35 protein-coding genes and 1 tRNA gene are annotated in these 57,671 nt (G+C 57.5%); 17 read left to right on the forward strand and 19 right to left on the reverse strand.

The features are described from left to right. From EH31_RS11205 to EH31_RS11270, 14 genes are all read right to left on the reverse strand, one after another. The coding region (locus EH31_RS11205; RefSeq protein WP_199797030.1) for an Eco57I restriction-modification methylase domain-containing protein at positions 1-889 on the reverse strand (889 nt) is incomplete at its 3' end. Next, positions 886-1,536, reverse strand: a complete 651-nt coding sequence (locus tag EH31_RS11210; protein ID WP_034960510.1) for a DNA methyltransferase — start codon at positions 1,534-1,536, stop codon at positions 886-888. The genes EH31_RS11210 and EH31_RS11205, both read right to left, overlap by 4 nt. Before the next feature lie 90 nt (positions 1,537-1,626). Beyond that, complete coding sequence (locus EH31_RS11215; RefSeq protein ID WP_034960511.1) at positions 1,627-2,505, reverse strand: ArdC family protein; 879 nt, start codon at positions 2,503-2,505, stop codon at positions 1,627-1,629. A gap of 221 nt (positions 2,506-2,726) precedes the next feature. Beyond that, a complete protein-coding gene (gene mobF, locus EH31_RS11220) occupies positions 2,727-5,474 on the reverse strand; it encodes a MobF family relaxase (protein WP_034960512.1) in 2,748 nt (915 codons plus the stop codon). Beyond that, positions 5,474-7,327, reverse strand: a complete 1,854-nt coding sequence (locus tag EH31_RS11225; protein ID WP_081853373.1) for a type IV secretion system DNA-binding domain-containing protein — start codon at positions 7,325-7,327, stop codon at positions 5,474-5,476. Before EH31_RS11225 ends, mobF begins: the two co-directional genes overlap by 1 nt. Further along, entirely contained in the window at positions 7,324-7,695 is a 372-nt protein-coding gene (locus EH31_RS11230; RefSeq protein ID WP_034960513.1) for a hypothetical protein, read from the reverse strand. The genes EH31_RS11225 and EH31_RS11230 overlap by 4 nt, the downstream gene beginning before the upstream one ends. A gap of 207 nt (positions 7,696-7,902) precedes the next feature. Then, entirely contained in the window at positions 7,903-8,415 is a 513-nt protein-coding gene (locus EH31_RS11240; protein WP_034960516.1) for a hypothetical protein, read from the reverse strand. A gap of 42 nt (positions 8,416-8,457) precedes the next feature. Further along, on the reverse strand, positions 8,458-8,649 hold the full coding sequence (locus EH31_RS17290; RefSeq protein ID WP_081853374.1) for a helix-turn-helix transcriptional regulator: 192 nt from the start codon (positions 8,647-8,649) through the stop codon (positions 8,458-8,460). Positions 8,650-9,074: 425 nt separating this feature from the next. Continuing rightward, entirely contained in the window at positions 9,075-31,628 is a 22,554-nt protein-coding gene (locus EH31_RS17565) for a tandem-95 repeat protein (protein WP_034960517.1), read from the reverse strand. Continuing rightward, positions 31,625-32,191, reverse strand: coding sequence for a hypothetical protein (locus EH31_RS11250; RefSeq protein ID WP_206742029.1), 567 nt, complete (start codon positions 32,189-32,191; stop codon positions 31,625-31,627). Before EH31_RS11250 ends, EH31_RS17565 begins: the two co-directional genes overlap by 4 nt. A gap of 208 nt (positions 32,192-32,399) precedes the next feature. After that, a complete protein-coding gene (locus tag EH31_RS11255) occupies positions 32,400-33,029 on the reverse strand; it encodes a toxin-activating lysine-acyltransferase (RefSeq protein ID WP_081853375.1) in 630 nt (209 codons plus the stop codon). 304 nt (positions 33,030-33,333) lie between these two features. Beyond that, complete coding sequence (locus tag EH31_RS11260) at positions 33,334-34,833, reverse strand: HlyD family type I secretion periplasmic adaptor subunit (RefSeq protein WP_051699206.1); 1,500 nt, start codon at positions 34,831-34,833, stop codon at positions 33,334-33,336. Next, positions 34,833-37,028 carry a type I secretion system permease/ATPase gene (locus EH31_RS11265; RefSeq protein ID WP_081853376.1) on the reverse strand — a complete coding sequence of 732 codons (2,196 nt, stop codon included), beginning with the start codon at positions 37,026-37,028 and terminating at the stop codon, positions 34,833-34,835. The genes EH31_RS11260 and EH31_RS11265 overlap by 1 nt, the downstream gene beginning before the upstream one ends. Before the next feature lie 365 nt (positions 37,029-37,393). Beyond that, a tRNA-Arg gene (locus tag EH31_RS11270) sits at positions 37,394-37,470 on the reverse strand. Between the two features lie 237 nt (positions 37,471-37,707). Here EH31_RS11270 and EH31_RS11275 point away from each other — a divergent pair. From EH31_RS11275 to EH31_RS11345, 15 genes are all read left to right on the forward strand, one after another. Continuing rightward, positions 37,708-38,097 (forward strand): hypothetical protein, encoded by a 390-nt coding sequence (locus EH31_RS11275; protein WP_034960519.1) that lies wholly within the window; start codon positions 37,708-37,710, stop codon positions 38,095-38,097. A 97-nt stretch (positions 38,098-38,194) separates the two neighbouring features. Then, positions 38,195-38,719, forward strand: a complete 525-nt coding sequence (locus EH31_RS11280; protein WP_034960687.1) for an MmcB family DNA repair protein — start codon at positions 38,195-38,197, stop codon at positions 38,717-38,719. A gap of 48 nt (positions 38,720-38,767) precedes the next feature. Beyond that, on the forward strand, positions 38,768-39,532 hold the full coding sequence (locus tag EH31_RS11285) for a sterol desaturase family protein (RefSeq protein WP_034960520.1): 765 nt from the start codon (positions 38,768-38,770) through the stop codon (positions 39,530-39,532). Further along, positions 39,529-39,990, forward strand: a complete 462-nt coding sequence (locus EH31_RS11290; protein ID WP_081853377.1) for a DUF2141 domain-containing protein — start codon at positions 39,529-39,531, stop codon at positions 39,988-39,990. The genes EH31_RS11285 and EH31_RS11290 overlap by 4 nt, the downstream gene beginning before the upstream one ends. Before the next feature lie 174 nt (positions 39,991-40,164). After that, the gene (locus tag EH31_RS18160) at positions 40,165-42,042 is read left to right on the forward strand and encodes a PAS domain-containing protein (RefSeq protein ID WP_034960521.1); all 1,878 of its coding nucleotides are present in this window, start codon (positions 40,165-40,167) and stop codon (positions 42,040-42,042) included. Positions 42,043-42,168: 126 nt separating this feature from the next. Then, a complete protein-coding gene (locus EH31_RS11300) occupies positions 42,169-43,155 on the forward strand; it encodes an alpha/beta hydrolase (protein ID WP_051699207.1) in 987 nt (328 codons plus the stop codon). A 46-nt stretch (positions 43,156-43,201) separates the two neighbouring features. Beyond that, a complete protein-coding gene (locus tag EH31_RS11305) occupies positions 43,202-44,569 on the forward strand; it encodes a M48 family metalloprotease (protein WP_034960523.1) in 1,368 nt (455 codons plus the stop codon). Positions 44,570-44,580: 11 nt separating this feature from the next. Beyond that, positions 44,581-45,324 (forward strand): DsbA family protein, encoded by a 744-nt coding sequence (locus tag EH31_RS11310; protein ID WP_051699208.1) that lies wholly within the window; start codon positions 44,581-44,583, stop codon positions 45,322-45,324. A 52-nt stretch (positions 45,325-45,376) separates the two neighbouring features. Continuing rightward, positions 45,377-46,342, forward strand: a complete 966-nt coding sequence (locus tag EH31_RS11315) for a M48 family metalloprotease (protein WP_241765907.1) — start codon at positions 45,377-45,379, stop codon at positions 46,340-46,342. Positions 46,343-46,465: 123 nt separating this feature from the next. After that, positions 46,466-47,716, forward strand: a complete 1,251-nt coding sequence (locus EH31_RS11320) for a sensor histidine kinase (RefSeq protein ID WP_034960692.1) — start codon at positions 46,466-46,468, stop codon at positions 47,714-47,716. Between the two features lies 1 nt (position 47,717). Next, entirely contained in the window at positions 47,718-48,515 is a 798-nt protein-coding gene (locus EH31_RS11325; protein ID WP_034960525.1) for a LytR/AlgR family response regulator transcription factor, read from the forward strand. A 255-nt stretch (positions 48,516-48,770) separates the two neighbouring features. Continuing rightward, positions 48,771-49,637: a carboxylating nicotinate-nucleotide diphosphorylase gene (nadC, locus tag EH31_RS11330; RefSeq protein ID WP_034960526.1), complete on the forward strand. Its 867-nt coding sequence runs from the start codon at positions 48,771-48,773 to the stop codon at positions 49,635-49,637. 56 nt (positions 49,638-49,693) lie between these two features. Beyond that, positions 49,694-50,080: a hypothetical protein gene (locus tag EH31_RS11335; protein ID WP_161782146.1), complete on the forward strand. Its 387-nt coding sequence runs from the start codon at positions 49,694-49,696 to the stop codon at positions 50,078-50,080. Next, the gene (locus tag EH31_RS11340; RefSeq protein WP_081853378.1) at positions 50,058-50,777 is read left to right on the forward strand and encodes a ribonuclease T2 family protein; all 720 of its coding nucleotides are present in this window, start codon (positions 50,058-50,060) and stop codon (positions 50,775-50,777) included. The genes EH31_RS11335 and EH31_RS11340 overlap by 23 nt, the downstream gene beginning before the upstream one ends. 85 nt (positions 50,778-50,862) lie before the next feature. Next, a complete protein-coding gene (locus EH31_RS11345) occupies positions 50,863-51,630 on the forward strand; it encodes a SpoIIAA family protein (RefSeq protein ID WP_034960529.1) in 768 nt (255 codons plus the stop codon). On the opposite strand, the gene EH31_RS11350 is transcribed toward EH31_RS11345, so the two are convergent. Further along, positions 51,627-52,082: a nucleoside deaminase gene (locus EH31_RS11350; RefSeq protein ID WP_034960530.1), complete on the reverse strand. Its 456-nt coding sequence runs from the start codon at positions 52,080-52,082 to the stop codon at positions 51,627-51,629. The two genes, EH31_RS11345 and EH31_RS11350, sit on opposite strands and share 4 nt — an antisense overlap. Before the next feature lie 161 nt (positions 52,083-52,243). Here EH31_RS11350 and rpmB point away from each other — a divergent pair, with 161 nt between their 5' ends. Beyond that, entirely contained in the window at positions 52,244-52,531 is a 288-nt protein-coding gene (gene rpmB / locus EH31_RS11355; RefSeq protein ID WP_034960532.1) for a 50S ribosomal protein L28, read from the forward strand. Positions 52,532-52,693: 162 nt separating this feature from the next. Here rpmB and EH31_RS11360 read toward each other — a convergent pair whose 3' ends face one another. Genes EH31_RS11360 through xseA form a run of 4 tightly spaced genes read right to left on the reverse strand, consistent with a single transcriptional unit; the run spans position 52,694 to position 56,331 of the window. Beyond that, a complete protein-coding gene (locus EH31_RS11360) occupies positions 52,694-53,671 on the reverse strand; it encodes an esterase-like activity of phytase family protein (RefSeq protein WP_034960534.1) in 978 nt (325 codons plus the stop codon). Position 53,672: 1 nt separating this feature from the next. Continuing rightward, positions 53,673-54,635, reverse strand: coding sequence for a M23 family metallopeptidase (locus EH31_RS11365; RefSeq protein WP_241765908.1), 963 nt, complete (start codon positions 54,633-54,635; stop codon positions 53,673-53,675). Continuing rightward, positions 54,622-54,825 carry a DUF2093 domain-containing protein gene (locus tag EH31_RS11370; RefSeq protein WP_034960536.1) on the reverse strand — a complete coding sequence of 68 codons (204 nt, stop codon included), beginning with the start codon at positions 54,823-54,825 and terminating at the stop codon, positions 54,622-54,624. The genes EH31_RS11365 and EH31_RS11370 overlap by 14 nt, the downstream gene beginning before the upstream one ends. 24 nt (positions 54,826-54,849) lie before the next feature. Further along, complete coding sequence (gene xseA, locus EH31_RS11375; protein WP_034960537.1) at positions 54,850-56,331, reverse strand: exodeoxyribonuclease VII large subunit; 1,482 nt, start codon at positions 56,329-56,331, stop codon at positions 54,850-54,852. On the opposite strand from xseA, the gene purD reads away from it, so the two are divergent. Continuing rightward, positions 56,330-57,613, forward strand: coding sequence for a phosphoribosylamine--glycine ligase (gene purD / locus EH31_RS11380; protein ID WP_034960538.1), 1,284 nt, complete (start codon positions 56,330-56,332; stop codon positions 57,611-57,613). The genes xseA and purD overlap by 2 nt on opposite strands. Positions 57,614-57,671 lie beyond the last annotated feature (58 nt).

Here is a 57,671-nt window from a genome sequence, read left to right on the forward strand (position 1 = left end):
TCCTCAAAAAGCAGTCTTGAATCAGAACCAAGCCCGTTTGGGAATCCCTTTTGTCAACACGGCCTAGAAAATCGTCAATCGTCCGCAGTCGGTCATCTGACAACATTGCCTCGCGAAAATCATCAAGACCTTTGCCGCCAGAGAACCATCGGGATGGAATGACCATACTCAAATAGCGCGGTTCAAGACTCTTCGCTTGCTCAACGAACTTCTGGTATATTGGCGCTGCGCTAGTGCCGTGTCCCCCATCATCCAGTTGATACGGTGGGTTCCCTATGATCACGTCAAACTGCATGTCTTCCCCAAATATTTCGGCAATGCGAACCTTGATGTCATCAGTGTGAATGAAGGCATATGCATGGCTCTCTAGAGTATCACCACGGTCCAGAGCACTCTTACTTGCTCCGCAGTATCGGCATCTCTCGCCATCCCATGAATGTTCGACGCGCTCGAACCAGATATTGCCATCGTCATTGGAAAATCCTTTGGCGACCGAGTGCTCGCCGGAAGCGTGCTTGGAGCAATAGAGGCTGCGGCGCGCCAGCAGGCTGGTCAGCCGCGTAATTCCGATGCCGAAAATCTGCTGCGTCAGGATATGGTCAACGCGGGTTTGCAAATCCGGGATTTCGGTTTCCAGCCCAGCGATCAACCGTTTCGCAATTTCCCGCAGGAAGACACCGGATTTCGTGAACGGGTCCAGAAACCTCACCGAACTGTCGGCCCAGATGCTGGCGCCATCATTGTCTGCCGCCCATGCCTCTGCCAGCGTATCCAGCATCCGGTTGGCAAACTCCGGCGGGGTGAACACCTCGTCGTTTGACAGGTTGGCGATGCAGGTCAGCACATCGGGGTTGCGCCCTCGCAGCGCAAAGCTGGCCTGTTCAATCATGCGCTCGCCCCCATTCCGTAATTCGCCGTCGCAAGATCATGCACACTCATGGGCGGAAATGTCTTCGCAGGCGTGAATATCTCGTGCTTGCCCAATGTCGAGAACAGGGAATCTTCCGCGCTGAAACTCGCCATGCCGGTCAGCACATCAAGCCGGAAATCGCGGCGTTGGAATTTCCCTTTGCCAAGATAGCCCCACTCGACCACACAGATCGGCGCATCATCAATCGCGCGCATTCTCATCGCATCCCCGTGAACGAGATTGAGCGAAAGGACATGAGCGGCGGCACAGTAGAGATCGTCGTCCGCGCCTAGTGCCAGATAGTCCGCGAGTACCTCCAGCATGTTGGCGCGGCATTCCGCGATATTGTCGGCCAGCAATTCAATGCCGTAGCAGCACATTAGGGCGAGCAGCGCATGATGATGCTTCTCGAAGTCCGACTTGCCGAATTTCAATTCTACGGCGGCCAGCTTGCGTTGCAGGATCGGCACGAGAAAATTGCCGCTGCCGCAGGCGGGTTCAAGAAAGCGGGAATCAATCCGCTCCGTCTCACCCTTCACAAGATCGAGCATCTTCTCGACCAGCCAAGGCGGTGTGAATACCTCCCCGTGATCGACAACGCGCTGCTTAGACTTGATTAGATTCATGATAATACTTCGAAATGATGTTCGCAGCCGATCTGCCGTCTCTGGAGGACGATAGACCGGACCGCAAATTCTCTCAACGTATTGCTCGACCTAATCCGAGCTCAAGAATTCAGCAGCCTTCGCCGCAGCGCTCGCGGCCGTGAAGATCGCCCGATTGTCGGCCTTCAGCACCTTCAGCCAGCTCGCGAGGTAGCTGGCGTGATCCGGGCGCGGGCTGGTGGAAAGGCCAAGGTCGCCGCAGAGGAATGCTGAGCCAAGCTCGGCCACCAGTTCTTCCATGGCATAGGCATTGTCGCCGAACCGCTTGCCGAATTTCCGGGCAAGGCGGTGATCAGCGCCAGACCAATGGACCAGCTCGTGCAACAAGGTGGCGTACCAGTTTTGCGCCGCGCTGCCGCTGGCGGTCGCGAAGAAGCGCTCGCGGTTCGGCATGGTGATGGTGTCGGTCGCGGGAGTGTAGTGGGCGCTGTCGCCGTAGATGTGTACGGCGGCACCGGTGGCAGAAACGAAAGCGTCCGCTTGCGGGATAGGGTCGAAGTCTTCGCCGTCCGGCACTTCGGGCAGGGCGTAGCCTTCGACCTGGCTGGCGTTAAACACGTGTGAGGCCTGCGCGAAAATGCGGGCCGAACTATCCGATTCTTCGGCTTGATCGTCATCGCGCTTTTCGAAGACCTTGTAGAACACGATGGGTGAAGCCTTTTCGCCCTTGCGAACCTGGGCACCAAGCGACTGCCACTGGCGATAGGTTGCCCAGAGACCATGTCCGAAGTCCTGCGCTTCGGCGCTAGCCCAAAGGGCGAGCACGTTGACGCCGCGATAGGCTTTTCCAGTTGCCGCATTCATGGGGCGCGAAAGCGGCGCGGTGCTGCGATGCCAGGGGAGCGAGAAAGTATCCGTGCCGCGTTCAAGAGCGGCGATGATCTGGTTGGTGATCGTGTCGTAGATGCTGGCGGTTGTGGTGCTGGCCATGGTGAAAGTCCTTCGTCCAATCGTTGGGAACGCGGATGAAGGGACGGGCCGGATTGGCCGGACGGGTCAGCGGTTACGCGGAACAGGCAACACGGGAGGGCGTGAGCCCGAATGGAGCGGGCAGGCTGTTGATCCCGCCCGGCACGGCCTGTCGAAGAGGAGCAGTTCATTCCAACGGCAGGACGAAGGACGCCATGGCCTGCCGCCGCCAAGTCGTTTGATCAGCCCAAACCAGCACCCATTGCCTTTGACTTTCCAGCCTCGGGAGTACTCGCGGCCATGGCCGTCTGCTTCTCGCCCGCGCGTTCGTAGATCGCGTGGACAAGCCGGTCCTTGTCGTCGGTGACAACAATTGCTTCAGCTTTCGCGCGTGACAGCGCGACATAGAGCATCTTTTGGTCGACCAGATTGGTGGAGCGGCTATCGGCGTGGATCAGGACGCGCTCGGCGGTCTGGCCCTGCGCGGCGTGGGCAGTCTGGACATAGGCATGACGCAAGTGGGCATCGCGAGGGTCGGAGATGTCGAGCTTCTGCTCGCGTCCGTTGGCGAGCTTCACCGTTGCCAGGCCACGGTCGGAATCGATGCTGGTGACGGACCCGCCCAACCCGTTGACCCGCCCCGTCTCGCGGTCGTTGCGTGTGAACTGCACGCGGTCGCCGGTGCGCAGCTCCATCGGCTTCGGCTCGAACACTTCGGCTTTGCCTGCGCCCCACTGCCGGGGCTGCCAATCAAGCGAACGGCCATCGCGTGCTTCCAGAGCAATGCGCCCGCGCTCGGGATTGATAGCGTAAATCACGAAGGTTTCGCCTCGTCGCACGCCCTTGGCGGTATAGTCGCGGCTGAACCTAACGACATCGCCGATGGCATAGCTTGCTGCCTCGCGCGCTTCCGCACGGGTGAGACCTTTCGCTTCAAGCGCATCGAACTGCACGGCCTCTACCGACAGATCACCGCGCTCGGTCAGTTTCGCGCGTATCATGCCGGTGAGCTGGTCGCGGCCTTCGCGCGATGGCTCGATCACCAGCGTTCTTGCGCGCTCTGCTGGCGACAAGGCCAGATAGTGCCGGGCCATCTTCTCAAGGCGCTCGCCCGGTGTTGCGCCTTCGATCACCTCGCCGCCGCCACGTTCCAGCGCGGCGAGAGCCTTGCCTGCGTGGCCTTCGATCGACGCCATGACGGCTTCGCGGGTGTCGGCATTGGTCTGCCGGACCACATCGGCAAGCTTCGCGGTCGCCATGCCTGCTTGCTGCAACTGGGCAAAGGCAGCGCCTGCACCGACCGATCCCAATTGCTTGGCGTCACCTACAAGAACAAGTCGGGCTCCAGCCTTGTCGGCGTGGGTCAAGAGCTTCGCCATGTCGTGCGCCGAGACCATCGAGGCTTCATCGACTATCCAAACGGCATCCTTCCCAGCCGTCTTCGCCTCCGGTGCGAGCAAATGCCGCGCCACGGTGTCACCGCGCAGACTCAGGGCATCACCCAGCACAGTGGCTGCCGATGCGGTTGGCGCAAGCGCAGTTACGGCAAACCCGTGTCGCTCGGCCTCGCGCGCATAGGTGGCGAGCACCGTCGTAGTCTTGGCAGTCCCGGCATAGCCCTGAACGGCGGCAACTCGGTCGCGCGAAGTGAGCAATTCTGCGGTCGCCCGTTTCTGGTCATCCGTCCAGGCATAGCCGGATCGGGCTGACTGTCGTGCAGCCCGCTCGATGGTTCGTGCTGCCGCCACCGGACTGGCGAGCGATTGCACAATGCCGCGTCCGGCTTCCTCAAGCCGCAACATGGCGCGTTCGGTTTCTATGGCCCTCGGCGTCGTGAACCCGACAAACTCCGCGCCGCGCCGGTCAAGGAAAGTGCGCGGGACCAGCTCGCCGCGCTCTCCGGCCTCGGCAATGGCCATGCTGATTGTATCGTGCCCCACCTTGCCAAAGGCAAAGTCTCCGGCCTCGCGTGCCAGAGTGCTGGCCGAAAACACCGCCTCGCGTTCGGACAGCTTGGCAGCGGCCCATGTTACTGCCTGCCGTGCCAACAACTCCGGGCTGGTGGTTGCTTCGTTGCTCTTGGTCCGCCCTCTCGCTTCGCTCATTAGCCGGTCTCGCAATGCCTTGTCGAACCCGTTGGAATCTGCGGTTGCTCGCCAATTGGCGCGCAAGGTACGGTGATCCGCACTGGTCTTGGCTTCCCGCGTATCGAGCGCGGCGATCTGCTTTTCGGCGGCGCTCGCTTCCGCGCGGCTCGTGCCGCGCTCGGCAAGTCGGGCATCGATTGCTGCGGTGCGCTGGCTCAGTGCATCGATGGCCTTGTCCGGAACACCTGCGATCTCGAACAGCGAATCTTTCCCTGCCTCGATCCGATAACCCAGCGCGCCAACGCAGTGCGCAAGCTCCTGACGGTAGATCGCGCCGATTTCCTTTTGCAGCTGGTAGAAAGCGCGTGGCTCCAGGCTACGCCAGTTGCCATCCTTGTCCTCGGTCGCGTTGAGGATTACCCCATGAGTATGGAGTTGGGGGTCTTGTGACCGGCTCGTCGCATGACGGAAAGTGGCAATTGCAAGATTGCCGGTAGCCTCGCGTCGGACTTCACCGTCCTGCCTGATCCGTGTTGCCGCCATGTGCGTTTCGACATGGGCAAGCGCCGTCTTTACCGCTTTCCCATGCGCCTTGATCAGCCGCTTGTCTCCAGCAACCTCAGCCATGATCGAAACTGACTTTGGAGCAGACAAGGTAATGTCCCAGCCTGGCCGGTGCTCGACCTTGCCATCACGGGTTTTGCCAAGCTGCTGTCCGGCCATCCGGCCTTCAAGCATCTCGCCGAATTGCTTGCGGTCGACCTCTCCGGACAGGCCAAGCTTCTCCGCCGCCTCCCCAAACCATTCGGACGGAGCCATACCGCCTTCGGCATAGTAGTCGTCGGCCTCATAGTAGCTCGCAGCCTGAGCTGCGCTTGACAGGGCAGAGACAGTGGCGACCATTAAACGGGCCCTTGCTGACTACCGCGCCCAGACTCGCTCTCTGCCTCGCCCTCGTCGACCTGTGAGCCTTTGGCGATCTCACTCACCTTGCTCCAAAGCGTGTCCGCAGGATCGCCAGGGATGTAGGCAGGCTGGCGCGCTTCTCCGCGCTGCGTGATGTGATCAGCGGTAAGACTGATCTTGGTGACCGGCAGGCCATCTGGCAGCAGCAAATAGCCTTTGTAGGGACTCAACCTAAGTTCACTTTCGAGCACCGCTGCACGAAACTGGCGCTGCGTTGCCATGGTCGTTCGCGGGCCTTGATTATTGATTGCCAGCGTATCGGTTGCAACGCGCATTTCGATCTCACATTGCCCGATGGTTTCGCTCGCCCACTTGCGTGTTTCCTGGTCGACGGTTTGCAGGAACAGCTTGGTGTTGCAGCAGGCGAGCATGGCTTCGGCAATGTTCGCACCGTAGCGATTGCGCATCTGCCCGAGCGCCTGAAAGGTGAGCACGATGGCCGCACCAAACTTGCGACCTTCAGGCAAGAGGCGGGCAAGGTTTTCGACACGGGGGAGGTCGGCTAGTTCGTCGAGCACGAACCAGATGCGGCGGTCCGGCGATGGCGACAGACCCAGCACCGCACTTGCTGCACATTCGAGCCAGCACGCCATCAGCGGCTTGGACGCCTCGAAATAGTCTTCCTTGCGCGGCACAAATATCCAGGGCTTTGCGCCCTTGCACTTGTCCAGGTTGACGATGAATGTACGGAAGGCAAAGGGGTCTCCCTCATCCTCTTTCAGCTTCAAGAACTGGATAAGGTTGGCAGCTTTGGCGAGCATGAACAGTACGCTTCCCGTTGCCCGATCTGCATCATCTGCAAAGGTGCGGGCAGACGAAGTATGCCCCAGCCATTCCTTCAACTGCTCCTTGCTTTTGACCTGTAGGGCTTCCAGCAAAGCTTCAAGGCTGCAGTTCTTTTCTGCCCAAAGTGATCGCATCATATTGGCGACAAGAATGCGGCTTGTCTCAAGCCAGACATCGTCATCCTCGCTGCCTGTTTCTGCTACCAATTGGCGCGCGATGCGGTCTGCATCAGCCGGGTGCGAGATCTCGTCAAAAGGAGACCAATAGGTGCAGCGCGCATCGAAGGGATTGAGTATTATGTCGCCGCGCGCTGGGTTATAATAATGGGCAATGAACTCGCCGCTGGTGTCATAGACAAGAGCGGCCTCGCCGCGCGCTTCTATGCCATCCAGCATTTGCCGCAAGACAGTCGTCTTCCCGCTTCCGGTCGTGCCCAGAAAAGCAAAGTGACGGGTCTCCATGCGCTGCGGGATCGGGACTGGACCGATGCGAAGAGTATCCCTTCCACTAAGCAAAGTGGTCTGAGCAGCCACATCCGCTTCATCCGCCAGACGGGTACCACCAATGACCCTGTCGGCGAGCGTATCTTTGCCTTGCTCGGACATGGTGCGCTTGATGAAGTGGGACACCAAAAAACCCGTCCCGAGCCCCGCAAGCGCGCCGCCGATGACCAGTTTTATCGCCTTGTTAAATGTCGCGGCGACAAGGGGCTCGCTGGCAAAAGCCGATGCGGATACGGTCCAGCTTTGGCCGTCCATCGACACCTTCATCATCATGTCTTTGCCAGACAGATCACCCAAAAGGGTGAGCAGGCTCGCTCCCATATATTGGACCGCAACGGTAAGCTCTTCGGGCATCAGACGGAGCTGAGGGACAACTATCGCCCCAGCCAATGCCGAGATGAGAATAAGCTTGGCAAAGAAGCCAAAGCGCTGCTGCCAGTGCGCCATACGCACCCGCCAGAGGGCATGGGCGCGGGTGACAAAATCGGTCCCAAAACTCATGACTCGGCCTCCAGCGCAAGGGAGCGTTGCCGCTCAAAAGCAGCCCGTGCTTCAGCGGCAATAGCCTCATCAGACTGCTTCTTTCCAAGCGCTGCACTTCGCGCATAGGCGTAGGCAGCGCAGGAGGTGAACAGAGCGCGGTCAAGCACCCTTTCGGTCTCTGCCAGGCGCTCCGATATCGAACCGATCTCGCCTGCCAGCTCAGCCAGATCGGTCTCTTTGTCGGTGCCGTGCAGCAGCGAAAGCAAGCCCGCTTCCACCACTCTTGCGAGCATAGCGTATTGGGACAGGCCTCGCCGTTTCGCAAAGTCCGCAAGCAGCCTGTGTTGTGACGGATTGAGGCGCACCGTCTGCGCCCGCGCACTCATCGGTTCGCCTCGATGGAGATGCTATCCGCCATCGCGAAGAATGGCGGAATTGCGAAGGTCTGCAACAAGCTATCGTCGCGAGGTGCTATCAGCATCTCACTAAACCCGCAGAAATCCTCGATGCACCCGTGCGTGGGGTGTGTATCCACTTTCTGGGCTCGATGCGTAGCATCGCGGCCCTCTCGTTCTTCTATTTTAGAGAAGTTTCTATCCATCGCAGACCTCCTCCCTTTGTGCCGTTGGAGGCGTCGCAGACCGGATCAGATTGCGAGCGAAATCGTCGTCAAAGTAACGCTCGCGGGACTGGCGGGAAGGCAACTGGCGTTCCGCCATATCGGTACACGTGAACCAGCGAAGCAATGCGTGGTCGATCGCTGTTCGAACTTCATCTGCAAGCAGGTTGGTCTCTTCTGGCGTGAGGTCCAGCCACCCGAATTCGGTGCGAAGCTGGCTACCAAGCGGATACCCGGTTCCATCTCTGCTTTGGTAGATTGGACCTTCGACCGTGAGGCCGCAATCGTGGCCCTCAAACCTATCTAAGACGGGACGCTCATACCAGAGCCAAGGCCCTAGTGTATGCCTCCGGGAGCGCCCATCGGCGTTTTCTTCAACAAGCAGCTCAACAAGTTGGGCAGTGCGCTCCTTGTCATCAATTGGAGCGCGGACGATGATCCAGCCCTGCTTCAGCAAGGCCGTCTTGATCCATGATCGGATAGACATTTGGGAGTATCTTTCTGCGGACCATTGCCCGCATTAGCGGGGTCAATAGCGGCGCAGAGGGAGGGCCTCGATCCAATCGTCGATATCCGTCGACCGCCAGCGGATACGTCCGCCGCCAATATCTATCGGATGAGGAAAGACACCCTTGCGAATGCGTCTCCAAATTGTGGTTCGGCTGCGAATGCCCGTGAGACGCATGACCTCATGGCAAGTAAGTAGTTCGATATTCGACATGACAGATTCCTTTTCTTGAAGGGTCTGTCACCGTTGCCGCACTCCCCTGCGACGTTGGGTTGGTTCTCAAATTGCTGTTGCGGACCTTGCGATCAGATACTCAACTCAGCGCCACCCTTGGCTTAGGTGACGTGAGCCAACCTACGTGAATCGCAAAGGTGTAGGAAAGAACAAAAAGAGATCAAATTGCGTTGTGCGCAATCAGGAAGACGAGTACAGATACACTCGGATCGTTTGGGACGCGAAAAATTTCCCACAGCGCTCAATCGGAGCGAAAGGGAGGCCAGAATACAGAAAATGGGAAATCGCAAGCCTCCGGAAAACTAGGAGCAATTTGTACCGCTAAGGCAGGTCCCTTATGAGACCTGTACTAGCGACATAATCAACACCCAACCTGAATTCACCGAGCTGATCGGCTCACCTACTCACGCATAGAAATACATATGGTCAGGCGTATCAGTTCGCAATCGATCTGTTTCCGCAGCTTCGTTTACACCAAAAGCGTTCATCTCCTGCCGGATCATCATCAGCCTGCGCGCCAGCTCGGCTTCGGAGTTTGCTGGTCCCTTGCTGTCATTAGCATGGGTCACAGCATCCTCTGGGATAGAGGCAATGCCATCTTGCGTGATGGAAGGATGGTCTGCTGCCCATCGCTGCTCGATCACACTGTCAAAGAAGCGCTGTTGAGCATGAAGTTCACCACCCGCAGGATCAAACATTAAGCGCTCATGAGGAAGAGCTTGAGTGGACTGAGCGCCCACTGTTCCAAAAAGACCAAACCGCTCGCGTTCCCGCGGGATATCGAAGCTTCGTTGAGGCTGCGCGAACCGATCGAAGAGATCGGAGTTGGTGCCACCCAGATCGCCGCGCAGCGAAGCGAACACCTCATCAATCGATGGGAACTCTTCTCGCAGCTGGGGTCCAGAAGCGGAGCGGAAGAACAGATCAGAGGAGAACTCCAAACCTGCAAACCCAATCGACGCCAGATCGAATGCAGAGCTTCGTGCGGGGCTACCTTCTGCCGGACGATAGGCCAGCGACACATCCGCTGCCGTGCTGGTGGTGCCATTGCTGCGGGTAAAGCTGGTGGTTGCTGTAACTGCGTTGCGGTCAAGTTTAACGCGATCATCAAGGCCCGTCGCAGCCAAGGAGATGGAGACGATGCCCGCTTCTTCTAGTGTTCTCAACTCGCCGCTGTCGGTGCGGCCATTGCCATTGCGATCCTGCCATACGCGAAGCTCGCCAAAGCGCGCATCGCTTGCGTCGACCACACCGTCACGGTTGCTATCCATAGTGGCAAGGCCTTGCAGCCCGGTACGCGCTTCCTCATTTTCAGAGGCTAGGGTCAGTTCGGATGCCTCAGTGATCAGCCCGTCATTGTTTCGGTCGATCACTAGGAAGCCATCGTCGCCTGAGAGCCATCCCGTCCGATCGCTGCGCCCATCGCCTGCATAGTCAAAGCGAGCATTTGAGCGCTTCATCCGCACCATCTCAACACCATCGCCGTCAAGATCGAGTACCACAGGCGCAAAGCGGCCATAGTCGCCCTCCTTAGTGGTGATCACCGTATTCGCGCCCAGCTGTCCTGCAAGGCTGCTGACGTCTGAGCGACGACGTTTGCGGTCCACCGCAGCAACGCCGCCTGAGATGTGGATACGGTACTTCTTCGCCTTACGGTCGAAGGCGTAGCTGGTCGTATCAAGCTCTGGCAGGTTGCCCGCAGCTGAGAAATAGGTGAGCGCCGCATCGGCAAACTCGCGGGTCTGACCGTTGATCAGCGTAAAGCTGCCGGTGTTGGCAACAGCGACTTCGCCAAACTCAATTGCGCCCTCAACCGGGGTTCCATCAAGATTGATCGAAGCGATGCCCACTTCGCGCAATGTGGCGGTTTCGCCTTCGTCAACTGCGCCGTCACCATCGGCATCGTTCCAGACACCGAAGTCTGCAAAGCGATCATCGTCGCTGTTCAGGATACCATCGCCGTTGCTGTCGAAGGCGGCAAGGCCTTCTAGGTCAGTGGCGGCGTTTTCAACATCATCGATAAAGCTGATTTCTTGAGCGCCAGAGACCGTTCCATTGCCATCCCGGTCAAGGAACAGGAACGCATCATTGCCACCGATCCAACTGGTATTATCCGCAAGGCCATCACCATCGAGATCAAACAGCGCATCGCTCTCAGCCGCACTAACCGTCTGAACGCCGTCGCCAGCCAAATCGAGAATGATGGGCGAAGCGATATTGAGCGTCACCCCATCCTTAAACTCAAGCTGCTCGATTGAAATCAGCGTATCAACGCCGTCATCGCCATCAACCGCAGTGTTGAGATCAACGGTCTGAGTAACGTTGAAGAAACCGCCCGATGTAAAGATTTGATAGTCGGCCCGGTCACCCAGCAGATGCGCTGTATCAAAGCCAAACCCGCCGTAAAGCGCATCATCGCCCTGGCCACCATAAAGGTCGTCATTGCCCCACAGGCCAAAGATGCGGTCATTGCCATCACCGCCTGCCAGCTCATCGCTGGCAAAGCCACCAAAGATACGGTCATTGCCGCCCGCACCAAAGATACGGTTGCGGCCAAAAAGCGATCCGAACAGGAAGTTGTTGTTGTCGTTCCCTTGGCGGAATCCATCGAACGCATCCGATGGGTCGATGTCTATGGTGACAGTGGCCGTTGATGTGAACTCGCCATCGGTCACCGTGTAGGTGAAGGTCGCCTCACCCACATAGACTGCATCAGGAATGTAGATGATATTGCCATCTGTATCGACGCTCACTTCGCCAATGCTAGCATCCTGAACGCTGACCAATGTGAGCGCATCGCCTTGCGCATCCACATCGTTCTCGAACAACGTGTTCGGATCGATGGCAAGTGTGCGATTGGCAGTGGTGACGAAGACGCCATCATCTTCAGCGACCGGAGCGGTATTGCCTCCGATAACGGTGAGGACAAAGCTGTCGCTGACGCTCGCCTGACCGTCTGAGGCGGTGACGGTGATCGCATAATCACCCGTTTCGGCAGGCACGCTGTCCGAAGCAAGGATACCGCCGGTAAAGGTGAGCCAGCTTGGGAGGCCTGAGCCATCCGAGAGGCCTGCGTTGAAGGTCAGTGCATCGCCATCCACATCGGCAAAGACGCCGTTTGTGAAGTCGATTGTGAGCGCATCGCCCACATTGGCTTCCACGTCCGGGGTGGCCTGGACGAGTGTCGGCGCGTCATTCACTGGGTCAATCGTGAGCGTGAATGTGTCGGAAACACTAAATTCGCCATCGCTTGCGGTGACTGTCAGGTCAGACGCACCGTTGAAGTCCTGCGGCGGGGTGCCAGTGAAGGTCGCGCCATCGAAGGTCAGCCAATTTGGCAGCGGGGCGCCATCCGAGAGGGTTGCGCTCAGTGTCAGAGCATCGCCATCCACGTCAGCAAAGGTATCGGCGGGGAGAGCGAGCGAAATCGCTGCATCCTCATCCGAAGACACATCGGCCAGTGCTTGCGTCAGAACCGGTGCATCGTTGACCGGATCTACGGTGAGCGTGAAGGCAGCGTCTGCTGTCAGCTCGCCATCGCTAGCAGTGACGGTCAAGTCCAACGCACCGTTGAAGTCTTGCGGGGGCGTGCCAGTGAAGGTCGCGCCGTCAAAGGCGAGCCAATCGGGAAGGTCGCTGCCGTCCGCAAGCCTCGCTGTGATGGTGAGCGCAGGGCCATCTACATCCGCAAAAGTTTCGGCGGGCACAGCAACGCTGATTGCTGTGTCTTCTGCGAAGGACACATCGGGCAGCGCCTGAACCAAGGTCGGCGCATCGTTCACTGGATCGATTGTCAAAGTGAAGGTGTCAGAGGCGCTGAGCGCGCCGTCCGATGCAGTCACCGTTAGATCGAAAGCTCCATTGAAGTCTTGCGGCGGCGTGCCGGTGAAGGCGTTGCCATCGAAGCTCAGCCAATCGGGTAGCGGGCTGCCGTCAGACAGGGTCGCCGTCAGCGTTAGAGCATCGCCGTCAATATCGACAAAGGTGTTCGCCGGAAGCGCGATGGAGATCGCAGTGTCCTCAGGTGCAAACGCATTGGCGATGCCTTGGAGGAGCTCTGGCGCATCATTCACTGAGGCGATTTGCAGGGTGAAGTTGTCGGAAACCGAGAACTCGCCATCGGACGCAGTGACAGTGAGGCCGACAAGGCCGAAGAAGTTTTCAGGCGGTGTGCCTGTGAATTCCACGCCGTCAAAGCTGATCCAATCGGGAAGCTCGCTTCCGTCGGACAAGGTCGCCGTGAGCGTCAGCGCATCGCCATCCACATCGGCGAAGGTCTCTGCCGGGATCGCAAAGGCGAAGCTCGTGTCTTCAGCGGTGTTTGCATCCCCGATATCCTGCACGAGGATAGGCGCATCATTCACCGGATCGATGGTGAGCGTGAAGCTGTCGCTTACCGACAATTCGCCATCGCTTGCGGTGACCGTGAGGCCGAGCGAACCGTTGAAGTCCTGAGGCGGGGTGCCGGTGAAGGCAGTCCCGTCAAAGCTGAGCCACGCGGGCAGCTCGCTGCCATCGCTTAGCGTTGCGGTGAGAGCCAGAGCATCGCCTTCCACATCGGTGAACGTATCAGTCGGCACGTCAATGTTGATCGAGGCGTCCTCTTGGGAAGTCACATCGCTCAGCGCCTGGACCAGAACCGGTGCATCATTCACAGGATCGATGCTGAGGGTGAAGGTGTCCTCAGCCGTAAACTCGCCATCGCTCGCCGTAACGGTTAGCTCCAGATTGCCGTTGAAATCCTGCGGCGGTGTACCTTCGAAGGTCTCGCCATCGAAGGTCAGCCAATCGGGCAGAGCGCTGCCATCGGAAAGCGTGGCGGTGAGCGTCAAAGCATCACCATCGACGTCCACAAAAGCATCGGCAGGCAGAGCAACGCTGACGCTCGCGTCCTCATCGCTCCAGACATCAGGCAACATCTGTACCAGCATCGGCGCATCATTCACCGGATCGATGGTGAGCGCGAAGGTGTCGCTTGCAGAGAACTCGCCATCGCTTGCGGACACGGTGATATTGAGCGTGCCGTTGAAGTGCTGCGGCGGCGTGCCTGTGAGGTTGACGCCGTCGAACATCAGCCAATCGGGCAGCGGTGAGCCGTCCTCAAGGGTGGCTGAGAAGGCCAGCGGGCTGCTGTCGACGTCTGAGAAATTGCCGGTTTCAATTGCAAAACTGAAGGCTGTGTCCTCGGTAGAAGTGAGGTCAGTAAGCTCGGCATCCAACACCGGCGCATCGTTAACCGCCGCCACAAAGACGCTGACCTGCGCAGTCGATTCAACCGTGCCATCAGAGACAGTGTATTCAAACCGGATCTGACCGCTTTCATTGGCTGGCGGGGTGAGCGTGATCGTGCCGTCATCCTCGATAACCGCGCTCGCGCCCTCGGTGATCGCTGTGACCGAAGTGATGGTGATTGTGTCGCCATCTGGGTCGATATCGTTTGCAAGGAAGGCAGACGGCGCAAGGTTAAGCGCCACGTCTTCATCGCTCGCAAAGCTATCACCAGTGACACGCGCGGCATCGTTTACCGGCGTCACTTCGATAGTGACCGTGCCCGTGACTGGATTAGTATCGCCGTCGGTGACGAGATACTCAAAGGTCGCCGTGCCGAAGAAATCGGGGTTTGGCGTGAAGGTGACCACGCCATCCACAAGCGAAACCGCACCGCCCAAGGCATTCTCAACCGCCACCAATGTGAGTTCGGTTGAGTCCACATCAGTGTCATTGCCGATAAGGTCGGCTGCGACGAGCTCCAGCGGTGTGTCTTCCGCGATGGTGAAGCTGTCCGCGACCGTTTCGGGCGCATCGGCGATATCGCTGATCTCAACCGTGACCGTCGCGAAATCTTCAGAGATCGCACCTTTGTCATCGCGCGCACGGTAACGCACGGTGATGGTGCCGTTGTAGTTCAGCGGAGGGGTTAGCAGCAGATTGCCGCCATCAAGCTCGATGGTACCAATATCGGTTTCAAACTCGGCGAACTCGAGCACATCGCCTTCAGGATCGCTGTCATTGCCAAAGACGTCGGCTGCGCGGATGACAAAGACCTTGTCTTCATCGCCGATAAACGGCCCTTCATCATCGACCACCACAGGCGCATCGTTGATCGGGGAGACTTCGATGGAAGCGGTGGCTTCGTCCTCAAACTCGCCATCGCTTACCCAATATTTAAACGAGGCAGGCCCGTTGTAATCAGGTGCGGGCGTGAAGACGATGTTGCCATCATCATCAAAGGCAACGCTTCCCTGCTCTGGGAACTCATCGAGACGCGAGACGAACAATGTGTCGCCGTTCGGGTCTGTGTCGTTGGCGAGAAGCTCGGCCTGCGTGATCACCAGCGGCGTATCTTCAAGGCCATCGAAGGTCTCGCCGCGAGCAACTGGCGGATCGTTGGCCGGAAGCACGGTCACATTAACCGACGCAGTGCCCACAAGGCCTGTGCCCTCCTCAACCACGGAATAGCTGAAGCTCGCTGAGCCTTCGAAGTCGGCATCGGGCGTAAAGCGGATGAACTGCGCGCCGTCGATAATCTCAAGCGCGGCCGTGCCGTTTACGCCTTCGCCAATGCCGGCAAAGGAGAAGTTATCACCTTCAAGGTCAAAGTCATTGGCGAGAAGCGAAGCTGCTGAAATAAGGACGTCCATGCCCGAGCGCACGCTTGCGTTGTCGCTTTGCGGACGGGGCGCATCGTTCACAGGCAGCACCTCAACAGTGACTGTTGCGAAGTCAAAGCCGCCATTGCCATCTGACAAGCGGTAACGGAAGGCCGCAGCGCCATTGTAATCTGCATCGGGGCGGAAGGTGACAAAACCAGCGGCCTCAATCGTGGCGGTTCCATTGCCGCCATCAACCTCTTCAAAGCCATTGATGGTGAGGGTGTCGCCATCAATGTCGCTATCATTGGCAAGCAGCCATGCGAACGGGATCGAAACCGAGCCGTCTTCGTCGACCACATAACCGCCGTCATCATCAACAGCGACGGGCGCATCATTGACGGGGCGCACGTTGACTTCAACCACAGCCGAGGACACGCGGCCAGTGCCATCAGTCATCCGGTATCGGAAGAATGCATCACCGTTGAAGTTCTCTTCGCCCAAGAAGGTGATGGTGTCATCGTCGTTGAGCGTTACTGAGCCACCAGAAATCGCCTCGACTGAGACAACACTCAAGACCGCATTATCGGTCGCAATATCGTTCACCAGCAAGTCAGATGCAGCAAAGGTGAAGGCAACGTCTTCATCCACGAGGCGCACGATGTCGCTCTCTGCCTGCAAACGTCCTGCGCCTGCACTCGCATCGATAGTGGCACGGTCCCAGACGGTGCCATCGCCAAAGACCAGCGTTTCGATGCCGGTGCCATCGCCGATGAAGTGGTCGGTGATCCGCACCATGTCAGAGCCGATGCCCTCGGCTTGCTCAAGCTCGACAATGAGATCGTCGCCATCGGCATAAACGCTCACCGCATCAGGGGCGAAGTCACCCACGATCTCAAGGACATCGCTGTCGGTGAGAGCGGTGCCTTCGTTGATGATGTCAGAGCCGCTGCCGCGCGCAAGGATATAGCGATCAGAACCGCCGCCGCCTGAAAGCGTGTCATCGCCAAGCGATCCGTCAAGGAGGTTGTCACTGCCATCGCCAGTGATATCATCGCTAAAACGCGAGCCGCGAACGTTTTCGAAATTGCTGACGGTATCGCCAGCTGCATCACCTGCTGAACCGGTGCCAGCGCCAAGGTCAATCGCGATGCCGCCTACGCTATCGCTGTAGTCGAGCGTGTCGACGCCATCGCCACCGTCAAGTTCGTCTGCGCCGCCAAGGCCTGCGATTACATTGTCTTCAGCGTCACCTGTGATGGTGTCGTCGTGAGCCGAGCCGATGATGTTCTCAACATTGGTGATCTGATCACCTTCGGCATCGCCGCCGCTTGCTGTGCCAGCGCCAAGATCGATGGTGATGCCCGTTTCAGAGAGCCAATAGCGCGCCGTATCGACGCCCTCGCCGCCATCGATAATATCGCCATCGCGGCCGCCTTCGATGAGGTCATCGCCGCCGCCTGCAAGGATAGTGTCAGCGCCGCGACCGCCATTCAGGAAGTTGGCTTCATCATCGCCGGTGAGGCTGTCGGCGCCCACAGTGCCGATGAGGTTTTCGATGGAGACAAGTGTGTCGCCAGCAGCATCCCCGCCGCTGGCTGTGCCCGCCGCAAGGTCAATGACAACAGGATCGAGCGAGTCTGAGTAGTCCGCCGTATCGCTGCCCTCACCGCCATCGATGCTGTCCGCGCCTTCCGCGCCAACAATCGAGTCATCGCCTTCGCCACCGGAAAGCTCATCGTCGCCATCGCGCCCGTCGATGAAGTCATTGCCCGCACCACCAGCGATGGTGTTGAATTCATCGGTGCCGAACAATTGGTCTGAGCCTTGCCCGCCGATGAGGCCCTCGATGGAAATCAGCTCATCGCCCTGCGCAAAGCCGCCTTGGCCGATGCGCGAGTTGATATCGACGCGCAGAGCCACCTCGGAATCGCTGAAGTCGGCTATGTCAAAGCCTTCGCCGCCATCCAAGAGATCCGCGCCATCGCCGCCGCGAAGGATGTCATCGCCCTCGCGCCCGAAGAGATCATCGACGCCGCCAAACCCGACAAGTGTCTCTCCTTCAGCCGAACCAATCAGCAAATCGCGAAGCTCGCTGCCCTCAATGATCAGATCGCGGTTGTCGCGCACGGTGGTGGCAACATCGGCAGTATCGGTAAGGCCCGTCTCATCCGAAAGCGTATAGCCAAGCGTCAGATCGCCTGAGAACGCCGGGTCGATTTCGATAACGATGAACTCATCGCCATAGATCGAAGCTGTGCCTTCAGTGCTGGTGAGCGTATCAAGGATTTCGAGATTGTCCGAACCAAACCGGTTCACAAACCCGCCATTGGGGAGCCAGGCCGATTGGTCGATGTCAAAATCATTCGCGGTCAAGTCAGAGATACGAATGACGACAGGGCGACCAAGGCCGCTCTCGATATCCTCATCATCATCCGCCGTTGGAGCGTCATCCACAGGCGTGAAGTCCACATCAATGCGGCCTTCATCGGTGAAGACGCCGTCACTAATGGTGTAAAGGAGCGTACCACTGGCCGGCAGATCAGCGATGGGCTCAATCACAAGATCGCCGTCATCGTTGAAGTAGAAATCAGCAAATTCGTCAGCTGACGCTCCCAGGCTTCTCACCTGAACAAGCTCAATCGCATCGCCATTGGGGTCAAAGTCGTTGGCGAGAAGCTGCTCGCGCGTGATGATCAGAGGCTGATCTTCAACACCGGTAGCCACATAATCGACAGCAACCGGCGCAACATTCCCGGTAGGCCGGAAATAGACGCTTACATTGCCATCATCGACAAGCCCCTCAGGGTCAGAGATGACATAGCGGAAGTTCGCAAAGCCCCAGTAGTTTTCGTCCGGCGTAAAGTAGATCAGGCCGTCATCGCGCAGCTCAACATCGCCATTGACGCCGCCGGTAACGGTCTCGATCGAAATGGCATCGCCTTCGATATCGAAGTCATTGGCGAGTATCGTAGCAGGGTCGATAACCAGCACCTGATCCTGGTTCGTGATAAGACCTGACACGCTGCCAATTCCAAATGGTCGATCATCACGGGTAACCGGAGCGTCATTAATGGGGTTGACGGTGATAGAGACCGTTTGGCTTGTGACACCTCCTTGACCATCATCGACAACATAAGTGAAGCCAGCCTCTCCGAAGAAATTACGGTCAGGGGTAAACAGGATTGTGTTGTTCTCAAACAGCTCAACATCACCGCCAATCGCGCTGCGCACGGCTGAGATCACAACGGGGGTGCCATCAGGATCGAAATCGTTATCAGTCAGCAATTCGCCCGAGATAAAGAGCGGATTATCTTCATCGATAACAAAGCTATCGGCCTGCGTCACAGGCACATCATTGACCGGGTCTACCACAAGGCTTGCCGTTGCGCTCGCAGTGCCGCCAGCGCCGTCATCAATGAAGTATGTGAAAGAAGCTGAGCCAAAGAAATCACCAATCGGCGAGATCAGCACAGAGCCATCGTCATTGAGGATAGCATCGACATTACCATCGCCTGACACGCCGGCAATCGTGAGCGTATCGCCGTCAATATCGCTATCATTGTCGAGCACTGCCTGAACCTGATCGCGGTTGATCGTGATCGGCACGCCTTCGTCAGTGGTGAAGCCAGTGGCGTCGTTTCGCGCAATGGGCGCATCATTGACGGGGAGCACATCAATTGTGACGTTCGCTTCATCACGGCCACCATCGGGCGTGTTGGCGACGTAAACGAAGCTCGCCTCGCCGTTGAATTCAGCAAACGGGGTGAAGGTTATGTCGCCGCTGCTCGATAGCGAGACGGTGCCGCCAACCGCATCTTTGACTTGGCTCACTTCAAACCGGTCGCCGTCGACGTCATTGGCAAGAAGATCGCGGTCACGGATGATCAGGGTTTCGTCTTCATTGACGCTGATGCCGCTATCGTCATTGGCAATCGCCTCAGGGCGAACGCGGACTGTGACGCTTGCCTCGGTGACGCCCTGGCGGCCATCCGTGACGAGATAAGCGACAGACGCAAAGCCAGTGAATTCAGGGTCAGAGGTGAACTCAATTGTCCCGTCAGGCAGAAACGTGGCGCTGCCACCGACAACTTCGCCCACACTTTGGATCGCAAGCGGATCGCCGTCTGCGTCAAAATCATTGCCAAGGAGGCTCTCGCTGTCGATTGCCAGCACTGTGCCCTGCACAACATCCTGGAAGCCGTCTGGATTAACGATAGGCGCATTGTTGCCAACCAGCGCCTCGATTGTGGCGAAATCCCAAACCACGCCATCCTCGGCAAACTCAATCGTCTCAATCCGATCCTCGCCTTCGGAAATCAGATTGATGATAGTGAGGCTGTCCGCTGGCGCACCGATGAAGTTCAGCGCAACGCCGGTTGATGCGTAGAACAGGCGAGACAAACGCACATCAGTTGACGCATAGCCCTCGATGATAATGCGGTCGTTCCCGCCGCCATTGTCCTCGATCAGGTCGTTTCCATCGCCTGCGCGGTAGATATAAGTATCGTCTCCAAACAGACCGAAGAGCGCATCTTCTCCCGCTCCGCCAGCAAGCGTGTCATTGCCGGAAAAGCCGTAGATTTGAGCAGCACTTGGCGTGTTGAAGCCTGCAATAAGATCAGCGCGGAGTTCATCAGGCGTGATGGTTGTGCCATCTGAGAACTCGATGAGATCAACACCTTCTTCGCCATCAGCGAGCGCCCCAGCAAGAATAGCAGTGTCGCCCGATGAGAAGGTGATAATGAGATCATCGCCAGCAGGCGGACTCCTGAACAGATCGGTGATATCAGCCGCGCTAAAGTCAGCGAAGATGATCCGGTCTGCGGTTCCGCCTGTATCAACAATGCGATCAATCCCATCACCAAGGTTGAAGCGATAGATGTCGTCGCCAAGGCCACCTGCGAGAACATCATTGCCCGCGCCGCCCGTGAGTTCATCGGCAAGGTCGGTCCCGATGATCGTATCGCCATCATCAGAGGCGAGATCAGAGATAGCTCGGCTCACCAGATCCGCTTGAGTGAGCGTTTCACCGCTATCGACAAAGGTGATGCTCTCAACCGCAGTAGCCGCTTCGAGACCGCCAATAATAAGAATGGAACTGCCATTGCCGAAGTCGAGCAAGAGATCGTCATTGCCTGCTTCGAACCGGCGGGTTGTCAGGTCGACGCTGGTGAGGCCGGAAATCTGGATAGAATCCACCCCTGAGGCATCGCGCACGATGTCACGGCCGTCGCCTGCCGCGTATATATAGGCGTCATCATCGCTGCCACCTTGCAGCAGGTCATTGCCAGTTCCGCCAGTGATCGTGTCATTACCCGAGCCGCCGTCGACCCGGTCATTGCCTGCATCACCGCGCAAGATGTCATCGCCGCCATTACCGAAGATTCGGTCATTGCCAGCTGCGCCCGCCAGAGTTTCGCCTGTGCTCAGCCCCTGGTAAACATCGTCGCCGGGCGTTCCCAAGGTCGCAAATGCGACCATGTCGTCGTGGGTAATCTCAGTGCCGTCTGCAAAACGTACGATCTCAACCTGATTGGCCGCGTTCGACAGAGCATTCTGGATAGTGAGCCGATCATCGCTTCCCACAAGTCGCAATTGCAGATCAGATGTACCGCTGCGCACAACGATGAGATTGCGCGGGCCTATGTCAGCCGCCAGCTCGATTACATCAACGCCGCCGCTATCGAGAATTGTGTCCTGACCACCACCCCGGCGCCAAATATAGGTATCGTTCTCGCTGCCGCCCTCAAGCCGGTCGTCACCTAGACCACCATCAAGAATATCATCGTCGGCCCCACCGCGAAGCGTGTCGTTGCCAAATCCGCCAATGATCGTGTCATTGCCCGCATCCCCTGCAAGCGTATCATCCCGGTCACCGCCATCGATGCTGTCATCGCCAGCAAGGCCAGAAACGGTGTTGGAACGATCATCACCGACAAATGTGTCATCACCATCAGTAAGGTCGAAGTCTCCGTCGCCTACGGTTGTGAAGTAAGCAAGCGAGGCGATCTCGTCATAGGTCTGGCTTGAGCCATCAGCGAACTCGAACGTCTCAATCCTGCGCGCCTCATCGGTGATCGCGCCAGACACAATGATCCGCTCACCTTCAACGCCGACATAAACGATTAGGTCGCTTGGTGTGGCCTCAACCCTAAGGTCAGCCTGTGTGATCCCAGCGCCGAACTGGACCACATCAGTGCCATCGCTATCGATGATGGTATTGCGGCCATCGCCAATGTTGAAAATGTAAGTCTCATCGCCCGAGGCATCGATCAGCGTATCAAGACCCCCGCCACCAATCAGCGTATCATTGCCCTCACCGCCATCAATGGTGTCGTTATCGTGCCCCCCATCAAGCGTATCATCGCCCCCAAGGCCTGAGATCGTGTCGTCGCCGTCCGAACCCGAAAGAGTGTCTGAAGTCTCGCTTCCGGTTAGCTCCTGGCCCTGGCCGGAATTGTCGACCAAAGCGATAACTTCATCGAAGGTCAGAGTTGTGCCATCCGCGAAGGTATAAAACTGGATGACCGTCTCGAACCTGCCGGTTGTCGTTGGCCCAACGCCGTTTGCGATTCTGATACGGTCTGAGCTTCCATCAATATCAATGATGAGAGTTCGTCCAGAGCTGGAGAAGCGCAGCATCGATGGATCAATTCCAGGTCCGAATTGCAGCGTGTCATTGCCGGGTACATTGGCATTGCTCAGGTTGTTGCGCTCATCTTTGATGAGGTCCTGACCGTCACCCAGATTAAAAATGTAAGTGTCATTTTGGCTGCCACCCTCGAGCCGGTCATTGCCCTTGCCACCGATCAGCGTGTCAGCGCCAATATTGCCGTCAATAAAATCGTCGCCGAGGCCTCCATCGATTACCGACCCAAACACCTCGTCTCGTATTGTGTCGTCACCGTCGGTCGATGCCACAAGCACATCGGCTACATCGCTGTAAGGCACCGTCGTGCCATCAGCGAATGTGAAAAACTGTATGGTGGTCTCAAATCGACCCGTGGGGTTTCGGAAGCCTCCAACAATTGTAAGCCTGTCGCCAGTGCCAACTATATCGATGATTATATCAGAACCAGAGGTCGAGAAACTGAGCATGGAAAAGTCGATGCCATCACCGAACTCGATGGTATCGTCGCCCGGCGTGTTCCGATTTTGGAGGTTAGTTCGCGCATCTCTGATACGATCCTGACCATCGCCCAGATTAAAGACATAGGTATCTGGCTGACTGCCTCCAAAGAGCGAATCATTGCCAGTACCGCCAATAATGCGGTCCGAGCCAAGATTGGCATTGATCGTGTCATTGCCCGCACCGCCCTGAAGAACATCGGAAGAGGTGGAGCCGTTGATTGTGTCGTCACCATCGGTGAATGCAAACGGGCCACCGGGATTGAGGAAATCGTCGATGTCGCTGCGTGAGATGACGTTTCCATCGCTGAATGCGATCTGCTCAACGCCGAGGGTATTGCTGCCAGATTGACCGCGCAGGATGATGCGATCTTCTTCCCCAGCAAATGTAATCAGAACATCGGTGCTGCCTTCATAAAGCAATTCGAAGGTCAGTTCCTCAGGCGCATAGCCTTCTATTCGCAGGGTATCAGTGCCTGTACCTTGATCGATGATAACATCGTTTCCATCGCCTCTTCGGAAGACGAACGTGTCGCCATTCGCTTGGCCGATGAGGATGTCATCGCCCCTACCACCAGCAAAGGTCGCGGCGGGCGCATTGGCATCTTCAAACCCTTGAATGAGATCATTGCCATCGCTTGCAACCGCTTCGATCAGCCTTGCGCGAATGTCATCGTTCGATAGGACCACGCCGTCAGCAAATTCGAACTCTTCAATGGCACTGGAGTTCGCAAAAGCGCTTCGGATAATCGTTTCGCCGTCGAGCCCTTCAAAGCTGATCGCAATATCGCCAGTGCCGGGATTGATACGGCGAATAGAGACCGCATCCGAGCGTCCAACGGTAAAGCGCACACGGTCGAGCCCTCCTGTATCTGAGATGATATCAAGACCCGGATTCTCTCCAACGACATAAAAGTCATCGCCGGTCAGCCCCAGAAGTTCGTCATTCCCAGCTCCTCCTTCAAGCCTGTCGGCGCGGTTTGCAAAGCCTGTGATGATATCATCATTGACTGTCGCCTGCCCTGCCAAAACAAAGCTGCGGACGTCTTCGAATTCAAATTCAAAACCATCGGCAAGAACAATGGTCTCAATTGCGCTTGCTGGATCAAGACCGCCGCGAATAAGCAGGCTATCCTCCAGCCCATCAAATCGGATGAGAAGGCCTTCATCCACTTGAGAGAAGCGCAGCATATCGGCAGAAATGCCTTCGCCCAGTTCAATGCGGTCAACGCCGGCGCTATCTTCAATTGCATCAAGACCATCGCCAATACCGAAGCGATAGGTGTCATTGCCAGCCTTGCCGACAAGCAGATCGTTTCCAAGCCCGCCCGCAATCACTTCATCGGAGTTATCGAAACCAATGAGCAGATCATCTGCATCGGTTCCGCGAACGATAGCCGCCCGGATTTCAGCTTGCCCCCAAACAGTGCCATCGAAGAAGTCAAACTCTTCGATTTGCCGATTGCCTAGGCCATCGACGATGGTGAGCTGTTCGCCTGAGCTTGGGATTGTGACGATAAGATCGAGGCCATCGGCCCGGAAGACAACATCCTCAGGGCTTACCAATCGCCCAAAGACAACCCGGTCTACAGCGCCAGAATCCGATTCTGAGTCCAGTTTCTCTGTGATCGTGTCGAAACCATATTCGACACCGAAGAGATAGGTATCGCTGAGAGATCCACCATTCAGCTGGTCATCGCCCTGACGCCCATCAAGGATATTGGGCCTGTCATCGATCGCATCAAGGATATTGTCGCCGCGCGTACCGCCAGCGATCTGCAACTGTTCTTCGACGTCTTCGATTGTGAGCGAGTTGCCGTCGGCAAATACAAAGTTCTCCACGCCCGAAAGGACCGAGCCAAACTGGTCGAGCACGCGCAGAGTGTCGGTAAAGCCCTCGATTGAGATGAAAAGGTCATTGCCCTCTTTGGTGAAGCGCACATCGGCAAACTGCACATTGGCGCCAAACTCAATCGTATCGGCAGCACGGTAAGCGCCCGCATCAATCCGGTCGTTGATAACGTCCTGACCATAGCCAATGTCGAAAATGTAGGTGTCGCCATCCGAAGAGCCGATCAGAATGTCATTACCGCCGCGGCCATCAATACGCTCGGCATAATGGGTGCCGATGAGCGTATCATCACCCGATGTGCCAATCAGGTCGATGTCATCTGCACCAAGATCCTCCCAGTCCACAGCAAGACCGTTGAAACGCAGTTCCTCAATGACAGTATCGCCAAGGCGGTCGTATTGCCCTTCAAGCGTTACGCTTTCACCAGTGGAGCGAAGGGTGAGGGTTAGGTCATTGGCCCGACGGCTGAACTCAACGTCGACAAGGTCAATGCCTCGCAGATCGAGGCGGTCAAATCCTCGGGGTAGAAGCGGGTGATTGCTCCCACCTGAATCAAACACGGTGTCATGACCATAACCTTCACGGAAGATATATGTGTCGTTAAATAGCCCGCCTTCCAAGCGGTCATTGCCAGCCCCGCCATCTAGTGTGTCTGACCAATCAAAGCCGATGATCGTATCGTCGCCATCGGTCCGCTCAAGGGCGAGTACCTCGCGGCCCAAGCGATCCTGATCCCACACTGTGCCATCGCCGAATTGTATGAGATCAACATTGTCACGCCAGACAATGAAGAAGGCAAATGTCACCTCAAACTGGTTCTTCAAGGTGACGGTTTCACCGGTATCTTTGATCCGCAAAGAGATTGTGGGCGAGCCTGGTTCGCGCAGGATCTCAATGTCCGCCGCATTGATCCCCTGAAGTCGCAAGGTGTTGACGGTCTCTTCAACCCCAATCCCAACTTCAAAAGAGCGGTCTTGAATGACATCATCGTCATATCCACGCGCAAAGATGTAAGTATCTGCTCCGTCTTGGCCAACGAGCAAGTCATTGCCTGCTCCGCCATCGAGCGTTTCTGCTTCATCAAACGCCCAAATAGCATCTTCGCCATCGGTTCTTGCCTCGGCCACAACGCGGTCGCGGATCCCTTGTTCATCGAGAAAAGTGCCATCCTCAAAGGCGAGGATTTCGATCCGGTTGGGTTTGAGCGTGGTGATGAAGGCATCTTGTTGGAAGAATTGGCCTTCGATAGTGAGGATATCGCCGGTACGCATGCCGTCTTCGTCAAGCAGGTGAATGATGAGATCGTTTGAGGAGCCAATGCGCTCAAAACTCAAAAGATCGGCATCAATACCATCACCAAAGACGACCAAGTCCAACGCCTCACGGAATGGGTTAGTCTCGGCATCAATGATCCGGTCTTCGCCATAACCATAGTCGAAGATGTATAGATCACCATCCCCGCCACCGCGAAGGATATCATTGCCCGCCCCGCCGTCGAGAACGTCGATGGCATCGGTGCCAAAGACCACATCCGCGGTGTCGAGCGGATGGCTCGCCGCATAGGCCATATCAACGAGGTCCCACGCGGTCCCGTCGGCAAAGTTGATCTCAACGATCTCGGTGTTGTCTGAGTAGTCGCCACCAAGGAAGCTCGGCCACCGCCCTTCGAACTGGTTCTTGAGCGTTAGGATATTCTCGGTGCCAATCTCCTGGATGATGAGATCAGCGCCATCTTTGGTAACGAACACATCGTCCGGCGTAAGGTGCGCAAAGCGCAGGTAGTCCGAGGCACCAGGTTGGAGGATAGGCTCCACATCCTCGATCAACACTTCGCCGAAATCGCGCCCGATGATGTACACATCACTGCCAAGTCCGCCGCGCGCGCTTGCGGCGCCATCAGCGATATAGATCAAGTCATCGCCGCGTGTGCCCACCACGTCTTCGCTGCCGGTTTCGGCAATGAGTACGCGCTCTTCATTGATCGAAAGCGCTTCGGCGACTTGGAGGAAACTTGCATCGACTGGCGAGTTTTCGAAGCCCGCCACAATCATCTGCATGAGGAACGCTTGGCTGCGCGGGCCATTCCCGTTGCGCTTGAAGTCTGGGTAGACCGTTTGCAGCACGCGGTCCCAGTCGCGCAGATAATCGACCGTCTCATCCGCACCCGCTGGCGCGTCCGCAAGGATCGCAGTGAAGAGCGGGATCAACTCCCGGTTAGAGGTCGCCTGGAAGGTGTCAGAGGCAGCGTCATACTGGACGCCTTCGAAGTATTGGGCGAGTCCCCCTTGCGACGCAATCCGTACCGCCATCGCGCGGCCAATCGCGAGGTAGGATTCCGCCAGTGTCCCGGCAAATTCCTTGGTCTCATCAATATCGAAATCGTAAGAGAGCGTGTTGTCGGACGCACTTTGCGCCACGAACAGCTCAGGCCGGAAGGTCTCGCCGCCGCTTGCAAAAGCGTATTGGATCTCATCGAGCGACATGATCTCAACGCGCACAACGCTGTCATCGCTGTTGTCGGCATCGGGCAGGTTATCAAGATCAAGCTCAAAGCCGCGAAGGCCAAAGGAATTGGGGCCAAACCGCTCCTGGCTTTCAAGCGCTTGCTCAAACACGCTCGCCCAGACCGCGAAGAGCCCGTTGCCATCGTCAATCCAGATCGAATAATCGACCACCACGCCGTCGCGAATGTTGAAGGCCGCACGGTCAAACCCTGCATCGGGAATAGGATCGGCAAACTCCTCCATCCGCCACGCGGTGCCCTCGGCAGAGCCTTGCGCCATGATATCCTCAAGGCTCGCCCGCGCGATGACTGAACCGTCTGCGCTAAGCACATCATTGCCGCTCGCCAGCGTCCAGTACTCGCCCTGCCCATCGCTCTGGCGGATCGCGTAATCGAGCACGGTCGCAGCGCCGATCGTGCTGACGAGATAGGCGGTTTCAAGACGGTTTTCGGGTGTAAAGTCGCGCGAAGACGGAGTCCACCCCTGGATCGCCTGCCAAGTCGCACCGCCAGGCGTGGTTTGCGTCAGCACATCCTCAAACGACGCGCGCGCAATGACAGACCCATCTGCGCTAAGCACGTCAGCGCCGCTATTCAGCGTCCAGAAGCCGCCGCTCTCGTCTTCATTGTAGACCGCAAAATCAATGAGCGACCCATCCGTACCCACCAGCGCCGCGCCGAGCTCAAGCGAGTCAGCGTGACTGCGCGCCCAGGCCCCCAGCACACCGCGCGCCTGATCGCGCAGTACGTCCAGATCGGGCACAGTCATGCCGGCGGCCGTGTTCTCGATCAGCTGGGCAAGCTCAAGATCATTGCTCGCCGCAACAGCCAAGTCGGTGGTGATCCCATAGCCAAAGGCGTTTATCGGGAGGCCAGCTGTGCCTTCGGGCGCGTAGCTCGCCACACGGGCATCGCCTTGATACTGCGTATCGCTTGGATCGATCTCAAAGATGAGCTCACCAAGCCCGCCCGTGGTGCCATCAGAGCGCGCAAAGAAGCTCTCCGCGCGGATCGTCGTGCCATTGGCGGTGATGAGATTGGTCGGCTGAGCGTTCAGCGAAAAGGCAGTGATATCAAAGGCGGCAAGCGCATGAAGCTCGCCTGCATCGGTAATCCCGTTCTCATTGGCATCGCGCCAGATTTGTAAGTCGCCAAAGCCCACATCATTGGCATCGACGATATTGTCGCCAGTGGTGTCCCAATCGCTAAGCTCGGTAAAGCCAGAGAGGCCGGGGCCACCAAAAAGCTCAGACGCCGTGATATTCCCATCTCCATCCGCGTCATGGACCAAAAACCCGTCTTCGCCGCTGAGCCAGCCAGAGCGCTCGCCAAAGCCATCTTCGTCATTGTCCCAATAAACCGCGCCGAGCCCTTTTGAGACAAAGCCATCGCCGTTGAGATCGAGGACAAGGGGGTCGTCTTCGGGGCGCCAGAAGAGGCTCTTTGCAAAGCGGATACCGGCCCGCGCGAAGTCGCCTACATATTGGAAAAGAGCGAAAAGCAGGCTCGTTTCTTCGCCTGCCCCGAAGATCGAAAACTCGATCCCAAGATCGCCCGACTCCCAGTTTTGGACAACCTGAGCCACTTCGAGGATTTCATCCTCGGTCATGGCCGGATCAAGGTCGACGCCGCTAAAGGAGGATTCGACCAAAAGCTGGTTGGTCGAGGTCAATCCATAAGTGACCCACGGGATGAAGAAATCGCGCGCCACACCCTTTTCGAGGGAGCGGCCAAAATACTGCTCATTCGTGCCGCCGATGAGAGGGAGGCCAAAGAGCTGAAGCCGGTCATTTTTGCCAGCATCCATGATGAAAGAGCCAGCCGACCACCAGAAGATGTCGCGCTCACCGGCGACGGCACCTCGACCATCGCGGCCATCGCCGAAAAGCTGGCCCTTAAATGAGCCGTTGTAGAGAAGATCAGTCCCTTCTCCGCCGACGACAATCGCTGCCTCACCGCCCAGCACAAAAATGCGGTCATCGTCCGCGCCGCCATCAACAACCAATTGGAGGTCAGCGCCCGCTCGTGCCGCATCAGGATCAGGCTCTTCGCCATCATACTGCTTACCATTGGCAAGCGCCTCATCGCGCGCATCAGCCAATGCCTGCTGCTCGACATCGATATATTCATCCTCAAATACAAAACGCGGGCCATAATGGACGATTACATCTTCGCCTTCGCCGCCTGAGATTTTGCCATAGCCGGGATGATTGGGTGTGCCGAAGAAATCGGAGTCGAGGCCCAGGAGCGAGGTGATGTTACCGCCGAAATAAAGGTCGTCCTGATTGGAGAGAGTAACGTTTTCAGCGCCTCGGAAATGGAGCTCTGCTGCGGGAGTGAAAGCTGCCTTGAAGATTGCGCCGGTGGCTGTTGCGAGAAGTTCCGCGAGAACTTGAAAGCTGCCAAGAATAACTCTGTTATCGGGATTGTTGCCCCAATCCCTGATTGCGCCATTTGCGGTAAACACGCCTTCGCTGCGCTTAGCAAAGGAGATGGTATCATAATCTTCGCTTGTGACATCTCCCGTTTGCACATCGCCCAGATCGAGCACGATGGGAAGCTCAGACAAGGCATCGGTGACTTCGACCGTTTCTGCCCGCTCCGAAAGCTCGATAACGTCGATATTGACGAGGATGTCGCTGGAAGTCTTGCCGCTGTTTAAGTCTTTGACGGTCGCGCGAAGGGCATCTGTTTCGCCGAAAGTCGTCCGTTCGAGATTGACGAGTTCGACGCCTTTTTCAGCGAGACTTGTACCTATCCCGAGACCATCAGGTCCAAAATCTTCAGCAACGCTATAGCGGACGACATCTTCTGCAAATACGTCGAACTGATCTCCCAATTCTTCGGTTGATTCAAGGATCCCCGAGCTTGGACCATTAAGCCATGCAAGGAAATTCTCGCTTAGCCCTGCATTGACGCGCTGACCGAAAAAGAAGTCAGTTTCATTATCAAGGTCTGTAGCCGCACTCTCTGCAACGACATAATTGACGATTGTATCGTCGCCAGCCCCGCCAATAACAAGGTCACGGCCACTGAAAGTGTAGGCCGTATCATCCCCATTTTCGAGGATCAGGAAGTCATTTCCACTTGTGCCGAAGACCGTATCTTCGCCAGCAGCACCAATGTAGACGTCAACGTTGGAGTCATCGCCTGTAAGTGGCCCGCGATCATATGGCCGTTCATCGAGGCGAATTTCCCCACCTCCGTCTCGCAATTGGAAGTGCAATTTGTTGAAAATTTTGGCGGTTGAAGCGTCCCAAGCCTCTTGGGCCAGTCGGGCTAAGAACTCTTCATCAATAGCACCAGGAAGTCCAAATGCGGCCTCGACTAAGCCAGCTAGATCATCATCAATCTCATCCGACTGCGCAAAGAAAGCCTCACGGATATTCTGTTCACCGATAGGGTCGATACGATCAAATCCGCCTTGCTCGTTTTGCGGATAGGCCTCACTGTTCCCTTGCAACAGTACATCGCGCCAAAGTGTGTCAGAAAAATCTACCGCTAGGATCGTTTGTTCATCGTTTAAGTCGAGAACACCGTCGCGACCGTCGAGGATTTCGTCAAAGCCCCCTCCCTCAGAGAAGGCTATGACATCTTCTGCCTCAACGTCATAAAGCGCCAGAGCTCCCGCATATTGAACTGCAATGTTCGACAGCGCTTCTTTCAAGGGTACAGTTGGATCGAGGCTAAATAGCTTGAATTGATAGTCTACTGTCTGATCGAGAATACCAGTCGTTTGAACCGCAATTGCATCTGCAAGATCATTGGTGTCATCAAATAGTGAATTGACACCGGTGTTACCGAACGGTCGCGACGTATGGTCGCCCTCCTCGCCCAATGCCGAATAGGCGATCGCAGTTCGCATGGTACCGCTTCTATCTTGGCCTGAAAAGTCAAACGCAGAGGCACCCGATGCAAGACCAACATCTTCATCGAATAATGATGTTACGAGTAGGTCGGAAATCTGTTGCCATGCCTGGGGGTCTCTACCCTCTGAAGACACAAGCCCTTCGGAAAACAAACGCATCACAATCAGCGCGTCGTTGTGAAGTTGACCAACTTTGTTTCGGTCTGTCGTCGTTGCGCCAGTATTTACTGCAAACTCAAGATCACGCAGTTCAGCACCGGTAGGCACAATGCCTTGCGTTCGACGACGGGCAGCATCGAGATTGTTCGCTCCTATACCGCCAAAGGCGTCCGGGATGACAACTCCGCTGAATTCATCGGCCTGATTGCGGGACCATGACTGGGTGACATCGCCGTAGACGAGTTCGGCGAATGCTGGATCATAAGAGTAAGGTTCAAATGGGTTTGCATCCGTATTAGTTGGATCGAGTTTGAGAAAGGCGTTGTCGATTGCGTTGCCAAACTGCATGGGATCGACAAAAAAGCCAGGCCTGTTGTAAACCCCTGCAACAAGGCCGGCGAGGCCAGCACCAAGCGAGTGCCCAGTGAGAGTGATGTTAGCGGCGTTAAGACTGTCAGATTTGCCCAATGTGTCAGCAACAGCGCGATAGAACTCAATCGCAAGCGTTGCTTGAGGACCATCGGGAATTCCAAAAGCCACTCCGTAGCCGTTGACAACATCCCCGCCCTGCCCAAACGTGCCATCAAAGACGCTAGCTAAAGTGAGCTGTCCAGCAAAGTTATCGGAACCGCGATAGCTAACGACATGTTCACCATTCCAATTATAAGCTATTGCATAAAAGCCAGCCTCCTCCCAACCTGCGCTTACGGTGTCAGGCAGAGTCAGGATCTCTGCCTCGCCAATTGCCCCGGAGTCCGCCAAGCCGCTGACGCTAGGACCATACCCCCGATTATAAGAATCCATTGCGAGGATTGTGAGGAACAACTGGCGTTTCTGTTCATCAGTGAAATTCATTTTGCAATTTCTCGCTTGAAGTGTCGGTACGCCAGCCTTTGAGCCAGAGTGGGGTTAGTGGTTGATTTGAAATCGTTATCCAAACTATGGTCGGGCTTAATCCCGAGCTTTGCGAGCCGGTCCGCAAGCCGATCTGTTACCGGCTGATCGGTTGCCTCTATCGTCACGCGGCTTAGGCTTACGCCTTCACCAAAACTGGCCGCCAGATCATCGGGGTCGACGCGCTTCACACTCGTCGGATCACTTAGATCGTCAAACGTCACCAGCATGGGAGCCGGATAAGCTATCCGCGGATCGCTGGTCTTGGGTGCAGTCGGCCACAATTCGATCAGATCATCATCTATTTGCCGCATGATATGCCAAACATGCTGCCCACCATGATCGGAGCTCCCATCGGCGCCCGATAACAAAGCAAACAGCGTGCCCCCATTAGGCAAATCCAAAGCCACCGCTTCCCCGACAGCTTGGCCATAATCGCCGCCATTGGCCCTCTTTGAGAAGCGAACTTCGCGAACTGCTGAACCAGTCCGAAGACCTTCTGACGTCATAACCTCTACAGTCATTTTGTAGCGAAAAGTCGATGGCCCAGAAAGCAAATGAAAATACAGGAAGCCTACTGCGATCAGAACTATGGGAATTCCCAAGAGCCAAAGCATAAGCGCGCCCCTCACGCCGCCGCACCGCAGCCAGCGCCGGACCCACATGGATCCGACACCAGGACGACCCGCCGCTGACAAAGGTTCAGATCATAGCTCCCCACGATTGGACCGCCTACCCCTCAGCCTTCACCTTCATCTTCTCCAGCACTTCCGGATCAACGCTGCGTGCAACAATCGGGTGGATCGCGATCGGTTTGTCGCCAGCGATTTGCTTGAAGTTGGCTAGCACCGCTGTTGCCAGTTGGCGGTTGGGGGCAATCAAATCGAGCAGCCAGACTTTCTCGCCGCTGGCCCAATCCTCTGCGCCAAGGCGCGTTGGGAAAGCGCCGCCTTTGATTTGCTCGCGGATTTTGGCGTCAACCTCGTCCGAAACGCTCGCCCAGATGGCGATGCCAGCGGTGGTCGTGTTGTCGACACCCGCCTCATCACCCTCTTTCTTCTTCGCAGACGCAATCGCCAAGCGGTCGCGCAGGAGCGGCTCGATGACGAGGTGGTTGAGATCGGAAAGCGACTGCCCCTTATAGCGCGGCAGGTTCATCATCGCGAGGACGGTTTGACCAACGCTGACCTGAACACGCTCGCGCAATTCGGCGAGCTTCTCGCGCATTTCTGGCGAAATTTCGGTTTGCTCTGGCTTGGCTTTAGTCGCTGACTTTGCCCCTTTGCTTACCTTGCCATTCGCCTTAGCGTTCGCACGGCCATTCGCTGCGCCGCTTCCGGCGGACTTTCCGTTAGTACTCATTCAGACCCCCTATTGAAATTGAAAATTTTAACTCAGCCACTTCGCACAAGCCCTGCCGAACACACAAAAACTCAGCCCGTGAGAGCACACGATTAGTCCCGCTGAGCGCAATGCACCCTGCGATTAGTCAAGCCGAACGATGGAAAACCCCAACCCTCAATTTGCGCCCTTCTTCATTGATAAACGGCAGGTGGCCGTACAAAGGCCCAATCTTGCTTGTATCGCTGACCCCATGAATATCTAACAAATGACTTTTTCAGCTCATTGTCAATCACGCAGTTCAGTTTTTAAAGTTCATATTTCCTTATCTTTCCCGCGCTGCTTCGTTGACTGCTTGGGAGATAGGAGAGAGCAAGTATTGGATGATGCGCCTTTGGCCGGTTTTAATCTCAGCTTGCACGCTCATTCCGGGTTGCACGCGGTCGCATAGAGCGTGGCGCTCAGGGTCATCTTTACCGCAAGCAAGTTCAATTTTAGCTGCGTAGACTAGACCAGGTTGGATGGGGCGCCCATTTTCATCACGCACACTTCCAGCGGGATGCTGAGATTGGTCGATAGCATCGCGGCTTATGTTCGTGACCGTGCCCTCGATGAGGCCATAGTCGGTGAAGTTAAACGCCTCCAATTTCACCGCCACTCGCTGGCCCACTTTGATAAAGCCAATATCTTTGTTCTGGACAAAAGCCTCAACCGTTATCCCACCATTGCAACTCGCCGCATCGCTTGCGTCACCTGAGGTGCACGGGACGATCACCATCAATGGTTCTGCGGGCTGTACTACGCCGCCAACCGTACCTACCGCGAGTTGCTGCACGACGCCATCGACCGGGCTGCGAAGTTCTTGGAACCTACGCATACGTTCCGCTTTGCGTAGCTCTTCACCGGCCATGGTTGCACGGTCATTCGCTTCTGCCAGATCGGTGACAGCGGTCCGGCCAAAGCCAGCGCGAAGGCTTGCTAGCTCCGCATTCAACCGCCCAATCGCCGCCTCAGCGCGCATTTTATTCGCCTGTTGCACCTCGATATTGCGCAGGTGCTCGGCGCGCAGCTGTTCGTATTCGAGGAGTTGGAGCTTGGAGAAATAGCCGCGCTCTGCCAGTTCCGCACGCGCGCCCAATTGCTGGTCGATAAAGGGCAGCGCTTCTTCGAGCTTGGCGATCTCCGCATTGGCAGCCGCCAGTTCCGCCTGACTTTCCGCGCGTTGCTGCGTTAAAGCTGCCGCTTGCGCATCATATTGCGCGGTTGCATTGGCGACGAAGGCCTCTTCGGTGCGGATGATATCAGAAGTCGTCCCTTCTGGCGGCACAAAGCGCGCCCGGCGGCCCTGCAGGTGGGCAAGCAGAGCATCATTGCGCGCTTGAATAATCCGCGCGGAAAGCAGTGTTTGCGAGCTTTGCGCTTCATCTGCATTGGCGAGTGTTGGGTCGAGTTCGATCAACAGCTCTCCCGCCTTCACGAACTGGCCGTTCTTCACATGGATTTCGCGCACAGAGCCGATTTCAATGGGCTGGACAACTTTGACATTATCGCCCGGAACCGTCTTGCCCGCCGCAGTGGCGACAACATCGATCCTGCCGAAGAAAGCCCAGATGAGAGCCAGCACAAACAAAGTGCAGATCAGCAACAGAAGCCAGCGCATGCCTGGGCTTGCAGGCTTCTCCATGATCTCAAGCGCTGCGGGGAGAAACTCGTGCTCTTCCTCGGGCTTGAAGGCTTTGTCCGCCTCGTTCTGCCCGCGCCATGCCTCGCCAAAAACGGCAAGGTGTTTGGTCATCGTGGGGAAACGATCAGAGAAGAAACCCATTACGCGCCCCCAACTCCGCCAGACGCCATGCCGGTTTGTTTGGCATGGAGTTGTGCGTAGCGACCGCCGGCTTTGAGAAGCTCTTCGTGGCTGCCCATTTCCGTAATCTCGCCTGCCTCAACTGTGATGATCCGATCGCATGGGCGTACAGCGGAAAGGCGGTGAGCGATGATCATCACCGTGCGGCCTTCTGCGATGCGTGCAAGGTTGTTCTGTATGATCTCTTCGCTTTCGGCATCAAGTGCACTTGTCGCCTCATCGAGGATAAGAATGCTGGGATCGGTAATTAGCGCCCTTGCAATAGCGAGCCGTTGGCGCTGGCCGCCGGAGAGGTTCGAACCTCGCTCTTCGATCACCGTGTCATAGCCGTGAGAGAGCGTCAGGATAAATTCATGGGCCCCTGCTAGCTCTGCCGCTGCGATCACCCGCTCCATATCAATCGTGGGGTTCGCCAATGCGATATTCTCACGCACCGTGCGGTTGAATAGAATGTTCTCTTGCAGGACCACGCCCACTTGGCGGCGCAGCCACGCCGGATCGACCAGAGCAAGGTCGGTGCCATCAACCAGCACACGTCCTTGCTCTGGCACATAAAGCCGCTGAACCAGCTTGGTGAGCGTCGATTTACCCGAGCCCGATGGACCAACAATGCCAAGCATCTCGCCTGCACGGATATCAAGGCTCACCCCGCGCAAGGCTTCAGGTGCATCAGCGCGGTAGCGGAAGCGGACTTTGTCGAACTCCACCTGTCCCTTAATCGGCGGGAGGCTAGCGCGGTTGGGGTTGTGCTCGGGCTCTGCAGGCGCGTTCAAGATGTCGCCCAAGCGGTCCACCGAGATACGCACCTGCTGGAAATCCTGCCACAGCTGAGAGAGCCTCAGGATGGGCTGCGCCACACGGCCCGAAAGCATGTTGAACGCAACCAATGCGCCCACAGTCAGCGAGCCCGCAATCACCGCCTGCGCGCCGAAGAACAAGATCGCCACCGTAGTGAGCTTGCTCACCAATTGGATCAAATGGCTGCCCCAGTTCGACAGGACCGTTACGTCCCATCCAGTCTTGATATAGCCCGCGAACTGCTTTTCCCAGCGGTCGCGCATGCGCGGCTCAACCGCCATGCTCTTAAGCGTGCCAATGCCGGTGACGGTCTCAACCAGGAACGCCTGGTTCTCGGCTCCGCGTTTGAATTTCTCATCTAAGCGCGCGCGAAGCGGCGGCGTTATGAACACCGAAATCGCGATGTAGACCGGTATCGTCAGTGCCACGATCAGAGTCAGCATTGGCGAATAGAGATACATCACAATGAAGAAGACGATGGTGAAGAAAAGGTCGATCACCACGGTCACTGCGTTCGATGTGAGGAAGTTTCGAATGTTCTCCAACTCGCGCACACGCGCAACGCTATCGCCCACGCGCCGCGCCTCGAAATAAGAGAGCGGCAGGGCAACCAGATGCTTGAACAGGGACGCCGACAGCTCCGCATCCACCCGGTTCGATGTATGAGCGAAGAGCCAATTCCTAAGAGCCGACAACATCGTCTCAAACACCAAAACCGTCGCAAGACCGATCGCCAACACCTCAAGCGTGGTCATCGATTGGTGGACCAACACTTTGTCGATCACGAGCTGGAAGAAGATGGGCGAGGCCAGGCCAACCAATTGAAGGAAGAAACTTCCAATCAGTACATCGCGCAAGGCTCTGCGATACTTAACAAGAGCGGGAATAAACCAACTGATATCAAAGGCGCGTTTTTCGCCCGCGATCTTCTCGCGGCTTGTCATCAGCAAGAGGTCAACCTTGCCGCCATTCAGCTCAAATTGCTCCAAGACCTGCTCTTCGGACCAAACTTCAGGCCGCTCGCTATCGGGCCGCAGAACCATATGGCGCACACCCGCATCACCGCTTGTGTCTATCTTGAGAAGAACCGCGCAGCCGCCCTCGTTCAGCCTGACTAGAGCCGGTAGGGGAAGCTTTGAAAGCTCAGCTAGCGGCGCGCTCTTGCGTCTTGCAATGAGATCGAGTTTCTTGGCAATTCGCACGAGGTCATCAAATGTGTATGGCCTATCGCCTTGCCCACGATCATGGTGGATTTGCGCAGGGTCGGCTGCTTGCCCAAGAAACTGAGCAAGTAAAACGAAGCTCAACAGCGCCGCATCGGCGGGAGCCGCCAAAGGATTTTCTATTGATGATGCCATGAATTGCAATCGACCCTGAAGTCTTGGGTAGGGCTTTTTACTTAAGATGCAAGTCTTTGCATTTATTAGCTGAGCGGTATGCGGCGGAAAATAGACTTTTCAAAAATTGATGAATAGCCGGAACTTGTTTCGTTAGCCGAATGTCAGCTTCAGCTTATAATTTCAAGAATGCAAACGTCTCCGCAAGTGATCGAACAGCGTATTGAGAAAGCGACTCGGACCTAACAAAACAAAGCTAGTCACCTACGGACACTCAAGTGCGCAAAACCTGCTGATTTTCTGGGGAAAAATCACGGTTTGCACTTATATTTCACTTACGGGCCTCACCGGCGAAATTGTGCAGCGCGGCAAGTGTTTGAAAAAACTGGCGCACCCGAGAGGATTCGAACCTCTGGCCTCTGCCTTCGGAGGGCAGCGCTCTATCCAGCTGAGCTACGGGTGCCGGGGCCATGGCGGCTTTCGGCCATGAGGCTTTATATTGCAAGCGGACATCATCCGCTCACGTGCCGCGATTAGCAAGGGACTGGTCCCTGCGCCAGACATTATTGGCGCTTTCACGCAATCGCAAACCACACAAATCACTCCCCCAATGGTTAGAACCGTTACTGCAAGTCCATCCTCAAGCGACTGGGCGTCGAGTTTAACCAATCGGCAAGAGCATTGGGTTTAATTGCCAGGAATGACCGTAATTCAGCAACGCCCCGGCAGCCTCTCCCCTCGGCCAGACCGAGCACCGCAATCGTCTCTTGGCCAGCGGTGGAGCGCGTTGCATGGTAAAGTTGCTCAGATCGCACAGATGGCTGACCTTTCGCCAGAGCCTTTGGACCAGATAAACACACGTTTTAACAATGCCTTATCGCGAACCGGCGCGCTGTTTGGCAATCATGCGCATCCCGCGGTTGAGCGCGGGGTCGAGGATATGGAAATTCTCGTGGATATGGGTCTCACCGCTCTTAACGAAGTCGAATCGCGAGGACAGGATCCCGGCGCACCCGCCTTTGCCTTATGGCGCGAGGTTTTCCACGCCCGCGAAGCCATCTTGAGCGTCATGGAACCGACCGTCGCATAGTCAGGCAGGTGGGCGAGGCAAGCGGCCCAAGCGAGTGGGCCATGCGAGCAGCAAGCAGGCGCTTGACGGTGTTCACATTATGTTCCATCCAGACGTGATGGACGGAACTCAAAACGCGATTCTCGAAAGCTCTCTTCAAAACGGCATTGGCCCGAGCACGAAAGCACCCTGCGCCACGGATGTCGCGCGCGGGATCAAGCGCCTTTTTGCGCGCAACGACATCTGGTGCGTCGAAGAGATGGCTTTAAAGAACAATCGGCGCGCTGATCTGATGGGGATCGATGCGCGCGGACAGATTATCATTGTCGAAATCAAGGTCGCGCGCGGTGATCTTTTGGGTGACAACAAATGGCCCGATTACCTCGATTTTTGCGATCGCTTTTTCTGGGGTGTCCCACCGGAACTGGATCGCAGTCCGCTGGAAAGCGAGGCGTATAGTCCTGAACGCTGCGGCATCATTGTTGCTGATGGCTATGATGCTGAAATCGTACGGCAGGCTCCGTTGGAGCCGCTCGCTGCGGCGCGCAGAAAAGCTGAGATTGAGAAACTTGCCCGCATCGCCCTGCGCCGCAACACCGCTTTAATCGACCCGCAGTGCACCGATTTAAGCAGCGCGGGCTAGGCTCAGCAGGGTTTCCCAGGCCCGCTTTGTGCGGCATAAGCCTATCCCATGGTTCCTGCTGATACCCCGGTCTGGCTCGCTTTCCTGATTGTGGGCACTGCGATGAGCGTGATGGTTGCGCTTCGCTATTTCGCAAGCAGCGGGATATTTGCATGGATCACAAAGCGCGCTCGACCGGGTCTTTATGCAAAACAGCGCCGCCAGATCGCAAGCGAGATACGCTATTCGCTTATCGCAGCGGTGATTTACGGGGTGCCGGCGGGCGCTGTGTTCTGGCTTTGGCGACATCACGATTTTGCGCTGATCTACACCGACTGGAACGCCTATCCGCTTTGGTATTTGCCGTTTTCGGTGCTGATCTATCTGTTTGCACAAGACACATGGTTTTATTGGAGCCACCGCGCGATGCACCATTGGCCAAGTCTTTTTCAACTCGCGCACAAGGTCCACCATGATAGCAAGCCGCCCACCGCCTGGACGGCGATGAGCTTTCACCCGGTCGAGAGTTTAACCGGCGCGATTGTGATCCCGATCCTTGTTTTTTTCGTCCCTATCCATCTTGCCATGCTGGGCGTGGTTTTGACGGTTGCAACGGTAATGGGCGTGGTCAATCACATGGGCTGGGAAATTTTTCCGCGCGCGTTTGTTCATTCCCCGTTTGGGGCCTTGGTGATAACAGCAAGCCATCACGAGCGGCATCACGAGGAATACCGATGCAATTTTGGGCTGTATTTTCGTTTCTGGGACAAGGTTTGCGGGACCGATCGCGGACTGTCGCGGCGGTTCGACAAACAGGCGAGAAGCGCCCCATGAAGAGCCCGATCCAAAAGCGTGCACGAAACCTGGGCGCGCTTGTCATTGGTGGGGCCGTTATGGCAGCAGCTGCCCCTGCTGCGGCGGGCACGGTGACGATAACGGTCACTGATCTGCGCAACACCAATGGTGTGGTGCGCGCCTGCATGACCACCAAAGAGAGCATTTTCCCAAAGTGTCGCAATGACCCCAATTCCTATCGCACCGTGGTGAAGGCTGCGAACACGATCACAATCCGCTTCAACAACGTGAAGCCTGGTGAATACGCAATCGCGCTTTTGCATGATGAAAATGAGGACGGAAAAGCCAACCGGGTTCTCGGGATGGCACCCAAGGAAGGGTATGGCTTTTCACGCGATGCCCCGGTGCGCATGGCCCCGCCGAACTGGGATGATGCGGTGTTTACCGTTGGCTCTGCCGATCAAAAGGTCGCGATCAAGATGCGGTATTTCCTCTAAGGCACTGCGTTTGCCCTGCTGCATTGGTTGAGCACCCTGACCTAGCCCCCTCATCCAGCCTATCGCTGACACAGTTTGCTCCAAAGTTTTGCAAGCCTGCTTAACGGGATTTTTACCACGTAAGGCCAGAACTGTCCCAAAGCTTGTCATAGTTTGGGGACAAACGGCCTAATCATGGATACTCTTCGCGGACCTTTTGAAAGCGGCACATCTGCCGATGACACACCTGATTGGGGTGTGGAAAGCCTTGATCGTGAAGAAAAAGGTGCTCGTGAAGATAGCGGCACACTTGAAGAAGAAACCGTGCGCGAATTGCCACCCGAAGCGATCGGCCAGGACGAACGCCGCATGCAAGTGCGCGCTTACAATCACTGGGCCGGCCTTCTGGGTGACGCGACCTTCCCCTCGATTGAACTGCTTGACCCTGAAAATCTGACGGATTTTGGCCCGAACAGCGTTCTGCTCGATTTCTCTCGCGGTATTGAGGACCCTGCGGTCCAGTTTCTTGGCGAAAAGCTCGCCCGGGAATGCGGCGCAGGCGGCAATAAAATCATGAAACTGTCGGATGTCCCGCCGCGGTCTTTGCTCAGCCGGATCACCGACCATTACATGCAAATCCTCGCCAATCAGGCACCAATCGGGTTTGAGGCGGAATTCGTAAACGAACGCGGTGCAAGCGTCCTTTACCGCGGCATCCTGCTGCCCTTTTCCAGCGATGATGAGACGATTGATTTCATCTATGGCGTCATCAATTGGAAAGAGATGGCCGATGCAGCGACCGCTGATGAGCTGCTTCTGGCTATTGATCAGGCGATTGATGAAAAACTTGCAGCCAGCCGCCCCGATGAAGAGGATACCCCGCAAAAGCACCACATCGGTCCTTTGACCGAGTGGGCCGATTCGCCAGCCCATGAAGCCAGCGATGCGGCTGAAAAAACCTTTGACGCGGGCGAACTAGACCTCTGGGCCGAGGACGAGGCCGCCGAGGACGAGGCCGCCGAAGAGCTTTCCGACGCAGACGTCTTTGATGACGATGACAATATCGCGAGCTTCACCGATCAAATGGGTGATGCACCATCGGACTTTGATCGTCACAGCGATGATCTTCCGGGGCCAGATTTTGGTCAATTTGGGCTCGACGAGCCGGAAGTTGATGAATTCGGAGACGAAATCGACGAGGACGAAGAGGGCGCAAATGCCGCAAGCTACAGCTTTGCCTCGCTGACCGATTATATCGAGGTTCCTGCCAAAAAGGCCGTCGATCTTGATGCAGACCGGTTTGACCCTGACGACTATAAGGTCGAAGAGCCCGCCAGCAAGGGCGGTGAAGGCTCAAACGATCCGGTCGATACCGACGACACTGCAGACGAACTGAGCGAAACGCCCGATACTGAGCCCGCTACGGCAGAAGTCGCAGAAATCGCAGAAATCGCAGAAATCGATGGGGACGCAGGGCTGTATGACTGCCTCGCCTCGGCCCGCGAACTTGCACACACGGCCCGCGCCTCCGAAGATCGCAGCCGCCAGGCACTTTATGCAGCCGTGGGACGCGCTTACGACGTATCGCTTGCCGCAAAAGACGAGCCCGAAGCTTTTGACGAGCTGATCGAAGACAACGGCCTGACCGTCCAGGAACGCGCGCCCATGACCCCAGTGGTCAAGCTTGTGTTCGGCCAGGATTACGACAAGACACGCCTGACCGAATATGCCGCCGTCCTCTCCCATGCGCACCGGCTTGAGCTGGAGCGCGGGAGCCTTGCGGACTATCTCGCCAAAGCTGAGGGCGGCCTAAAAGCGGTCGTTGCATCCGAGCGCCGCCTGCGCCGCGAAGAAGCGGGCCAAGTGGTTGAAGATGAAGGCGACATCCGGGCAAAACTGGCCCAGAAACTGCGCGAACTTGATGCTCTGATGTTCGATGCGCTTTCATCGGAAGGCCCCGAGTTTTCGCTCGTCATGGTGCGCCGTGATGGCGAAGGCAATGTCGCGATGATCGGCGAGATTGACGACGACACCGCGCTCATTGAACGGGCCGGCAAAAAGCTCGTCGGTTAAGCGGTCCAGCCAACCCAAACACCCAATCAAAAAAGGCGCCGCACGCACTGTGTAGGCGCCTTTCTTGCGCAAGGCCGTCCCCTCTGGCCTTTACGAGACGCGTAACCCTCTCCAAATGCTGTGCGAATGAACACTCAGACCATTCGCAAAACCAAAGGACCCGTTCGCATCATGGTTTGGACCCTCGGCGTTCTTTTGGGACTCGCAGTTCTGGCCGCAATCGGGCTCCAAATCGCCATTTCACGCGATGGCCCGGTGGTTTTGAGCGCGGTTGACCGGATCCTTGGCGGTGACGGCGGGGCTGAGCTTAAGGCCAAAATCGCGGTCGGCGACCATCCCGATCAGAAAGTTCTGGTTTGGGCACCTGAAAACACTGCACATGTTTGGGCACCTGAAAACACTGCACATGCAAGGATGACATCCGGCACGGCTCTTCGCCCCGTTTTGCTCTTCGTGCATGGCGGTTCGTGGAATTCTGGCGATCCGGAAAGCTATGATTTCGTCGGGCGCGCCTTTGCCGAGCAGGGTTTTGTCGTGGTTTTGAGCGGGTATCGCTTGGGCGAGGCGGGCAAATATCCCGGCATGATCGAAGACACTGCAAGCGCCTTTGCCTGGGCTCGCCAAGAGATCGCGCAATATGGCGGGGACCCACAAAATATTGTAATCGCAGGGCATTCTGCCGGCGCTTACAATATGATGATGGTCGCCCTGGAAAGCCGCTGGCTTGAACCGCACGGGCTTTCGCCCAAAGACATCGCTGCCGTTGTCGGCATATCGGGCCCCTATGACTTCCTCCCGCTCGACAGCGAGAGCACCATCGCAAGCTTTGGTCATGTCGATGACCTTGATGCAACCCAGCCGATCAACCATGTGAGCGAAAACAGCCCGCCCATGCTTCTCCTCCATGGCAAGAAAGATACGACCGTCGGCGTGTTCCATTCGCGCAACCTCAGCGGGCTTTTGCAGGAAGCAGGGCACGCCCCGCGCCTCGAGCTGTACCCAGAGAAAGACCACACCGACCCGCTCGTTTCGATCGCTGCCCCGTGGCGGGGGCGGCGTGATGTTGTGCCGAAAATTGCCGAATTTGTGCGTCAGACTACCGCAAGCCGATAAAACTTCAGTTCCCGTTCAGGCCTAAAGGCGTTAGCAGGTAATCCAGATGCATCTCCTTCGCTCCTTTGTCGCCGCGCTGCTGGCAGTTTTCGCCGCTTTTGCGCTCGCTGTTCAACCGGTCGCGGCCCAGTCAATCCTGCGCGATGCAGAGACTGAGGCGCTGCTGCGCGATATGGCGCGCCCTCTGATCGAAGCCTCAGAGCTTGAACCTGAGAATGTCGAAATTGTCCTCATCAACGATTCGTCCATCAACGCGTTCGTTGCTGGCGGGCAGGTGGTTTACGTCCACGCAGGACTGTTGAACGCAGCCGACACTGCGAACGAAGTGCAAGGCGTGATCGCGCACGAGCTGGGCCATATCACGGCCGGGCACGTCGTTCGCTTTGGTGAACGCACGAAAGGCGCGCAAGGCATCTCGATCCTGTCGCTGATCCTCGGGGTTGGCGCGGCGCTTGCTGGAGCAGGCGATGCCGCTTTGGGCGCGATTATGGCCGGGCAACAGGCCGCAACGGGCAATTTCCTCGCCTTTAACCGCAACCAGGAAGCCGCCACCGATCAAGCGGGCGCGCGGTATCTCAACGGCGCTGGCATTTCGGGCCGCGGCATGATCAGCTTTTTCGAGAAGCTCAGGAATTTTGAAATTCGCCGTGGCTACAGCCAATCGGATGATGCAGCTTACGGTCGCACGCACCCATTGTCTGGTGACCGTATCCAATTCCTGCGCGATCAATTGACGAAGGACGAATATTGGGATGCGCCCGATGATCCAGAGCTTCAGGCTCGCTTCCTAAGCGTCCAGGCCAAGCTTTATGGTTATTTGGCTGAGCCGAAACGCACGCTTCAACAATATCCTGAAAGCGACCAAAGCACACCAGCGCGCTATGCCCGCGCTTACGCCTTCCACAAGGATGCGCAGGTCGAAAAGGCATTGAACGAAGTGAACGCTTTGCTCGCGTTTGATGCGCAAAACCCATATTTCTTGGAGCTGAAGGGTCAGATCCTGCTCGAATCAGGCCGCCCGACCGAAGCGCTTGTGCCATTGCGCCGCGCGACCGAATTGACCCTCAATCAGCCTTTGATCGCGGGGATGTTCGGCCATGCGCTGATCGCGACGGAAGAAGAAGCCAATTACGAGGAAGCCGAAAGGGTGCTGCGCGCAGCGGTTGCGAAAGACCGGTTCAATCCGTTTGCATGGTATCAGCTTGGCGTTGTTTACGCGCATCGCGGCGATATTCCGCGCGCCAAACTGGCCAGCGCCGAGCAACAAATCATGCGCCGCAATTATCCTGAGGCCTTGCGCAATGCGAATGATGCCGAGGCGGGGTTACCGGTCGGATCGCCTGATTGGATCCGTGCACAAGATGTCGGCCTTCAGGCGCGCGCAGAACTGGAAGCTTTGCGCGACAGCCGCTAAAGCTCGTCTCCATGACGCAAAACACGCAAAATTCTGGCATCTCGCCCACCCGACAATCTTTGCTGACAGCGCTTTTGGCGCTCACATTCGGCTTTCTGGGCGCAGCGCTCTGGTCCTACACCGGGCTCGCCGACAATCGCACGCGCGCCTATCTCATGGACAATCCCAGCATTTTGCAGGATGTGGCACAGGCCCTTGCCGCCGAGGACGCGCGCGATCGTCTGGCCTCTGTAAAAGACGAGCTTTACACCCCCTTCCCCGGCGCCATCATGGGCAATCCGGAAGGCTCAAAAGTGCTGGTCGAGTTCACCGATTACAATTGCCCCTATTGCGCAGGCAGCTTTCAGGACATTTCGCGCCTTGTCGCCGAAGACCCTGAGCTCAAAATCATCATGCGCGAATGGCCGATCTTTGAAGGCAGCGAACTGGCAGCGCGAATGGCTCTCGCAGCGGCCAAACAAGGGCAGTATCAGGCATTTCATTCGGCCCTGTTTCAACGCGGCGACACCAGCCCCGCAGGCGTTGAAGCGGCTGCTGCGGCAATTGGCCTCAACATGGAACAGGCGCGCATTGATGCAGCAAGCGAAGAGGTTTCGGTTGAACTGGTCCGCAACCTCACCTTCGCGCAAAGTCTGGGGTTCAGCGGCACGCCTGCCTTTGTGACCGGCGACATTTTGATGCCGGGCGCTGTTGGCGTTGATCGCCTGCGCGAAGCCATAGCCGAAGCCCAAACAGGGGCGAGCGCTGCGTCATAAAATGCGTGTGAGGGTTTGCCTTGCATCTGTCGCCATGCTTGGCGCGCTAATCGTGGCGGCACCGGCCGTGCCAGCAGCAAGCGCCCGCGATACCATCAATTGGGACAAGATCGACCTTGCAGCAGAGCGCCGCGCGATTGAAAATTACCAAAAATACGACCAGCTTTTACAAAATGTTGGCTGGAAACTGGTGCGCGGAAATGCTGAGTTTTGCGACCGGGTGATCCCGGGAACAGGCCTGCAATTGCAGGATATGGCGAGTTACGGCTCCCCAGAAATTGCCCGCCGAGCGCTTGGTCTGTCAGGCGACTTTGCGGTTCAAACGGTGGCGAAGGGGTCCCCCGCTGACCTTTCCGGCAATTTTCCGAGCAACCGTGAGATCGTGCGGCTTGCCGGGACCAATCCCAACGATTGGGAGAGCCAAGGCCCGTTTGACTGGCAGCGCCTTGCCCGCGTGCATGACCTTATCGATGCGTCGGTCCAAGGCTACGATGCCATTCAGTTTGATTTTCACGACAATTATGTCTCGGTCATTGCCTCTGTCCCTGTATGCGCTTCGCGATTTGAGCTGATGGGCGAAGGGCAAAAGGCGGTGGCAGATGGCAACCGCGTCGTCATCGGCATCGAATTTCCCGCGTTTCAATATGAGGAGGCAGAGTTTGCAGGCCTCGTTGCGCATGAACTGGCGCATAATCTTTTGGGTCACACCGCATGGCTCGACCGCAATAAAAGAAAGCGCCGCAACATCCGGCGCACAGAGCGCGAGGCGGACCGGCTGATCCCTTGGCTTCTCGCCAATGCGGGATATGATCCGCGGGGCGGTAAGCGCTTCTTTGAAAAATGGGGGCCGGGGGGTGATGGCGGGCTGTTTCGCAATCGCAGCCATGATGGCTGGGACGAACGCGCAGAATTCATCGAGGCCGAAATCCCACAGATTGAAGCACTTATCGCTAGCGAAGGCAAAGCCGACTGGCGCACGCATTTCCGGCGCGAGGTTGATCCAGACCAGGGACTCTAACCGCGAGGAAAAGCGCCAAGATGCCGCCCCGCCTGCGGCAAGCGGTTGTGCCTTTGCGTTCATCTGCGCGCACGCTTACCTTAATTCATGCGACGAACCGTTTTTTGCGCTACACTCATGCCCATGTCGATGGTGAAATTCCAACCCGCTCCGTTCTTTGCGAGCAAAAACCGCGCCTTCTGGAACCTGCAACTTGCGGGCTGGGGTGGCTATTTCCTGCTGCGCAGCGTGGTTGCCATCGCCAATGATCAGCCGCTTGATCTGCTCGTCGTTTTGCTCGTCACCACGATCACCGGGTTTACCATCACCCTGATCTTGTCGGTGGTGTACCGCCAATTGATAGACCGCCAGCCGATTGTGACATGGGGCGGGACCGCCATCGTGCTGACCATCGCGGTCTTGGTGCACTCGGCGATCGAGGCATGGCTCCAAGGGCTATACCAAGGCTCGCTTACCGAGACGAGCTTTGCCCAGCGCCTCATCGGCTTAAGCTTTATCCCGCTCGCGCTTTTGGGCGGGTGGAGCGCGCTGTATTACGCGATCAATTACTTCCTGCGGGTCGAGGAACAGACAGATCGCCTGCAACGATTGGAAGCGCAGGCAACCGCCGCTCAGCTTGCCATGCTGCGTTATCAACTGAACCCGCATTTTCTATTTAACACTCTGAATTCCATCAGCACTCTGGTACTTTTGAAACAGACAGGGCCCGCCAATGCGATGCTAACGCGGCTGTCGGGTTTCCTGCGTCACACCCTGATCGCGGAACCGGGAAGCAAGGTCACGCTGGAGCAGGAGATCGAGACGCTGCAGCTTTATCTCGATATCGAACGCATGCGCTTTGAAGAGCGGCTTCGCACCCAGTTCGATATTGAAGACGCGGCGATGCACGCAAGATTGCCGGCAATGCTGCTGCAACCGCTCGTCGAAAACGCGATCAAATATGCGGTGAGCCCGCAAGAAGAAGGCGCGCGCATTTCCCTGAGCGCGCGCGTGGTCGGCGAGCGGCTTAGAATTGCGGTCGAGGATACCGGACCTGGCGCTGTTCTGGGCGGGCAGAACCGGCCCATAGCGTCCAACGCACCGCCAAGGCCGGGCGAGCCCGTTTCCACCGGAGTTGGCCTTGTGAATATCCAGAACCGTTTGGCGCAAGGGTACGGGGCAGACCACCTGTTTGAAACCCGCTCACAGCCAGGCGGCGGTTTCACCGTCCTCATCGAAATCCCGTATGAACCTTCGCAGCAGGCGACCAATTCGCCAGCTAAATCCCCGGCCGATTCCCCCCCGCCCACATCAGAAACTGCCTCATCCCCCGAAACTGAAGCAGCCGATAATGTGATTAATCTGAACTCTCAGCGTGTTATTGGAAACTCGTGATATGACCATCCGCACTATCATCGTAGACGATGAAAAACTCGCCATCCAAGGCCTTCAGCTAAGGCTCCAGGCCTTTGAAGATGTTGAAATCATTGACACCTGTGCCAATGGGCGTGAGGCCATCCGCAAGATCAAGACGCAGAAACCCGATCTCGTCTTTCTCGACATCCAGATGCCTGGTTTTGACGGTTTCAGCGTCGTCAAAGGCGTCATGGAAATCGAGCCTCCGCTGTTCGTTTTTGTGACCGCATACGAAGAACACGCCATCCGCGCGTTCGAAGCCAATGCGGTCAATTACCTGATGAAGCCGGTGGACGAGGACAAGCTTGCCGACACCGTAGAGCGCGTGCGCCAGCGTCTGGCCGAGAAGAAATCCGCCGAGGATGCAGAGCAATTGATGGGCGTGCTTTCCGAAGTCGCCCCGGACCTTGCCGCCGACTTTACCGGCGATCCGGGCGAAAGCGCGGACCGGTTTGAAAAGCTCATCAATGTCAAAGATCGCGGCCAGATTTTCCGCGTCGAAGTCGACTCAATCGAACGCATCGAGGCGGCAGGCGATTACATGTGCATTTACACCGCCGAAAACTCGCTCGTCCTGCGCGAGACGATGAAGGATCTGGAGCGCCGCCTTGACCCGCGCGTCTTCCAGCGCGTCCACCGAAGCTGGATCGTGAACCTCGACCAGGTGCGCCAGGTAAAACCCCACACCAATGGCGAGTGCTTCCTCGTGCTGGATTCAGGTGCAGAGGTGAAGGTATCGCGGTCCTACAGGGATGTGGTTGCGCGTTTCGTGCATTGATTTGTTTTGCGAAGGCCCATCCGGGCCTTTGTCCTCGGCGCTAATCCCTCCGCTGCGCTGCGGGGCACCTGCGGGCGGGCGGTCGCCCTTGCGGACCTGCTATCAGGCCCGATCAGTCAATTAATTCCCGAACTGCGTTCGTCCTGAGCCCTGCGACAAGCTCAGGAGGGCCTTGTCGAAGGGCAGGCACTCGCACTATGCCTGAACTTCTGGGAAACGAGGTGCTTCAACTGGCTCAGGACGAACGGAACTTTGATGGCATTCACACTTGAGGGCTTCGACCTCGACACATTCATCCGCGACACGCTTGCCGAGGATTTGGGCGTTGGCCTTCCCGGCGGTGGCAAGGATGTGACCTCTGAAAGCGTAATCCCCGCCGATGCGCGCTTTTCGGGTGTTATGGATAGCCGCGATGCGATTGTGGTGGCGGGGCTTCCTCTGGCTGAGGCGTTTTTCCGGCACCTTGACCCCGAATGCGTGATCGAGACGCTGGTAAGCGATGGCGAACAAGTGACGCCGGGCACTGATCTGATGCGGCTTGAGGGCAATGCGCGCGCGCTTTTGACCGCCGAACGCAGCGCCTTGAACATCGTGCAGCACCTCTCCGGCATTGCCACCATGGCGCATGAATATGTGACCGCGATGCGCGTGGGCAGCGCGACCTGCACCCTGCTCGACACACGCAAGACGCTGCCGGGCCTGCGCGTGCTGGAGAAATACGCGACCCGCCAAGGGGGAGCTCAGAACCACCGCATGGGCCTCTATGACGCGGCCATGATCAAGGACAACCACGTCGCCGTCGCGGGCTCTGTCGGCGAAGCGGTGCGGCGAGCAAGGGATGCGGGCGTCTCCCCCATCATCTGCGAAGTGGACCGCTTGGATCAGATCGAACCCGCGCTTGAAGCAGGCGCGGACCACCTGTTGCTCGACAATATGTCGCCCGAAACGCTCAAAGAGGCGGTTGCAATGGTGAGAGGCCGCGCCAAGACAGAAGCGAGCGGCGGGATCAACCTCGACACCATCGCCGCGAAAGCGGCAAGCGGGGTGGATTATGCTTCGGTGGGAAGGCTCACCCAAAGCGCGCCTGCGGCTGACGTTGGGCTGGATTTTAAGCCGATATGAAGATGGCGCGAGGGCCACGGCCGTGGCCAATCCATACCTTTGCGATAATCCTTGTCTTGCTCGGCATTACTGGACTTGGTGCCAGCTTCTTTGAGATCGAGGAGAGTTTGGTGGTCTTGCAGCAAGACTTGCCCATGATTGAATGGACCCGCGACTATGTGATCGTCGCCAACTTTTCTCTGTTCACCATAGTGCTAATCCCGGTCATGGCCGTGTGGTGTTTTGCCAGCCGTATCGCACGCCTGATTATGGCAGTGATGTGCGTCTTGCCTATACTAGCTCTTGGATCAGCTCTCTTCATTGGTCTTCGGGATGACGACTTATTGTTCGGCTTGGTGGTTGACCCAGCGTTGACAATTTTTGCGACTGTCATTCTTTACCTACCGTCTTCTTCGCGGTGGCTGAGCCAGGAGAGATCGCTTGACCCAACTGTTTTCAAATAGCTGGCTCTGGATCGGGTTAGCGCTTTTTGGGCTTCCCGCCACTGCCTCCGCGCAGGCCTACCAGTGCCGCGCGCCGCAGGTGTCTTCGGTGCCGCAAATTGCGCCCGATCAGCAGCGCCGCGTGGTGCCGATCACGGGCTATACCCTCGCGCTTAGCTGGTCGCCGGGCTTTTGCCGCACCCGCCAAGATTCGCGCTCGCACCGCGTCCAATGCTCGGGCGACAACGGGCGCTTTGGCTTTGTTGTGCATGGCCTGTGGCCGCAAGGATCGCGCACTTGGCCCCAGTGGTGCGCGGTTCAAAACCGCCTTACCCCGCGAGAAGTGCGTGCAAATATGTGCATGATGCCCTCTGCCCGCCTCATCGCGCGGCAATGGGCCAAGCACGGAAGCTGCATGGTCAAGAAACCGGAGACCTATCTCGCCGTCACCAAAGTGCTGTGGGAGAGCCTTCGCATCCCCGACTATGACCGGATCAGCCGCGAGGAAGGCCTCACCGCTGGCCGCATCCGCCAGGCCTTTGCCGATGCCAATGGGCGCATGTGGCAGCCAAGCCATGTCGGCGTGAAGCTAAACCGCGACGGTTGGCTGGAAGAGCTGCGCCTTTGCTACAACAAACGCTTTCGCCCCACCCGCTGCGATGACCGGCGCTATGGTGCAAGAGACGAGGCAAGCGCGAAGATCTGGCGCGGGCTTTAGGGCGGCTCACACCCCCCGAAATTTGATCTGCATCAACGACAGCGGTGCGACTCGCGGCGTAGAAAGGGACCATGGAGGTCCCCCAATGATCAATATCGAATCCCTATCGCCCAAAGCCGTTCGCATCACCTCGATTGCCGAGTTTTGCCAGGCGGATGTCGAGACCCTCGTGGATTTCGTCCAAGGCCACTACGATAATGGCGGCGGCGGAAATCTGCTGATCGATGCAACCGCGCTCACCGGTTTTACGTTTTCTGCGGTCACTATCGAATTGGCGCATATGCCGTTGTTCGTAAAATGGCTCTACTCGCTTGATCGTATTGCGATCATCTCTGACGAGGACTGGATTCGCACTGCGGCGCGGCTTGAAAGCATGCTGCTGCCCGGCGTCACCTATCAGGTCTATGACGACGACGAGAAAGACGCAGCGCTCGCTTGGGTGCTTGGGGAAGAGGATGCCCCGCACAAAGGCGCTTTCCGCGAGCTTGACCTTGGCAGGAGCGATGTGGCGGCGTTTGAGGTTGTCGGGCGGCTTGATGGGCCCGAATCGACACGCGGGCTTGCCATGGTCGAGGAACGGCTGAGTGATCCGCAATGCACCAAGCTGATGATGGTGATCCGCCACTGGCACGGCTTTGAAGCCGAACTGCTGTTCAGCCGCCATCTCCTCGCCTCAAAGCTCAAGCTGATCGACACAATCGACCGCTACGCCATTGTCGGGGGGCCAAGCTGGGTCGGCGGCGTGGCCGAAACCATGGGGATGCTGATTAGACCTGAGATCAAGGCTTTTGAACTGGATGAGCAGGATGAAGCGCTGGAATGGCTTAGCGAGACAGTGGTGGAGGCTATTTAGCGCCGTTCCCTAAAGAAATCTCGCAATAACTCCGCCGCCTCCGCCTCGCCCAATCCTGTGTAGACCTCGGGCGCGTGCATGCATTGCTCTTGTTCAAACACCCGTGCGCCGTGCTCTACGCCGCCGCCTTTGGGGTCGCTGGCGCCGTAGTAGAGCCGCGCAACCCTCGCATGGGCAATCGCGCCTGCACACATCGCGCAAGGCTCCAGCGTCACGTAAAGATCGCAGTCTGTCAGCCGGTCATCGTCCAGAGCTTGCGCCGCCAAGCGGATTGCGCGGATTTCTGCGTGCCCGGTGGGATCGGGGGGGACGCGTGTCGCATTGGCGGCGACCGCGATAATTTCTCCATCCTTGACGATCACCGCGCCCACGGGCACTTCGCCCGCCTGCGCTGCCTTTCGCGCCGCGTCCAGCGCGGTTTGCATGGGTTGAGGGATCGGCCAGCGGGTCATCGAAGCGACGCGCTACCCCTCAAACCCGCACGAATCAATTGACGATTCGGCAAGGGGCGGCTATGCGGCGCGCTTTCCGGGACACCCTTATGACATCACTTGTGATTAAGGGACGCCATCACGGCGGTAGCGCCCCCCTAGTAAACGAGACGAGATTTATCATGTCGCGCATTTGCGAACTGACTGGCAAAGGCCGCCAGGTTGGCAACAACGTCAGCCACGCCAACAACAAAACCAAGCGCGTATTTCTGCCCAACCTGCAGAACGTGACCCTGATGAGCGAAAAGCTCGAGCGCAGCTTCAAATTCCGCGTATCGACCAATGGTCTTCGCTCGGTTGAGCACAATGGCGGGCTCGACAACTGGCTGCTCAAGACGAAAGACGAAAAGCTTTCGACACGGGCGCAAAAGGTCAAGCGCGAGCTTAAGAAAGCTGTCGCAGCTGCCTAATTCGCCCTTTGGCGTCTGAAATTGCTAAGAAGGCGTGGCGCAAGTGGGCGCTCACGTCTTTTTTGCGTTTTTCATTTCCCTACCGCTTCGCTATTTGAGGGTGTTCTTGATTGCCCTATCGCTTCGCTATTTGAGGGCGTTTTTCATTGCCCTATCGCTTCGCTATTTGAGGGAGGGGTCGTAAATCAGCTTGGCCAGCAAGGTCCGCTGCATCGCAGCGATGTTGTCATCCGAGATAACCCAGACCGCCACCCGGCCATCTTCAAGCCGGCGCACCGCTAGCCCCTCGTAATTTTCTGGCGGTAGAAGATCGTCAAACCGGAACAATATCCGCGGCGACAAGGGTTCCGCCGACCCCGCATCGGGCGGATCGGATATTGCCATCATCCCCGCAAAGGGCGGGTAGTTGCCCCAATTCACATCGCGCATCAGATAAAGGACCCTGCCATCGGGCAATTGTGCAAGGTCTGTCACCGCAAACTCTGGCGCTGGGTTGGCAAAGGGCAGAATGCGCGGCGCGCCTCCCTCGACAGGATCGCTGGCGTAAATCAACGCCTCTTGATGCCGTTCGGGGATGATCAGAAATCGCCCGTCGGTCAGGCGCACCATCGCCTCAAGCCCAGCATTGGCGTACCAATCCACCTCATCCTGAATGATCCGCACCTTTTCAGGCTCAGTCCGATAAGAGAAGCGGTGGATCGCATGAGTGTTTTCATAGCCCACCCAATAATCGCCTCGATCGGCGGGATCACGCGTCACCGATTCGATGTCCCACAATAGCGGGTAGAGATCAGGATCATCATAAGGCAGGCCCCCAATCAGGCGCATATCGGCGCTTTCTTCGGCTCGGTCGGGCTCGATAAAGGTGAAGAGAAACCCCCGGTCGGAAAAAGCCCGCAAACGTCCATCGCCCACCGGCATCAGCCCGGAAAAACCGCCAAAACGCAAAGTGGGCTCGGTTGAATAATGCCACACGCCCTCAACGCTCCACCCGGGCGCTGAAACCTGCGATGGCCCTGCGATCTGAGCAAGCTCAATTCTTTCGGGGTTTGCCTTTTCAACCGGGGTTCGCAGCCAAGTGCCGGGTGCCACCATACCAGCCACAGCCAGAGCCGCGATGACCCGGACTGCTCTAGACATTCTAGTTCATCGGCCCTGCAAGAAGGATCGGGTCAAAGCGCGCATCGTGCCATTTGAGGCCCCAGTGAAGGTGCGGCCCGGAAGAACGCCCGGTCGAGCCTACATCGCCGATATGCTGTCCCTGACGCACGCGGTCACCCTCTTTCACGACAAGGCGGCTGCAATGCAGAAATGCGCTGTTGAGGCCATTGCCGTGGTCGATCATCAAAAGCCCGCCTTCAAGGCTGAACCCGGTGCGCGCAAGGACCACCACGCCGTCTGCGGGTGCTACAAAAGGCGTGCCATTGGGTTTGGCAATGTCGATGCCCGAGTGATAGCTCCCCGGCTCACCTTGATAGATACGCTGGCGGCCAAAGCGGCCCGAAATGCGGCCCGTGACCGGCCAGATGAAATCCTGTTTCCACCCTTGCGCATCGGTTTTCCTGGCCCGCGCGGCGACAATCGCATTGTATTCAGGCTCGCGCTGTTTCCAGTAGGCTTCGGGATCGCGAAGCTCGCGCTTGGGCACATTGACCCGTTCAATCTGCCAGTCGCGTGAAGAGACACTCAACGTTTCGCCGTGGATTTGGCCACTTTCCAGCCTTGCGCTCAGGGTGACAGTGCTCTCAGCATCGCGGTCAAAGGCTGCAAAGAACGACCCGTCTTCGCCAATTTCGATCGCTTGGTCGCCCAGTGATGCAGAGACTGCGCCATCGGGCACAAACCCGCGGATAAACCCGCCTTGGGTGAGCTCACCTGAATAAGAAAACCGCGTGTTTTGATAGGCTGGCTCATCGGCGGAACCTTGCGAGCCCGTTTCGCTCTCAGGTGCAGCCGCTGCCACAGGCTCCGCTGCGACCGGTGCAGCTGTTGCCGATTCAACAGCAACCGGGGTTGCCGCTTCCGTCCCGGTGCAGCTTACAAGTCCCAGTAATCCCAGCCCAGCAACAATCCCAAGCCTGCGCATCGCGTTACTCTTGCTCAAGCAGGCGGCGGGTCGCGATTTCAGGGGTGGCATAGGCCTCCTGATGCTCCGCGCTCCAATAGCGAAGGTCTTCCAGGTGGATCACTGTCCCGGACACGGCACAAATGACATGTTGGCCCGGGCGAAGCACACGAAAGCCAGAGGGACCATAATGGAGTTTAGCGGTTTTATCGCCTGATGACATCAACATAGGTGAGCCTATAGCAAGCCGGAGCTATCCAAACAAATCATCTTGCGCCGGGTTTGGTGCAGATGGTCGCAATTTGCGCTTGGGAGGTGCAGGTGCAGGTGCAGGTGGAGGGGCGTCCCCCACTCCAACAGTCAGCTCGCCATCCTTGAACCTTAGATCAAGCGCAGTGTGCTTGGCGGCGTCCGCGCGGGAGGTTACGACTTTGCCCTCGCTGGTCCGCACCATCGCATAGCCGCGTTCCAATGGCTTTTCCGGGTGCAATTGCTGTGTCAGCCGAGCAAGAGCATCGAGGCGGTTTTGCCTCTCGCCGATTGGGCGCGTCACAAGCTCGGGTAAGAGCCTGACCCGGCGAAGGCGCTCTTGGCGCGTTTCAAGCGCCTGGCCCAGAAGACGCGGGCTAAGCCGCGCCGCAGTGCCTGCCAATCGCTCGCGTCCCTGCCCTGCACGGTCACGCAAGCCACGGCGAAGGCGCTCTGAAAGATCGTCGAGCTTTTGCGCCTGGGGTTGGAGCAGCGCTTCGATCTTCGGCATCCGCCGCACGCGCGCTTCCAGCCGCTCACGGCCAAGCTCAAGCGGGCGATGCACTGCGCGGCGTTGGCGAGCGGCGAAATCGGCGACCGTGGCCTCCAGGTCCACCCGCACCGGAACTGCCATCTCGGCGGCGGCTGTCGGGGTCGGCGCACGCCGATCCGCCGCATAATCGGCAAGCGTTGTATCGGTTTCGTGACCCACGGCAGAAATCACCGGAATGGTACATTCGGCAATTGCGCGAACCACAATCTCCTCATTGAAGGACCACAAATCCTCTATCGATCCGCCTCCGCGCGCCACAATCACCACATCGGGCCGCGCAACCGGACCACCCGGTTGAATTTCAGAGAACCCTCGAATGGCGCCCGCCACTTGTTCAGCCGCCCCCTGCCCCTGAACCAGAACCGGCCAGACCAGAACATGGCTCGGGAACCGGTCGGCGAGCCGGTGCAGAATATCGCGGATGACTGAACCTGTGGGCGAGGTTACCACCCCGATAGTGCGCGGCAGAAACGGCAGGCGGCGCTTGCGCTCGGGTGCGAACAGCCCTTCGGCGTCCAACCGTGCGCGGGTTTTTTCCAGCAGCGCCAGCAAAGCGCCCTCGCCCGCGACCTCAAGACTGTCGATGACGATCTGGTATTTGGAACGGCCGGGATAAGTCGTCAGCTTACCCGTCGCGATCACCTCAAGCCCGTCTTCGGGCACAAAGGCCAGCCGCCCCGCATTCCCGCGCCACATCACCCCGTCGAGCACCGCTTTGTCGTCTTTAAGCGCGCAATACATATGCCCAGAAGCCGCGCGTTTGACGCCGGAAAGCTCGCCGCGAAGCCTTACATAGCCAAAGCGATCCTCCACGGTGCGCTTCAAGCTTTGGGAAATCTCGCTGATCGTAAGCGGCTCGGCATTGTCGCCGTCTCTGCTGCGCGCTAGCAGGCCAGAACTGTCGTCGTTGTTTGAAGAGGGGCTGCGAGCCATGAATATCCTGTTGATCGGGTCGGGTGGCCGTGAACATGCGCTAGCCTGGAAGCTGGCGCAATCCCCGTCTTGTGATAGGCTCTACGCCGCCCCCGGAAATCCGGGCATCGCTGAGGAAGCGCAAATTGTGACCCTTGATGCGAGTGATCACACGGCGGTGGTGGAGTTTTGCAAGGTACGCGATATCGGCCTTGTGGTGATTGGCCCGGAGGCTCCGCTGGTCGAAGGCCTTGCCGATAGCCTCGCCGCCGCTGGCATCCCCGCTTTCGGCCCGTCCGCCAAGGCCGCGCAATTGGAAGGCTCCAAGGGTTTTACCAAGGATTTGTGCGCAAGAGCCGATATCCCCACAGGCGGCTATGTCCGCACGCACTCCCTCGCGGAGGCTGTCGAAGCGCTTTCCAAATTCACCGCGCCTTACGTGCTCAAGGCCGACGGGCTCGCGGCAGGTAAAGGCGTTGTCATCGCCGCCACGCTCGAAGAGGCGAAAGCTGCGCTCGCCGATATGTTCGACGGAGCATTCGGAGAGGCCGGCGCGCAGGTTGTGATCGAGGAATTTCTCGAAGGCGAAGAGGCAAGCTTCTTTGCGATCACCGACGGCAAAAATGTGCTGCCTTTTGGAACGGCGCAAGACCACAAGCAGGTGGGCGAAGGCGATGCTGGCCCCAACACCGGCGGCATGGGCGCCTATTCGCCCGCACCCGTCCTCACCGACGAACTTCAGGCCCGCGTGATCGCAGAGATTATCCAGCCGACCGTCGACACGATGCGCGCCGAGGGAATGCCCTATTCCGGCGTGCTTTACGCAGGCCTCATGCTGACCGCGACCGGCCCCCAGCTGATCGAATACAATTGCCGTTTCGGCGATCCGGAATGCCAGGTTCTGATGACGCGGTTCGAGGGCGATCTGGCAGCGGTGATGCTGGCCTGTGCCAAGGGTGAACTGTCCGGGGGCGAGCTTGCCGGGGTCGAAGCCGGTTTCGCCGAGGAAACCGCGCTCACCGTGGTGATGTGCGCCAATGGCTATCCCGGAACGCCGGAAAAGGGCGGGCGCATTGATCTGGGCACGGCGCAAGCAAATGGCGCAAAGGTCTTTCACGCAGGCACAAAGCTGGTGGACGGCGCTCTGGTCGCGAACGGTGGCCGCGTGCTCAACGTGACGGCAAGCGGCGCGAATGTGACAAAGGCCAAAGCGGCAGCCTACGAAGCGGTGGCCAAGGTCAATTTCCCAAGCGGCTTCTACCGCAGCGATATCGGCTGGAAAGAAGTCGCGCGCGAGGGATAACTGCAGGAATTGGGGTAAAAGCACGCTCACGGAGAAACAATGAGAGCGATCCTTCTTT

The sequence above is a fragment of the Erythrobacter longus genome (assembly GCF_000715015.1).
Lineage (GTDB): Bacteria > Pseudomonadota > Alphaproteobacteria > Sphingomonadales > Sphingomonadaceae > Erythrobacter > Erythrobacter longus.

Bases quoted from the DNA above. Each gene is read 5' to 3' on its own strand.
- EH31_RS11210 (WP_034960510.1), bottom strand. From the start codon at position 1,536: ATGAATCTAATCAAGTCTAAGCAGCGCGTTGTCGATCACGGGGAGGTA.
- EH31_RS11215 (WP_034960511.1), bottom strand. From the start codon at position 2,505: ATGGCCAGCACCACAACCGCCAGCATCTACGACACGATCACCAACCAG.
- mobF (WP_034960512.1), bottom strand. From the start codon at position 5,474: ATGGTCGCCACTGTCTCTGCCCTGTCAAGCGCAGCTCAGGCTGCGAGC.
- EH31_RS11225 (WP_081853373.1), bottom strand. From the start codon at position 7,327: ATGAGTTTTGGGACCGATTTTGTCACCCGCGCCCATGCCCTCTGGCGG.
- EH31_RS11230 (WP_034960513.1), bottom strand. From the start codon at position 7,695: ATGAGTGCGCGGGCGCAGACGGTGCGCCTCAATCCGTCACAACACAGG.
- EH31_RS11240 (WP_034960516.1), bottom strand. From the start codon at position 8,415: ATGTCTATCCGATCATGGATCAAGACGGCCTTGCTGAAGCAGGGCTGG.
- EH31_RS17290 (WP_081853374.1), bottom strand. From the start codon at position 8,649: ATGTCGAATATCGAACTACTTACTTGCCATGAGGTCATGCGTCTCACG.
- EH31_RS17565 (WP_034960517.1), bottom strand. From the start codon at position 31,628: ATGAATTTCACTGATGAACAGAAACGCCAGTTGTTCCTCACAATCCTC.
- EH31_RS11250 (WP_206742029.1), bottom strand. From the start codon at position 32,191: ATGACTGTAGAGGTTATGACGTCAGAAGGTCTTCGGACTGGTTCAGCA.
- EH31_RS11255 (WP_081853375.1), bottom strand. From the start codon at position 33,029: ATGAGTACTAACGGAAAGTCCGCCGGAAGCGGCGCAGCGAATGGCCGT.
- EH31_RS11260 (WP_051699206.1), bottom strand. From the start codon at position 34,833: ATGGGTTTCTTCTCTGATCGTTTCCCCACGATGACCAAACACCTTGCC.
- EH31_RS11265 (WP_081853376.1), bottom strand. From the start codon at position 37,028: ATGGCATCATCAATAGAAAATCCTTTGGCGGCTCCCGCCGATGCGGCG.
- EH31_RS11275 (WP_034960519.1), top strand. From the start codon at position 37,708: ATGACCGTAATTCAGCAACGCCCCGGCAGCCTCTCCCCTCGGCCAGAC.
- EH31_RS11280 (WP_034960687.1), top strand. From the start codon at position 38,195: ATGGACGGAACTCAAAACGCGATTCTCGAAAGCTCTCTTCAAAACGGC.
- EH31_RS11285 (WP_034960520.1), top strand. From the start codon at position 38,768: ATGGTTCCTGCTGATACCCCGGTCTGGCTCGCTTTCCTGATTGTGGGC.
- EH31_RS11290 (WP_081853377.1), top strand. From the start codon at position 39,529: ATGAAGAGCCCGATCCAAAAGCGTGCACGAAACCTGGGCGCGCTTGTC.
- EH31_RS18160 (WP_034960521.1), top strand. From the start codon at position 40,165: ATGGATACTCTTCGCGGACCTTTTGAAAGCGGCACATCTGCCGATGAC.
- EH31_RS11300 (WP_051699207.1), top strand. From the start codon at position 42,169: ATGAACACTCAGACCATTCGCAAAACCAAAGGACCCGTTCGCATCATG.
- EH31_RS11305 (WP_034960523.1), top strand. From the start codon at position 43,202: ATGCATCTCCTTCGCTCCTTTGTCGCCGCGCTGCTGGCAGTTTTCGCC.
- EH31_RS11310 (WP_051699208.1), top strand. From the start codon at position 44,581: ATGACGCAAAACACGCAAAATTCTGGCATCTCGCCCACCCGACAATCT.
- EH31_RS11320 (WP_034960692.1), top strand. From the start codon at position 46,466: ATGTCGATGGTGAAATTCCAACCCGCTCCGTTCTTTGCGAGCAAAAAC.
- EH31_RS11325 (WP_034960525.1), top strand. From the start codon at position 47,718: ATGACCATCCGCACTATCATCGTAGACGATGAAAAACTCGCCATCCAA.
- nadC (WP_034960526.1), top strand. From the start codon at position 48,771: ATGGCATTCACACTTGAGGGCTTCGACCTCGACACATTCATCCGCGAC.
- EH31_RS11345 (WP_034960529.1), top strand. From the start codon at position 50,863: ATGATCAATATCGAATCCCTATCGCCCAAAGCCGTTCGCATCACCTCG.
- EH31_RS11350 (WP_034960530.1), bottom strand. From the start codon at position 52,082: ATGACCCGCTGGCCGATCCCTCAACCCATGCAAACCGCGCTGGACGCG.
- rpmB (WP_034960532.1), top strand. From the start codon at position 52,244: ATGTCGCGCATTTGCGAACTGACTGGCAAAGGCCGCCAGGTTGGCAAC.
- EH31_RS11360 (WP_034960534.1), bottom strand. From the start codon at position 53,671: ATGTCTAGAGCAGTCCGGGTCATCGCGGCTCTGGCTGTGGCTGGTATG.
- EH31_RS11370 (WP_034960536.1), bottom strand. From the start codon at position 54,825: ATGTTGATGTCATCAGGCGATAAAACCGCTAAACTCCATTATGGTCCC.
- purD (WP_034960538.1), top strand. From the start codon at position 56,330: ATGAATATCCTGTTGATCGGGTCGGGTGGCCGTGAACATGCGCTAGCC.
- xseA (WP_034960537.1), bottom strand. From the start codon at position 56,331: ATGGCTCGCAGCCCCTCTTCAAACAACGACGACAGTTCTGGCCTGCTA.